Source organism: Sphingosinicella sp. LHD-64 (assembly GCF_031157375.1).
Taxonomy (GTDB): domain Bacteria; phylum Pseudomonadota; class Alphaproteobacteria; order Sphingomonadales; family Sphingomonadaceae; genus Allosphingosinicella.
In genome coordinates this window covers 110610-168280 of the sequence record NZ_JAVIFV010000004.1, presented here as the reverse complement: position 1 = coordinate 168280, position 57671 = coordinate 110610, and the positions used below count along the sequence as shown (strand labels likewise).

The following is a 57671-nucleotide window of genomic DNA, read 5'->3' as shown; positions in this document are numbered from 1 at the left end:
GCCGCCTCGTCGCGGGCGGCACCGGCGCCAACTCGTCTCCCGACCTCAACATGATCCCGGTCGTCGCCCTCGCGCGCACCGACGTGCTCAAGGACGGGGCCTCGGCGATCTATGGTGCGGACGCGATGGCGGGCGTGGTCAATCTGGTGACGCGCACCGACTATGAGGGCCTGGGCATCAGCGCGCGCTACGGGCTCACCGAGCGCGGCGACGGCTCCGACCTCACGGTCGATCTCCTGTGGGGCCTGCGCAACGATCGCGGCGGGTTCCTGGCCGCCGTCACCTATCAGCGGACCCGCGCGGTCAACATGGCAAGCCGCGCACCCTGCTCGCTCGCCGAGACCACCCCCGGCACGCTCGCCTGCGTCAACAGCGCCGCGACGATCGGCGGCCGCGCCGTGCTGCCGAACGGGCAGCAGATCAACTTCAACCAGGTCGCCGGCGGCGACGGGGATTTCTACGAGCCCTACAGCGCCGCCAAGCACAATTTCAATTCGAACCCGTTCCTCAATGCGGTGAGCCCGGTCGAGCGCGTCAGCACCGCCTTCTTCGCCAATTACGACGTCACCGACGATATCGAGGCGTTCGGCGAGTTCCTCTACACCTTCCGCAAGTCGCGGCAGATCGCGACGCCGGGGGTGCTGCGCAACCTCGCCATCCCGGCGAGCAATCCGACCAACCCGACGGGCCAGGACATCGTCCTCATCCAGCGCCGGCTCGCCGAGCCGGGGCCGCGTCAATTCTTTCAGGACACCGACACCTGGCAGGGCACGCTCGGGCTGCGCGGCCGGCTGGAGAATGGCTGGTCGTGGGAGGTCGCGGGCAGCTTCGGGCGCAACACCGCGGTCGACGGCTCGACCAACATCGCCAATCTCGAGCGGGTGCGCAACACGCTGGACACCAGCCAGTGCAGCCTGGCGGCGGGCGCGGCCATTCCGTGCGGCGACTATCTCGGCTTTGGCGACCTGACGCCGCAGGTGCTCGACTATATCCTGTTCACGTCGCGCGACCGGGGCGGCAACGAGCTGGCGAGCGTCACCGCGGACCTCACCGGCGACCTCTTCCGATTGCCCGCCGGGCCGGTCTCGTTCGCCGCGGGCGCGGTCTATCGACGGGAGAAAGGCTGGCGCGACCCCGATCCACTAACCGTGCTCGGCATCGCCAACACCAACCAGCAGGATCCGATCTCGGGCTCGAGCACGGCCAAGGAGGGCTATCTCGAACTGTCGGTGCCGGTGCTCGCCGACATGCCCTTCGTCCGGGCGCTGACGCTCGGCGGCGCGATCCGCTATTCGGACTATGATCTGTTCGGCGGCGACTGGAACTACAAGCTCAGCGCCAACTGGGTGATCAACGACGCCATCCGGCTGCGCGGCACCTACGGGACCGGCTTTCGCATTCCCAATGTGCCGGAGCTGTTCGGCGGGGTGTCGGAAGGCAATCTCACGACCACCGACCCGTGCAGCCGCTATGCCACGAGCGGCAATGCGACGCTGATCGCCAACTGCCAGGCGTCCGGCGTTCCCACCAACTATGTCCAGCTCGGCACGACGATCCTGACCACGGCCGGCGGCAACGAGAATCTGCGGCCGGAAAGCTCGCAGACCTGGACGATCGGGACGGTGATCCAGCCGCGCGGCCTGGTGCCCGGCCTGTCGCTGACCGCCGACTGGTTCGACATCGATATCCGCGACGCCATCCGGGCGATCCCCGGTTCGACCAAGCTCGCGGTCTGCTATGCCAGCACCAACCTTTCGAGCGAGTTCTGCGACGATTTCACGCGCAGCGCGCTGACCGGCGAGGTCACCTATCTGTCCGCCCAGCCGATCAACACCGGCCGCGAGCAGATGAACGGGCTCGACCTCGGCCTGGTCTACAACCGGACGATCGGCGACGTCGCGATCAGCCTCGATCTCAACGTCACCTGGCTCAACAAATATGTCGTCCTTCCCTTCCCCGGCGGCGACCCGATCGATTTCGACGGCTTCATCGGCGGGGGCAATGGCGGCTATCCGAAATGGCGCGGCTATGGCGTGCTGACGGCCGAGCGCAACGGCATGAGCCTGACCTGGTCGACCCAGTGGATCGGCCGGGCGACCGACTTCAACGCGGCGCCGGGCGACATCGGCTATCGCACGCCGAACGTCTTCTATCACAACCTCCAGGTCGCCTTCGAACTCGACGAGCGGACCCGCTTCCAGATCGGCGTCGACAACCTGTTCGACAGGCGGGCGCCCTATATCCAGAGCTTCACCGACGCCAACACCGACACGATGACCTACGACCTGCTCCGTCGCCGGTTCTATGTCGGCTTCCGCACCGCGTTCTGATCGGGGAGGCGGGATCATGGCAAAGGTTCGATGGCCGCTCGTCGTCAGACGGTTCCACAAATGGCTGGCCCTCATCGTCGGCGTCCAGGTCGTCTTGTGGACGGTGACGGGGGTCTACATGGTGGTCGTCCATATCGACACGATCCATGGCGACCATCTCGTGCGCGCGCCCATCGCCGAGCCATTCGACCTCGCCGCCGTGACGCCGCCGGCGCGGATCGCGGCGGCGGCGCCAGGGGCCTCGGAACTGCGTCTCCAGCGGCTGCTGGATCGCCCGGTCTGGCGGGTCGAGACGCCCGATGGCGCCGCGCTCTACGACGCGGCATCGGGTGCGCGCCTCGCGCCGCTCGCCGAGCGGGCCATCCGGACGCTCGCGCGACGCATCTATGCGGGTCGCGGCGATATCGTGGCGGTCCGCCTGCTGACCGAAGCGCCGCTCGAGATGCAATCGCGCGCCCCGCCTTACTGGCAGGTCGAGTTCGAAGGCTGGAACCGCCCAACCTTGTACCTGTCACCGATGACGGGCGAGCTGATCTCGCGCCGGCACGCATTGTGGCGCGTCTTCGACTTTGCCTGGATGCTCCACATCATGGACTATGAGGACCGCACCAACGTCAACAACCCGCTCCTCAGGATCGCAACCTGGAGCGCGCTGGCGATGGCGCTGAGCGGCGCCTGGCTGCTCTTGTGGTCCTTCCCCCGACGCAAGAAGAAAAAGAAGGCGGCCGCATGAAACGCATTCGCTTGTCCCCGCTCCTGTTCCGCCGCATCCACAAATGGGTCGGACTGATCCTCGGCCTCCAGTTCGTGCTCTGGGCGTTCAGCGGCTCGATGATGGCGTTGCTCGACATGGACGAGGTCGGCGGTCATGACATGGCCATGGCGGCGGCGCCGCCGCTTCCGGCCAATGCCGCCTTCATCGATCCGGCGGCGATCCCGGGCACGGGGCCGGTGTCGGGGGTGACCCTGCGCAATCTCGCCGGCCGGCCGGTCTACGAACTGCACACCGCCCGCGGTCTGCGCCTTGCCGACGCCACCAATGGCGCGCCGGTGACGGTCGATGAACGGATCGCACGCGCGGTCGCCAATGGCATGAACGGCGCGCCCATCCGCAGCGTCGAGGCGCTCGCGCGGCCCAATCTCGAGGCGCGCGAGCATGCGGGGCGCATGTGGCGCGTGAATTTCGCCGATGAGGCCAACAGCAGCGCCTATGTCTCCGCCGAGACGGGCCGTTTCCTGGTGATGCGGGGCGATACGTGGCGCACCTGGGACTTTTTCTGGATGCTCCACAATATGGACTATGTCGGCCGCACGAGCTTCAACCATCCGCTGATCATCTTCGTCGGATTGAGCGCGCTCTGGCTGTCGGGAACCGGCTTCTACCTCTTGTTCAAGAGCTTCGGGCGGGCGGACTTTCGCTGGCTGCGCCGGCGCCGGCCGGCGCCCAAGAAGGGGCCGGCGCTCGCGCCCTGACGCGGCGGCTATCGATCGACCGAGAAGGCGGCGGAGAGTTCGAACCGGCTGGCCGGATGGGTCAGCCAGGCATGGGAGACGAGCCTGGCGCGGCTCCATGTCCGGCGCGTCATGACCAGGACCGGCTCGGCATGTCCAAGGCCGAGCATGGCGCGGACCCTTGCGTCCGGCATCGCGGCCGTCACGCGGTGCTCGAAGCGCTCCAGCGGCGCCATGCGGGTCAGATATTCGTTGGGCGTGGTCTGCGTGAAATCCATCTCGCCATAGTCGGGCGCGATCGAGGCCAGGACGAAACGCTCTTCCAATTGGATCGGCAGGTCGGCCTCGTGGTGCACGATGACCGAGTGGAACAGGTGGGTGCCGACGGACACCTCGAGCAGCGCCGCGGTCTCGGCGGTCGCCTTCTCGCCGGCATTGTGCACCACCGTCGCCCGATAGGCGTGCCCGCGCGCGCGTATCTCGTCGGCGATGTTGCGGATCTCGATCATCTGGCCGATCGGCTTGGGCTCGGCGATGAAGGACCCGATCCCGGCGCGGCGAACCAGCAGGCCGGTCCCCTGGAGTTCGCGCAGCGCCCGGTTGGCGGTCATGCGCGAGACGCTGAAGCGGGCGACGAGCTCGGCTTCGGACGGGACGCGATCGCCCGGTTTCAGCGTCCCGTCGCGCACCGCATCGGTGAGGAACTGCTTGATCGCGGCATAACGTGGCGAGGGCGGACCTTGCCTGTCCTCGTCCCCGGCCTTGCGGCCGTTTTCGGCCGACGGGGAAGAAGCGAAGGACGCGAGCCCGGCATCGAGATTTCTCATCGTCCGTCTATATTGTCTCGATCTGCCTTGCGCCACGTATTTCCATCCGATTCTACTTGCCGCGTTGCTCTGAAAACTGCGATTCGACTGTGCGCGTCGCCGGCCCGCGCAAGCCTTTCTCAATCCGCCAGCATCTCGCCCAGCTTTCTGCGCGCCCGATAGAGCCGGGTTTCGACGGCTTTTTCGCTGATCCGCAGGACCCGTGCCGTCTCGGCCTGGCCGAGGCCCTCCAGGGTTCTGAGGATCAGCGGTTCCTTGAGCGCGGCGGGCAGGTTCGCGATGGCGCGCATCGCGCGGTCAAGCTCCTGCTTGCCGCCGAGCGTCTCATCGACCGGCACCGCATCGTCGGCCATCTGTTCGACGTCGCCGCGCTGCGCCCCGAAGGTCAGGAACTTTCGAACCGCACGCCGTCTTGCCCAGTCATTGCATTTGTTGATCGCGATCCGGGCGATCCACAGGCGAAAGGGCCGCCCGGGATCGTACCGCCCGAGCGCCGAGAAGGCGGCGACGAAGCAATTCTGGGTGACGTCGAGCGCCTCGTCGGGATCTCCGACATGATGGCGGATGAGACGGTAGATCCAGTCGCGATGGCGCCGGACCAGCTCGCGATAGGCCGTCTGCTCTGCGGCCAGGGCGCGGGTCGCGAGCTCGCCATCGGTGCAGCCGGCAAGGTCGAACGTCACCTGTCGCCGGCGGTCAGCGCTTTCACCACCGCCTCGTCGAACCGCGTGGCCTGATCGGCGCGCAGGACGCCGCGCATAGCGAAAATATGCTCGAGCGTTTCCTTCTGAAGCTGCCCCATCGCCGCGTGCGAGCGGTCGACGGCGGCGGCGACCCTGGGTCCGTAGCCTCGCTCGGCCTGGATCGCGGCGGCAAGGCGGACATTGTCGTCCCTGAGTTCGCGCTCGAGCGCGTGCCGCCGGGTCGCGAAGTCCCGTTCGATCACCTCGATCCGCGCGCGCTGCTGCGGGTCGAGGTCGAGCTGGCTGTGCAGCAGGTCATGCAGTTCATTCTCGACCGGCCTGTCGGGGACGACGAAGGTACGGCCGACGACCACGCCGGCGATCGCCGCCGCGAAGGCGATGACCGCGAAGAGGGTCAGGCGCTTATAGTCCCTCACTCCCCGGTGCCCAGCAGCGTCGAGGGCGCCAGCATCGGGGCGGTGCCGAATGGCGCGACCGGCGCGGCCCTGGCCGGGGCGCCGGGGACGGCCGACCCGACAATACCGATCGCGAGCGCCAAGGTCGCGGCAAGGATGAACGCCCCGCCGCCCAGCTGCGGTCCGGCCCGCCGCCCCGCCAGCTCCGCCATGACCGCCGCATCAAGCCCGTCCAGCCCCGGATGGACCGGGCTTTCGCGCAGTCGCGCCAGCAGCGTGTCTATTTCCGCCATTCCTCTGCCTCCAGGACCTTCGATCCGGCATGCCGACCTCGCGGCCTGCCCTTGCCCCTTTTTCTACGAAAAAAGCAGCGGACTGTCTCGCCCAACATAGGGCTTGGATCGTTCAGGAAAACCGCACCGTGTCGGGTACGCGCATCGCTCATTCGCTGGACTTTTCCCTAGACGCCGGCCGCGGGCATGGCCGTCAGCGGCCCCTCGGCATCCCGGTCCGGCAGGAACCGCTTTCGGCCGAGCAGCTTGTAGAGAGCCGGCAGAACGAACAGCGACAGCAACGGCGCCGTGATCATGCCGCCGACCATCGGTGCGGCGAGGCGCTGCATCACCTCCGAGCCGGCGCCCTGGCCGACCAGGAGCGGGAACAGGCCGGCGAGGATGACCGCCACCGTCATGGCCTTGGGGCGGACACGCAGGACGGCGCCCTCGACCAGGGCGGCGTCGAGATCTCCCGACCCGGCGAACCGGCGCGCGCGGATCCGGTCCTCGATCGCATGGTCGAGATAGACGAGCATGACCACACCGAACTCGGCCGCCAGGCCCGCGAGCGCGATGAAGCCGACCGCTGTGGCAATCGACACATTGTGGCCGAGGAGGAAGATCAGCCAGACCCCGCCGACCAGGGCGAACGGCAAGGTCAGCAGGATGATCAATGGCTGGCGCACGCGCCGGAAGGCGAGGAACAGCAGGAGAAAGATGATCGCGACCGTCGCGGGCACGACCCATCTCAGGCGCGCGCCGGCGCGCTGGGCATATTCAAACTGTCCGGACCAGGAGATCGAATAGCCGGGCGGCAGTCGCACCGACTGCGCGACCCGCTGGCGGGCCTCGTTGACGAAGCCCACCAGGTCGCGGTCGCGCACGTCGACATAGACCCAGACCGCGGGCCGCCCATTCTCGCTCTTGATCATCGAAGGCCCGCTGGCGATGCGGATGTCGGCGACCGCGGAGAGCGGCACGATCGCGCCGTTCGGCGCGACCATCGGCAACTGACCCAGCGCCTCGACGCTGTCGCGGGTCTCGCGCGCGAAGCGCAGGTTGATCGGGAAACGGGCAAGGCCCTCGATCTTCTCCCCGATCGGCATTCCGCCGACGGCGGCGGCCGCGGTCTGCTGCACCTGCGCGACGGACAGGCCGTAGCGCGCGGCGGCCAGCCGGTCGACCTGGACGTCGACATAGCGCCCGCCGGAAATGCGATCCGAGACCGCCGACACGGTCCCCGGCACTGGTCGCACCGCGCGTTCGACCTCCTCGCCGAGGCGCTGGAGCGTGGCGAGGTCCGGCCCTGAGATCTTCACCCCGACCGGGCTCTTGATGCCGGTGGCCAGCATGTCGATCCGGTTGCGGATCGGCTGCACGAAGACGTTGGACAGGCCAGGAATCCGCAGCCGGGAATCGAGCTCGGCGATGATCCCGTCCATCGTCATCCCGGGCCGCCACTCGCTGCGCGGTCGGAGCTGGATGGTGGTTTCGAACATTTCGAGCGGCGCCGGGTCGGTCGCCGTATCGGCCCGGCCGGCCTTGCCGAACACGGTCAGGACCTCCGGCACCGTCATGATGATACGGTCGCTGACCTGGAGAAGGCGCGCCGCGTCCGAAGTGGACAGGCCCGGCAGCGCCGTCGGCATGTAGAGGAGGTCGCCTTCCGCCATGGGCGGCATGAACTCCGCGCCGAGCCGCGTCAGCGGGAGCGCGGTGAGCGCGAGCGCGAGCGCGGCGACGACGAGCGTTAGCCGGGGCCATTTCAGGATTCGACGCAAAGCCGGCCGATAGGCGGCGATCAGGGCGCGGTTGACCGGGTTGTCCAGCTCCGGCCGGATTCGCCCCTTGATGAACATCACCATCAGCACGGGCACGATGGTGATCGACAGTCCGGCCGCCGCGGCCATCGCATAGGTCTTGGTGAGGGCGAGCGGGCGGAACAGCCGGCCTTCCTGTGCCTCCAGGGTGAAGATCGGCAGGAACGACAAGGTGATGATCAAGAGCGAGAAGAACAGGGCCGGCCCGACCTCGACGGCGGCCGCGACGATCACCTGCCGGCGCTGCGCTTCGCTGATCTCGCCGCCTGCGCGCGCCTGCTCCAGCTTCTTGTGCGCGTTCTCCACCATGACGATGGCGGCGTCGACCATCGCGCCGATCGCGATCGCGATGCCGCCCAGGGACATGATGTTGGCGTTCACGCCCTGGAGGTCCATGACGATGAAGGCTGCCAGAACGCCGAGCGGAAGGGTGACGATCACCACCAGCGACGATCGGACATGGAGGAGGAACAGCGCCACGACCAGTGCCACGACGACAAACTCCTCCGCGAGCTTCTCCCACAGATTGGCGACCGCCCGCTCGATCAGGCTCGAGCGGTCGTAGACGGTCACCACCTCGACGCCGGGCGGCAGGCTGGCCCGCAAATCCGCCAACCGCGCCTTGACCGCGTCGATCACCGCGAGCGTATCCGCGCCCTGCCGGACGACGATGACCCCGCCCGCGACCTCGCCCTCGCCATTGAGCTCGGCGATCCCGCGCCGGAAGTCGGGCGCCATCTGCACCCGCGCCACATCGCCCACCGTCACCGGCGTGCCGCCGCTCGCGGTCAGGGGGATGCTGCGAAATTCGTCCAGCGTCTGAAGATAGCCGCCGACCCGCACCATATATTCGGCCCCGGCGCGTTCGATCGCCGAGCCGCCGGCCGCCTGGTTCGCGTCGCGGATCGCATCGATCACCTGGCCGACCGGGATGCGGTAGAGCTGCAGCCGCTGCGGATCGATCTGGACCTGATAGGCGCGCACCATGCCGCCGATGCTGGCAACCTCGGCGACGCCGTCGATCTCCTTGAGCTGGAATCTGAGGAACCAGTCCTGGAGCGCGCGAAGCTGCCCGAGATCGTGCCGCCCGCTGCGGTCGACCAGCGCATATTGATAGGCCCAGCCGACGCCGGTGGCATCCGGCCCGAGCGTCGGCGTCACGCCCGCCGGCAGCCGGCCTGACGCCTGGCTCAGATATTCGAGGGTGCGCGAGCGCGCCCAGTAGAGGTCGGTCCCGTCCTCGAACAGGACGGTCACGAAACTGTCGCCGAACGAGGAGAAGGCGCGCACCGCCCGCACCCGCGGAGCGGAGAGCATCGTCGTCGCCAGCGGATAAGTGACCTGGCTTTCGACGACGTCCGGCGCCTGACCCGCATAGGGGGTGCGGATGATCACCTGGACGTCGGACAGATCCGGTATGGCGTCGAGCGGCGTGCGCATCACCGCATAGGTGCCGCTCGCGGCCAGGAACAGGGCGCCGAGCAGGATCAGGAAGCGGTTGGCCGCCGACCAGCGGATGATCCGCGCGATCATCGCCCGGGCCGCGCGGCGGGTGACTGCAGCCGATCGAGGAACCCCGAAAGCGACGCCTCGGAATCGATCAGGAACTGGCCGGAGGCGACCACCTGGTCGCCGGGCTGGAGGCCGGCCAGGATTTGCGTCCACGCGCCGGCGTCCCGGCCTGTGCGCACTTCCGCCGGGCGGAAGACCGTGCCGCGCCGGACCACCACCACCTTGCGCCGGCCGGTGTCGATCACCGCTTCGCTCGGGACGACGAGGGCGCTTGCCCCGGTGCCCTGAATATCGAGGTTGGCGAACATGCCCTCGCGCAGCCGCCCGCCCGGATTGGCGAGCGTCACGCGCAGGCGCGCCGTGCGCGCCTCGGGGTTGAGGCGCGGGTAGATATAGTCGATCCGCCCCGTGCGGACCTCATCCGGATAAGCGGGAAAGCTGACCTCGACGGGAAGGCCGACCCGCATATCGGCGAGCATCGTTTCCGGCACCTCGGCGATCACCAGCACGCGCGCGAAGCCCGCGATCGTCAGGAGGGACTGGCCGGGAGCGACCTGGCCGCCGGGCCGGACGCCGATCTGGGTGACGATGCCGGACGCCGGCGCGGTGATCGGATAAGTACGTTGGGGCGGTGCGCCGCGCTCGAGAGCCGCGATCATCGCCGGCGGCAGCCCGAGCAGGCGCAGCCGGCTGCGGGCGGCTTGCCTGAGGCCAGGCGATCCGGCGCCGCGCGGCGCAGCAAGCACCGCCTGATATTCGTTCTGCGCCGTCAGGAGCTCCGGCGAATAGACGCTCGCGATCCGGCGCCCCTGCGCGACCGGCTCGCCCACCGCCCGCACCGCCAGGCTCTCGACGAACCCTGCCGTCAGCGTCTGCACCTCCGCGATCAGCCGCTCGTCCAGCTCGACCCGGCCGACCGCGCGCAGGCTCGGCGCAATGTCCTGCATCCGGGCCATCGCCAGCCGGACGCCGAGATTCTGCTGCATTGCCGGCGAGACCCGCACCCCGGCTTCGTCCGCCTCGTCGGCATATTTGGGAATGAGGTCCATGTTCATCGACGACTTGCCGGGACCGGGATAGCGCTCCTGCGGGATCATCGGATCGTACCAGTAGAGGATGGGCCGGCCGGACGGGCTCGCCGCGCCGCCGCCGGCCGCGATCAGATAGCCCGCCGTCCCGGAGGCCAAAGCGATCGCGACGGCGACCGCGGCCGTTATGATCGTCCGCCGGTTGGTGTCGCGCAGGCGCAAGAACAGTGTGTCGCGAGTCATTGGCCCGCCTCCCCCGTCAGATAGATGAGCTCGGCCGCCGCGCGTGCGCGCCGTCCCTGCTGCTCGACCGCCTGGATGTTTGCCTCGACGTAGCGGCGCACGATCGCGAGTGGCAGTTCGAGGCTCCCCTGCCCGCCCGCATAGCGGGCTTCGGCGGTTTCGAAGGACGCCTCGAGCGCAGGGATCGCCTGTGCGCGCAGGAGCGTCAGCTGCGCGTCCGCGGCTCGATAATCGGCGAGCGCGGCGCCATAGGCGCCGTCCAGCTCGCGCCGCGCGTCTTCGGCGCGAAGCCGCGCGGCATCGGCGCGCGCCTCGGCCTCGGCGATGCGCCGGTTCTGCAGTCGGCCCCGGTTGATCTGGAGCGGAATCGTGACCTGCGCGCTCACCATGTCGCCATAGTCCGGCCGCCAGCCATAGATGACCGACCAGCTGAGGTTGGGCCGCCGTTCGGTGCGCGCCGCATCGACCTGCCGCCGCGCGGCCTGCGCCTGCGCCTCGGCGAGACGGACATTCGGATGCGTCTCCAGGGAGGGCACCTCCGCCGGCATCGCGGGAAGCGTGAGGTCCGGAACATCGTTTGGCAGGGCCTGATGTGCGGCGGGGCCGATCCAGCGGGCAAGCTCGGCCCGCGCCCGCGCCTCCTGGCCACGCGCCTCGGCGAGCTGCGACTGCGCCAGCGCAACCTCCGCCTGCGCCTGGAGCGCAAGCGCAGGGGTCGAAGCGCCGGTCGGAATGCCGGCCTCCATGATCCGACGGCCGGCATCGAGGTCATTGATCACGCGCGCCAGCAGCCGCTGCCGGGCCGCGGCTTCGACCGCATTTATCCAGGCGATCATCACCTCGCGCTGGATCCGGCGCTCCTGGGCCGTGCCTTCGGCGCGGCTGACGACCGCCTGCGCCTGCAGCTGCGCCGCGGCAGCCTCGCGCCGCGCGCGGCGGACCTGCTCGCGCATCACCCCGATCGTGTACATGGTCATGTCGTCGCGCGTGGGATGGAAGGCGACATCGCCGGTGACCGGATAGTTCTGCACGCCCCCGATGATCTGCGGATCGGGCAAGGTGCCCGCCGCCACCGCCGCGTCCTCGGACGCGGCCGCCTCGCGCGCGAAGGCGGCGACGGCCAGCTGGTCGCCGCGCGCCAGGGCAACGGCGTCGTTCATGGTCAGGACCGCACCGCCCTCGCCAGGCACGGCTTGGGCGGCGGCCGGCACCGCCGCGACCGCCAGCAATGCGATGGCGGCCAGGCGGCATGCCCACCGGCCGGTGGCGACGCGCGCAAGGCGTGCGCGCCTCTCGATGCTCGGGCCGATCAGCGACATGAGGGGTCGGTCCCATTGACGCGCACCGCGCGGGTCGTGCCGCGAGGGCCTGGTGTCGTCACCAGCCGGTATGCGGGTCGCTCCGGTCGCGCCGAGGGAGATCCGCAGGTCCGATCCCGCAGGGCGGCGGCAACCGGGTCGGGAGCGGCCGCCACGACGCGGGTGGTCCCGCGCGGCCCTGGCGTCGACACCAATAGGTATCGTGACCCCGCTTCACCGGGCGCGGTCGCGCACCCCGCCAGTCCCATCAATGCCGTCCATGACAGGACGAAGCAGATTGTGCGAAGCTTGCCGTCCATCACGCTCTTCCTTGCGTCCTATCGCCTGGATATCGACGTCAGCTCGTAGCCGCCGTCGCTTTCGCGGAACTGGAACGCGACCGCATCGCCCACCGCGATCCCCTCGATCATTCGTGTCGCGGGCGCGCGGAACGCCATGGTCATGGCCGGCCAGCCGAGACTCTCGATCGGGCGGTGCGCGATCGACACCTGGTCGCCGGCGATCGCGGTCACATTGCCTTGCCCGGCATGGACGGGTCGGGCGGCCTCCGCCGGGCTGTTGGCGCCGATCGCGCCCTGCTGGTTCTGGACGGTCGCCGCGGGCTCTGTGCAGGCGGCAAGGGCAAGCGGCAGCGCGAACGCGCCGGCAATCGAAAATGCTCTCATGTGTGTTTCACCTCGTCAGCAGCCCCGGGGCCGCGCGGGCGCGGGGCTCCGGCCTGTCACCGTCTGCCGGCAAATCGGCAGGCGGTCTGGTCCAGGTCAGACTATTGCGGCGCGCGCCGGCTTGGCGCCGGCAGGCGCTACAGCTTCAGCTGAGGGTGGTTCGGGGCGGCGGATCCGTGGACTCGGGTCCCGCGGACGAAGGCCAATCCGCGAGGCGGACCAAGGTCGGCGCGGCACGTGGCGCGGGAGTCAGTGCGCCGATGGCGGGAGGCAATATCGCGCCCGGGCAGACGATCGCGCAATCCGGCGCACAGTGCGGTGCGCAGCAGTCCATTTTCTCATGAGCGACCATGCCGGCCGCCGCCATCGGACAATCGGCCGAAATGCCGGCAAGAGCGGAGCTGGTGGCGCTCGCCAGGGACAAAGCCAGCACGGCCATGAGGACGGCCCTGATCACGCTTCCCACCTAGACCTCTCCACGCATCTGTCAACGATCAGCCGGACCGCCGGTCGCCTGCCGTTCACAAATATCAAGAGCGTCCAGGTGCGCCGGCTGGAGGCGCGCGAGCCTCGGTCAGGGGGCTTGAATCCGAGGGCTGGAGCGTCCTGGCGCGTATAACTGGACAGACAGGGGTGATCGCCCGCCTCGCGCGGGCCAGTAGGAGAACCTCGGTGAAACGGCTTATCGGAATCGGCGTCGCGGCCTTGTTCCTGGCGGCGCCCGCTTCGGCACTTGCGCAGGGCCATCATGGTGGCGGTCACAATCGCGGCCATACGTCCATCCATATCGGCGGCTTCGGATACGGCGCCCCCTATAGATATGGCGACCCTTATTATGCCGGCTATGGCTATGGATACGGCTATCGCGACCGATCGCGCTATTACGATCGCTACGCCTATGACGGCTATGACCGGCATTATCGGCCCTATCGCCGTCACGCGCGGCACCACAACCGGAATTGGCGACGCCATCGCCACCACTGATCCGCTGCATCGGATCCCGAAAGGGTGCCGAAGGGACAGCGGCTGACCAGGGAGGTCGCAATGAACGCTGCATCGAATGGCCCGAACTCGCGTCGCGGCGCGGCCGCGATGGTGGCGATCGGGCGGGTGTTGCTGGTCCTGGCCTTCCTCGCCCTGCTCGGCGCGTGGCTGGCGGACGCCACGGACGGCGCGGTGGCGGGCCTGTCCCAGCCGCACCTGTTCAACGATGCGATCGTTCTGGCGCTCCTGGGAATCGCCTCGATGCTGGATGCCTTCTGGCATGCGCGCGATCTCTAGCCATGCGCCGCCCGCGCGCAGACGGAGCCGGATCCTCGCTGAATCGCGCCGCCGCCCCGATAGAACCTTCGATGTCATCGCGAGAGGGTGAGGGAGGTCAGGTTCAGAATGAACCGGTCCCCTGGGCCGGCGGCGCCATCAGCGCCGCGAACAGCATCACGGCTCCGCGCACCTCGTCGGGCAAGCGGACGCGCCCTTGCGCGTCGCTGCTGACGTGGCGGCGATTGCCGTCCGACGTCACGATGTCCACCGGATGCTGGAGCAGCGGTCGACCCTGGCTGAACAGCACGAAATGGTCCGGGCCGCCATCGACGCCGACAAATTCCAGGTCGGCGCCCAAAGGCCGGCTCGCCGCCGACCGATCCGTACATGCGGCCGCGCAGAGGATCGTCTTGGCAAAACGCCTCGAGGAAACGCGCAGCGTCCCCGGTCGCGGCATGGCCTCGCGCGCGGCCAGGGCGGAGGCGGGGATGCGATATTCTTCCAGGATGGCGCCGATCCGGTCTTCGCCATAGTCCACGTCGCGCGGGCGTGCACCGACCCCGGCGACAACGATCCCGGATGCCGGGACGGAGAGGCTCAGGTCGAGCGCGTTGGCGCCCGGTCCGACAATGCGCAGGCGCGGGTCGGCGGGCCCGTTCGCCACGACCTGGCCCACCCGATCCGCCGGCACGACAGTTTCGAGCGCGGAAAGTTCGCCGAAACGGTTGCGCGGATCGCCGTCTCACCGGGCGCCGGCGACGTGAAGCGCTCTGGCAGCAGGAAGAAATCGTGCGCGTAGGCGGTTGTGGCGGTGAGGCCTGCGGCGAAAGCCAGTGCGGTTCGTAAGCCAGTGCAGGTCATGCTTTTCCCCCTCATCGAATTGCTCAGGCGAAGACAAAGCGTCTGCCCGATGCGCCAAAGGCGATGACTTGAAAGTCGTCCCGAGCGCCATCCGGCATCTCCATCCCCGGGGACCCTCTCGGCATGCCGGGAACGGCGATTCCCAATATGCCCGTCGGTCGATCGCGCAGGAGCCGGTCGACATGCTCCAGCGGGACATGACCTTCGACCACGAGAGACGACACGACAGCCGTGTGGCAGGAGGTCAGCGGCGCGGGAACGCCCAGGCGCTGCTTCAGGGCAGCGATGTCGGTTCGATCGACCAGTTCCGCCGCATAGCCGTGCGCGCGCGCCATTCGGGCCCAGGCTTCGCAGCATCCGCAGCTCGGCTCGCGGTAAACCACCATCGCGGCCCGTCGCGCGGCGGAAGACGGCGCAACGGCATTTTCGCCGGCGGCGGTGCGACGCCCCTCTTCGGCCGAGCAGCCGATCAGAGCATAGGCTCCCAAGGCCCCGGCACCGGCAAGCAGGCCGCGCCTGGAGAGCCGATGAGTTGGTCCCACTTCAGTCTCCATTCCACCCGGCGACGTCAGACGCGCATGACTTTCCGTTTCTGATGGCGCTCGTCATGGATACGCGGCGGGCCCGCCAGCCCCTCACGGCATTTCGCGGGTGGCGGCCTGCGGCTCTCCCCGCATCCGTCCGCGATCTGGCATGGCCCGCATCGGCGGAATTAATAACCTTTTCTTATTGCCTTCTCGAAACATGCGATGCGGTTCGATTTATTCTTGGGGATCGCGGCGCAATCGCATTACCCCTGCCGGCAACGGATCCGCCTCATCGGCGCGCAAGTCGCCGAGGGCCAAACGGAGAGGGGAGAAAGATGGAGAGGCGTCGCGCGCTCAGCTTGACCTTATGGGCAACGGTCTCGGGTTTCAGTCTCAACCTTGCGAACGCCGCCGCGGCGCAGGAGAATGCGGCGGTCCCTGTGCCGTCCGCCGCGCCGCAGGAGGCCCGTCCCGCCGACGGCGGCGAGATCATCATCACCGGCACCCGGCGGGCCGACCTTACCGCCGCCGAGTCGCCGACCCCCATCGACATCATCAGTTCCGCCGAACTGCTCAGCCAGGGCTCGTCGGACGTCAATGACATCCTGCGCCAGCAGGTGCCGGCGCTCAACATCCAGCGCTTCACCAGCAACGACGGCGCGGTGTTCACCCGGCCGTACAGCATGCGCGGCCTGCCGCCGGATCAGACGCTGGTGCTGGTCAACGGCAAGCGTCGGCATCGCGGCGCGACCGTCCAGCTCTCCAACATTCCCTATATCAGAGGGTCGCAGGGTCCGGACCTGTCGACCATTCCTTCCATTGCGATCGGCCAGCTCGAAGTGCTGCGCGACGGCGCGTCCGCCAATTACGGCTCGGACGCCATTGCCGGCGTGCTCAACTTCCGGCTGCGCGATGACAATCACGGCGCCACAGTGATCGCCCGCTATGGTCAATATTATGCCGGCGACGGCGAGGACGTGCTGCTGCAGGGCAATGTCGGCCTGCCGTTCACGGCGAACGGCTTCGTCAATATCAGCGGCGAATATACCAACGCCAGTATCACCTCTCGTCAGAACCAGCGGCCCGACGCCCAGGCGCTGATCGACGCGGGCGTCCCCGGGGTCCCCGTTCCGGCACAGCGGACCGGCAATCCCGATACCGAGGCGGCGCGCATGTTCTTCAACGCCGGGGTCGACCTCGGCGACACGATGGAGTTCTACACGTTCGGCAATTATAGCTGGAGCGCCGGAACGACCGCCTTCTTTTACCGCAACCCGGTCACCAATCCCCTGTTCGCCAGCGTCCCGCTCACCAACACGCCCGGCGGGCCGCGCTTCACGTTCCGGACCTGGTTTCCCGGCGGCTTCTCGCCGGACTTCTCCGCGACGATCCGCGACATGTCGCTGGTGAGCGGCGTGCGCGGCAACCTGATCGGCGATCTGGCCTATGACCTGAGCGGCAGCTTCGGGCGCAACAAGGCATCCTACCGGATCACCAACACGGTCAACCCGTCGCTCGGTCCGCAGTCGCCGACCGAGTTCCGGGCCGGCGCGCTCGAACAGCGTGAGCTCAACGCCAATTTCGACCTCACCTATCCGTTGGAGGTCGGGCTCGCCGGTCCGCTCAACCTGGCCGGCGGCCTCGAATATCGGCGTGAGACCTGGGAGGTGACCCCCGGCGATCTCGCTTCCTATCAGGTCGGACCCTTTGCCTCGGTGCCCGATCCCGACACCCCCAATCCCAACGACCGGATCGGTCTCCCGGCGGGGGCGAGCGGCTTTCCGGGCTTCGGTCCGCTTCAGGCCGGTACGTTCGCGCGCGACAATTGGGCCGCCTATGCGGCGATCGAGGGCGATCTCACGCAATGGCTGAGCGGCGGCATCGCCGCCCGCTACGAGGATTTCTCCGACTTCGGGTCGACCTTCACCTGGCGGATCAACAGCCGCATCGAGTTTTCGGACGCGATCGCCGTGCGCGGCGGCGTCAACACCGGCTTTCGCGCGCCGACGCCGGGCCAGTCCAACGTCTCCCAGGCCTTTGCCAATATCGACGCGCTCACCGGACAGAGCTTCATCACGGGGATCGTCTCGCCGCTCAATCCGGTGGCCCAGCTCTTCGGCGCTCGCCCGCTCGAGCCGGAAAAGTCGTTCAACGTCACCGCCGGCCTGGTGCTGACGCCGGCCAACCGGCTCACCTTCACGATCGACTATTTCAACATCAAGATCGAGGACCGGATCGGGCTGTCCGGCAACTTCACGCTGACCCAGGCGCAGCGCGACCAGCTCGTCGCGGCCGGCGTCCCCGGCGGCGGCGACTTTCGCACCATCCTCTTCTTCGGCAACGCCTTCGACAGCCGCACGCAAGGCTTCGACGCCGTCCTCACCTGGGGGTTCCCGCTGCTCGGCGGCAACGGGACGCTGGCCGCCAATCTCAACTACACCAAGAACGAAGTGACGCGCGCCGGCCCGCTCATCACCGGCGATCGCGAACGGCTGCTCGAGCTCGAGAATTTCGTGCCGGACTGGCGCGGCAGCCTGGCGTTCAACTACCAGGGCGACCGGATCGGCTTTTCGACGACGGCGAGCTATTATGGGCAGTGGACCGATTATGGGCCCGATCCGGCCAACGACCAGACCGGAAGCGCGGAAATCCTCGTCGATGCGGAGATCTCCTATCGGTTGAACGACACCTTCACCCTGGCGGTGGGAGGGAGCAACATCTTCGACAATTATCCGGACCGCGAGGTTCGCCCCGGCCAGCTCGTGAACGGCTTCAAATATCTGCGTTTCTCGCCGATCGGTTTCAATGGCGGCTTCTGGTATCTTCGCGGCACGGCGCGGTTCTGAGATCGCGGCTATCGTGGCGAGCGTCAGGCCGAAGGCGGTCGACGCCGGGGCGAGCCGGCAGCGCCGCCCTCGGGCGCCAGCTCGCCGAATGCGCCTTCGGCGATCATCTCGTCGCGAACCTCGGACATGAGCGCGATGAAGCGGATGGCGGTTTGGGACAGCGGTCTGAGCGAGGGCGTGTGAAGCAGATACTCGAATTCGATCCGCGGTCTGAACGGCCGCACGACGATGCCGTGGGCGAGGAAGTCGCTGGTCGTCGCCGGGTTGACGATCGAGCAGCCGACGCCCTGCATGACCAGGCTGCAGACCGTCATCGCATACTGGGTTTCGACGACCAGGTCGCGCGCGATGCCGGCATCCTCGAAGATCCGGTCGATGCGGCGGCGGGTGGGATCGCCCGACATCAGGGAAATGAACGGCTCGCCGGCGAGATCGGCGGGCTCGATCACGTCGCGGCCGGCGAGGCGGTGGCCGGGGGGCAGCACGCAGGCGCCGACCGAGCGCAGGAAGCTGCTGGAGGCCACGCCCGGGATTTCGTGGGCGCGCGTCGCAAGGCCGATGTCGAACTGCTGGTTGGCGACCCACTGGCGAACCGTCGACGAACTGTGCGTGTAGAAGCGGATGAAGATGCCCGGGTGACGCTGGCGGAATTCGCGGATCACCCGGGGCAGGAAACTGTAGGACAAGGCCGGCAGCGCGGCGATGTGAAGGTTGCCCGCGGACAGATTGCGGATGTCGTTCGCCGCCCGCTTCAAATTCTCGACGCCGATGAAGCTGCGCTCCACCTCGTGGAAGAAGAATTCGGCCTCCGGCGTGACGGTCAGGGCGCTGCCGCGCGCCCGAACGAACAGCCTGAAGCCCAGGGCATGTTCGAGATCGGCGATCAGCTTGCTCACCGCCGGTTGGGACAGATGCATCGCCTGGGCGGCCTGGGTGATCGACCCGGACATCATGACGGCGCGGAAGGCGTCGAGCTGTCGCAGGTTCATGACGCGGCGTCCCCTCAATTACATTTATCTATGACTTACCGCCGAAAGAGAGGGTTTTGGAATAGGCTCGATCGATTCCTCGCCATCGGCCTGGCAGGCCTGCTCGCCGCCTGCCAGCCGGCGGGCCAGACGACGTCCGCAAAGTCCGAGGCGATCGCGGCGAGCGCCGGCGAGACCTTGCGGCGCGTTCGCGCGCGCGGGGTGATCCATTGCGCGATTCATACCGGACAGGTGGGCATGTCCTATCTCGACCAGCGCGGCGTCTGGCAGGGGCTGTTCGTGGACTATTGCCGCGCGCTGGCGGCGGCGGTGCTGGGCGATCCTGCCAAGGTCCGCTTTCTTCCCGTCGCCTCGAACCGGCGCTTCACGATCGTCCAGACCGGCGAGGCCGATCTGCTCTCGCGAACGACGACCTGGACGCTCATGCGCGATGCGGGTCTTGGCGTCGACTATGCCGGCATCTTCTATTTCGACGGCCAGAGCTTCCTCGTCAGGCGGGCGAGCGGGGTGCGGCGCACCCGCGACCTCGACGGCGCGACGATCTGCATCAGCAAGGGGACGACCGCGGAACTGGCCACGGCGGATTATTTTGCCCGCAACCGGCTGCGCTACCGGGCGGTCGTCTACGAGCACCCCGACGAGGCCAAGCTCGCCTTCTTCGCCGGCCGCTGCGATGCCATGACCACCGACGCCTATACGCTGACGACCTACCGTCTCGCCGACGCGGAGCGGCCGGACGACTATGTCGTTCTCGACGAATTCATATCGAAAGCGCCCCAGGGGATCGTGGTGCGCAGCGACGACCCGCAATGGCAGGACATCAATCGATGGGTCCTGAACGCGCTGCTCGCGGCAGAGGAGTACGGGATCGATCGCGACAATGTGACCGCGTTGCGCGCAACGTCGCGCGATCCCGAAATCCAGCGCCTGCTTGGCTCCGTGCCCGGCTATGGCCGCGCGCTCGGGCTCGACGAGGACTGGGCCTATCGGGCGATCCGCGCCACCGGCAATTATGGCGAGATCTGGTCCCGCCATATCGGACCGCTCGGCGTACCGCGCGGCTACAACAGGCTCTACAGGGACGGCGGGCTCCTCTATCCGCTGCCGATGCAGTAGATGGATGCGGCGGCGCCCGGGTCCGGCGCGCATCTCCTGCCAGCGGCACACAGTTCGTCCGCGTCGCGCAGCGTTGCGCGGCCGTGGGCGCGCTGGGGCGGGCAGGCCATCCTCCTTGCCGCGCTCGCGCTCGCCATCTTCGCCCTCGTCGAGCTGACCCGCGCCAATCTCGCAGCGCGCAACATCCAGACCGGCTTCGGTTTCCTCGACGACAGGGCGGGCTTTGCGATCGGCGACAAGCTGATCGCCTATGCGGCGACGGACAGTTTCGGCCGGGCGATTCTGGTCGGTCTGCTCAACACCCTGCTCGTGTCGGCGCTCGCGATCCTGTGCTCCACTGTGCTCGGCTTTGCGATCGGGCTCGCGCGGCTGTCGACCAACTGGCTGCTGGCCAGCGTGGCGTCGGCCTATGTCGAGATCGTCCGCAACCTGCCGCTGCTCCTGCAGCTGTTCGTCTGGTATGCGGTGTTCCTCTTCGGCTTGCCCTCCGTCGAGACGGCCCAACCCGGCCTGTTCGGCATCACCGTCACCAACCGCGCGATCTATCTTCCCGGTCTCGACCATCCCGCCGCTTTGATCCTGGCGGCCGCCGGAGCGGCAGCGACCGGTCTCGCCACGGCCTGGTGGCTGCGCCCAGCGGCGCGGCAGGGCGTCGCCGGCGCGCGCGCCGTGCCGATCATGGTCGCGATCGTCATCGGCGCTGCTGCCGCGATCCTGCTGAGCGGGTCGCCCCGGCTGGTGCCGCCCCGGCTGGCGGGCTTCAACTTCGAGGCCGGCGGCGCCCTTTCGACCGAGTTCGTCACCCTTCTGGTCGGGCTCACCGTCTACACGTCGGCCTATATCGGCGAGATCGTGCGCGGCGGCATCGCCGCGACGGCGCAGGGCCAGAGCGAAGCGGCGGCCGCGCTCGGGCTGTCCTCCTGGCAGCGCCTGCGACATGTCGTCCTTCCGCAGGCGCTTCGCATCATCATTCCGCCAATGACCAGTTGGCACGTCAATACGATCAAGAACTCCTCGCTCGCCGTCGCCATCGGCTTTCCCGAGCTCGTCTCGGTGGTCGACACGATCATCAATCAGACCGGCCAGGCGATCGAGGGGGTCGCGATCATCGTCGCAACCTTCCTCGCCCTCTCCCTGCTGCTGTCCGCCGCGCTCAACCTCTATGGCGCGCGCCGGCCGTGGGCGCCGGGCACAGCCAGCGTCGCCGGACGCGCGCCGCCGCGGGCCGAAACTCCGGATTTGACCTCCGTCCCGGCGTTCGTCGCCTGGGCGCGGCGGAGCCTCTTCGGCACCTGGCCCCAAGTGCTGGCAACGGTGGTTCTCCTGGCGGCGCTCGGAACTGCCCTCTCGTCGCTGGTCAACTGGGCGATCCTCGACAGCACGTTCGTGGGCGGCGCCGAGCGTTGCCGGCAGCGCGACGGCGCGTGCTGGCTGTTCATCGGGGAAACGCATCGCCTGATCCTGTTCGGCACCTATCCGCAGGCGGAGCAGTGGCGGCCGGCGCTCGTCTGCCTGCTCTTTCCGGCCGCGCTCGCGGCGTCCTTCGTCAAGGTCCTCTGGTCGCGCGCCCTCCTCTTCATCTGGCTCGGCGTGCTGGTCCTCTCGCTGATCCTGATGAGCGGGGGTCTTCCCGGTCTGGCCGTTGTCCCCCCCGACAAATGGAGCGGCCTTCCGGTCACGTTCCTGCTCGCCACGATTGCGGTCGTCGGCGCCTTCCCGCTGGCCGTGCTGCTGGCATTGGGGCGCCAGTCGCACCTGCCGTTGCCGCGCGCGCTCTGCATCGGCTTCATCGAAGTCATGCGCGGCGTGCCCCTGATCGGGGTGCTGTTCATGGCGGCGGTCATGTTTCCGCTGTTCGTGCCGGACTGGCTCAACATCGACAGCTTCATGCGTGTCCAGATCGCGCTCGTGCTGTTCACGGCCGCCTATATGGCGGAGGCGGTGCGCGGCGGGTTGCTCGCTGTCCCGCCGGGCCAGAACGAGGCCGCCGCGGCGCTCGGCCTCACGCGCTGGCAGAGCCTGCGGCACGTGCGGCTCCCGCAGGCGCTCAAGGCCAGCATTCCAGGCATCGTCAGCACCGCGATCAGCGAGGTCAAGAACACGACGCTCGTGCTGATCGTCGGCATCTACGACCTGCTGCAGACCACCCGAATGGCGTTCGTGGAGGTCCAATGGCGCCCTTATTATGTCGAAGCCTACACCTTCACCGGTGCCATTTTCTTTGCGCTGTGCCTCGCGCTGTCGCGCCTCAGCCTGCGGGTCGAGCGCCATTTCGGGCGCGGCCAGAACACATGACTGCAATCCACCCCAAGAGGATCTGACGAATGAATGACCATCGTTCCCGCGTAACCGGCCCCGGACAGGATGAGGACGCCTTGTCGGCAAGGACGAGGCTCATCCATTCCGGTTCGTCCTCGGCCAAGGCGGCGGGGCTTCTCAATCCCCCGGTGCATCGCGCCTCGACGATCGTCTATGAAACCGTCGAAGACTATATCGGACGGCACAGCCGCCTTTATGACGGCGTCATCTACGGGCTCTACGGGACGGAGACCGCATTCGCCTTGGCCGGAGCGATCACCGAGCTCGAGCGGGGATACGACACCGTCGTCACGTCATCGGGGACGGCCGCGATCTCGCTCAGCTTCTCGGCGTTCCTCAAGGCCGGCGATCACGCCCTGATCATCGATACCGTGTACCGCTCGACTCGCCGGTTTTGCGACGAGGTGCTGGCCGGCTACGGCATCGAGATTTCCTATTTCGAGCCGGAGATCGGCGGCGGCATCGCCGACCTTATCCGTCCGAATACGCGCGTCATCTTCCTCGAGTCGCCGGGGTCTCTCACCTTCGAGATGGCGGATATCCCGGCGATCACCGCGGTCGCGCGGGCGAACGGCATCGTCACCATGCTCGACAACACCTGGGCGACGCCACTCTTCTTTCGGCCGATCGAGCACGGCGTGGACGTCTCGATCTCCGCGGCGACCAAATATCTGTCGGGCCATTCCGACGTCATGCTGGGCACGATGGCGGCGTCCAATGAAGAGGTGTTCAAGAAGCTCAAGGACGCGGCCGCGCGGTGGGGCAATTGCGTCAGCGCCGACGATTGCTATCTCGTCCACCGAGGTCTGCGCACGCTGGACGTCCGCCTCGAACGCCATCAGCAAAATGCGATGACCCTGATCGAATGGTTTCAGGAGCAGCCCGAAGTTGACCACATCCTTTATCCCGCCCTTCCCTCCGATCCCGGTCATGCGATCTGGAAACGGGATTTCGACGGTGCCTCGGGCCTGTTCGGCGTGCTGCTGGACGGGATGTCCGGGCCGGAAAGCTCGGCCTTCTTCAACCACCTGTCTCACTTCAAGCTGGGCGCGAGCTGGGGTGGGTTCGAAAGCCTCATGGTCCCGGCCTGGCCGGCGCCGGTGCGCAGTTGCATCCCGGTCCCCGAAGGGGCGCTGATCCGGGTTCATGCCGGGCTGGAGGCGACCGAGGATCTCGTCGCCGATCTCGAGGCCGCATTCGGCCGCCTGCGCCACGGCCGCGACGCGCGCGCCGGACATGGTGGGGGTTGAGATGGGCCCGCAGCCTCACCCATGCGCGATCGAATTTGCCGGCGTCAGCAAATGGTATGGCGCCTATCAGGCGCTGCATGACATCAATTTGACGATCGCGCCAAGCGAACGGGTGGTCATTTGCGGGCCTTCCGGGTCGGGCAAGTCGACGCTGATCCGCTGCGTCAACCAATTGGAGTCGGTCGACCAGGGAAGCGTGCGGATCAATGGCGTCTCGGTCGCCGGCGGCGCGGCCGGCGCCGCCGCCGCGCGCCGCGAGACGGGCATGGTCTTCCAGCATTTCAACCTCTTTCCCCACATGACCATTCTCGAAAACTGCACGCTGGCGCCGCGACTGGTGCGCAAGGAGCCGCGCGCCCAGGCCGAGGCGCGGGCGGCGAGCTATCTGGAACGGGTGCGGATCGCCGATCAGGCGGACAAATATCCGGGCCAGCTTTCCGGAGGCCAGCAGCAGCGCGCCGCCATCGCGCGCGCGCTCAGCATGGAGCCGACGATCCTGCTGTTCGACGAGCCGACGTCCGCGCTCGATCCGGAGATGATCAAGGAAGTGCTCGACGTCATGGCGGGCCTCGCCGGCGAGGGACGGACGATGCTGTGCGTGACCCACGAAATGGGCTTTGCACGCGAGGCGGCGGACCGGATCTTGTTCATGGACGCGGGCCGGATCGTCGAGGACCGCGCGCCCGCCGACTTCTTCGCAGATCCGCACCACCCGCGCGCAAAGGCCTTTTTGGGCCAGATCCTGCACTGACCGATGACGTCATGGCGGAAGCCCGGGCCTGTCGAACGACCGGCGAGGCGATCCCGTCGCGGCGTACGATCCGCCCGCCGGCCGGAGCAGGCCCTACGCGTCCTGCCCTTCGAGGCGCTCGATGATCGGGCAGTCGGGCCGGTCGTCGCCATGGCAGGTCGCGGCGAGATGCTCGAGCGACCGCCGCATCTCGTCGAGCTCGCGCGCCTTTCGATCGAGTTCGGCGGCGCGGGCGAGCGCCAGCGCCCTCACGTCGGCGCTCGACCGGCTGCGATCCTGCCAAAGCGCCACCAGCTGCCGGATCTCCTCGATCGGAAAGCCGAGATCGCGGGCGCGCCGGATGAAGCGCAATGTATGAATGTCCTGCACGTCATAGTCGCGATAGCCGGACTCCCGCCGTGCCGCCTTGGGGATGAGACCCAGGCCCTCATAGTGACGGATCATCCGCTGGCTGACGCCGGAGCGCTTCGAGGCCTCACCGATCTTCATTGTCCCGATCCTCCTCACGAAGCGCTGGGGCGCCAGCGGCGGAGCGTCAGCGCATTGGCAATGACGCTGAGGCTGGACAGCGCCATGGCGCCGCCGGCGATGACCGGGCTGAGGAAACCGAGCGCCGCGAGCGGGATGCCGATGATATTGTAGATGAACGCCCAGAACAGCCCCTGCCTTATCTTGGCATAGGTCCGCCGCGAGATGTCGATCGCGTCCGCCACCAGGCGCGGGTCGCCGCGCATCAGGGTGATTCCGGCGGCATGCATGGCGACATCGGTCCCGGTCGACATGGCGATGCCGACATCGGCGGCGGCGAGCGCCGGCGCGTCGTTGACGCCGTCGCCCACCATCGCGACGGTCGCCGCGTCGCCCCTGAGCTTCGCCACGGCGTCGGCCTTCCCTTCCGGCAGCACGTTGGCGATCACCTCGTCGATGCCGAGTTGGCGCGCGGCGGCCATCGCGCTGCCGCGATTGTCCCCGGTGATCATCACGCTGCGGATGCCCTGGGCATGCAGCGTCGCGACCGCCTCGCGCGCCGAGGCCTTGGTCGCATCGCCGAAGGCAAGCAGCCCCAGCACCTGCCTCGTCGGCGCGGTTTCGGCCAGCCACGAGACCGACCGTCCCTCCTCTTCGAACGGCCCGGCGCGCGGCGCGACGGGCGCGAGGTCGATGCCTTCCTCGCCCAGCAGCCGGGCGTTGCCGAGGATGATCCTCCGGCTGCCGACCTGGCCGGCGATGCCCCGCCCGGGCAGGGCGCGGATGAAGCGCGTGTCGCGCGGTCGAATGCCCTGCTCCGCTGCGGCAGACATGACCGCGCGCGCCAGCGGATGCTCGCTGCCCTGCTGCAGGCTGGCGGCGAGTTCCAGGAGCTCAGGCTCGCCGGCATCGGTCAGCGCGACCGCGGCAACCAGCGAGGGCTTGCCCTCGGTCAGCGTGCCGGTCTTGTCGAAGGCCACGGTGTCGATCCGGTGGGCAGTCTCGAGCGCCTCGGCGTCCTTGATCAGCACGCCGGCACGGGCGGCAACGCCGGTCCCCGCCATGATCGCCGTCGGCGTGGCAAGGCCGAGCGCGCACGGGCAGGCGATGACCAGGACGGCCACGGCGTTGAGAATGGCGACTTCGACGCCGGCGCCCGCAGCGAGCCAGCCGGCGAAGGTCAGCGCCGCCACCCCAAGCACGATCGGCACGAACACGGCGCTCACCTTGTCGACGAGCCGCTGGATCGGCGCCTTGGCGCCCTGGGCGCTTTCGACCAGACGGACGATGCGCGCGAGCGTCGTCTCGGCGCCGATCGCGGTGGTCTCGATCTCGATCAGGCCTTCGCCGTTGATCGAGCCCCCGGTCACCTTGTCGCCCTCGACCTTGGCGACGGGCAGGCTTTCGCCGGTGAGCATGGATTCATCGACGCTGGTCAGTCCCTGGGCGAGACGGCCGTCGACAGGGATGCGCTCGCCCGGGCGGACACGGACGACGTCGCCGACCCGAACCTGCTCGACCGACATCTCGACCTCGGCGCCGCCGGGTTCGACGACCCGCGCCGTGTCGGGCCGGAGCGCCATCAGCGCGCGGATCGCGGCGCCGGTCTGCCGCTTGGCCCGCCCTTCGAGCCATTTGCCGAGCAGCACGAGGGTGATGACCACCGCCGCCGCTTCGAAATAATAATGCGGGGCGCCGGCGCCGTGGCTCATTGGCGGGACCAGGAGCTGATACAGGCTGAGGCCGAAGGCGGCGCTGGTGCCGATCGCGACGAGCAGGTCCATGTTGCCGGCCCGCGCACGCAGGGCCTTCCAGCCGGCGCGATAGAAACGCGCACCGAACCAGAACTGCACCGGCGTCGCGAGCAACAGCTGCAGCCAGCCGGGCAGCGCAAAGGCGATTCCGAACGGTTCAAGCAGCATCGGCACGACGAGCGGCAGCGACAGCGCCGCCGCGACAATCACATGGCGCAGCTCCTTCTCGCTCGCCTTGGCATAGCGGGCCTCGTCGGCTTCGAGCTGGTTCGGCTGCGGCGCGGCGCGGACCGTCGCCTGGTACCCGGCGCCGGCGACCGCCTCGATGAGCGAAGCGCGGCTCACGCCCGACGGCGCCTCTACGCGCGCGGTCTCGGTCGCGAGGTTGACCTGCGCGTCGAGGACGCCCGGCACGGACCGCAGCGCCTTTTCGACCCGGCCGATGCACGAGGCGCAGGTCATGCCCTCGATCGAAAGGTCGACCGCTTCCGATTTCGGCGTGTAGCCCGCCTTGCGGACGGCTTCGGCCACCGCTGCGGTCTGCGCTCGGCCTTCCTCGAACGTGACCTTTGCACGCTCGGTGGCGAGATTGACCGAGACGTCGGCAACGCCCGGCACCTGGCGGATCGCATTTTCGATTCGACCCACGCAGGAGGCGCAGCTCATGCCCTCGATGGGCAGGATGAGCGTGTCGCCTTCTTCGGGTCGGCGCAGCACTTGCGCGTCCATGGCTCGTCTCCTCGTAACCAGAGTCGACGCCTCATATGGAGTCTGACATGATGTCAGGGTCAAGGGGCGGCGAAATTCTCGCCCACCTCTTGACCTTGTCACGGTGTGAAGCCCGACCTCCGCGATTCCCGACAGTCCGAATTGGAGGAATGACATGGTGGTACTGACCGTTCGCGGCATGAATTGCGGCCCCTGCGCCAAGGCCGTCACCGAGGCGGTGCGAAGCGTCGATCCGGACGCGGAGGTGAAGGTCGATCTTGGAACCAAATTGGTGGCAATCGATTCCGTTGGGAATCTTGACCGCATCAAGGCCGCGATCGACGAGGCTGGCTACAAGGTCGACCCCGAGATGGTCTGAGCGGCGGTGAGGCGCGGGCGGCCGAGCGCCGCGAGCACGCTCCAGGCGGAGACGAATGATGGATCACGACCATTCAGCCCCTCAGCATGTTCATCACGACGAAGCCCGCGCTCAGGCGCATGCGCACGACACTTCGCTCAACCGGCTCGCCTTTACCGCCACCGCGCATTGCCTCTCGGGATGCGCGACCGGCGAAGTCCTCGGCCTGGTGATCGGCACGGCGCTCGGGCTGGCGATGGGCGCGACGATCGCCCTCGCCGTCGTGCTGGCGTTCCTGTTCGGCTACGCCTTCACGATGATTCCGCTGCTCAAGGCCGGCCTTGCCTTTGGAGCGGTGCTCAAGCTCGCGCTTGCCGCCGACACGATCTCGATCGCGATCATGGAGACCGTGGACAATGGGATCATGCTCGTCATTCCGGGCGCGATGGATGCCGGCCTCGCGAGCCCATTGTTCTGGGGAAGCCTGGTGGTCGCCCTGCTGATCGCGGGTGCCGCCGCGTTTCCGATCAACCGCTGGCTGATCTCGCGCGGCAAAGGCCATGCAGTGGTGCACCAGCATCACGCGCATTGAGGACATAGCGACGCTGGTCGAGCCCATGTGCGGCCCTCGGGCGAGGACGTCGTGTTCCCTGAGTCGCGCAGGATTGTCGCAGCTTCGTACCGCGCGCCCGCACTGATCCTGGTCGCGCCTGCAACGCGACACGGCAGGTCTGCCTGATCGCAAGCCTTGTTAGGTCGGCGCTGGACTCTTGTGTCTCAAATCGATCGTTGGGAAAATAGCGCGCAAAATTGTCGTTTCACGTCGGAATCGAGGGCTCGCGGCATGTCGAGAATATTCTCGCGGCAGGAATTCTACGACTTGGTGTGGTCAAAGCCCATGACGCACCTCGCGAAAGAGTTCGCGCTCTCTGACGTGGCGCTCCACAAGGTTTGCCGGAAGCATGACATCCCGAAGCCACCGGTCGGCTGGTGGGCCAAGAAGACGGCGGGCCGTAAAGTCCGCCAGACGGCATTGCCCAAAGCCAGGGAGGGAATCTCCGAGAAGATCGTCATTGCCGGTGCCGAGCTGCTGCGGGAACCGGAAGCACTGGCCAAGGTGAGGGAACGGGCGCGCGTGCTTGCCTCGGCGGGGGCCGAAAAAGATACGCCAACTCACCCGCTCGTTGCGCGAACGATCGCTCTCTTGCGGAAAAGGAAAGCTGCACCGAACGGGCTGATAGCCCTGAACGAACCCGGCCTCGTCAAGTGCGAGGTCGCGCCGACATCCGTCGACCGCTTGGAGGCCATCCTGAATGCGGTTGTCGCCGCATGTGCGCTTCAGGGCTTTCGCCTCGTTGCGGATTCCGGAGCTGCGAAATTCCAAAGCGATATCGAAAATGTCGGCTTTTCGGTGGCCGAGACAGTCCGACGGATCAAGCACGAGCTCAGCGCGAGCGAGCAGGCCGAGGAAGAGAAATGGCACCGCAAGATCGCGCGCCGCCACTTTGCGAACGAATGGGACACCTTGTTCGTCCCTCGGCCTCGCTTCCCGGACTGGGATTACCTGCCGACGGGCCAGTTCTCGTTTGAACTCCAAAATTTCTACGTGCCGAGAGGACCGTCGCCGCGCCGCGCATTTCGCGACGCCAAGATCCAGCGTCTCGAGAATATGGCGGACGACATCGCGGTCGGCCTGGCCGTGCTTGCCGCCGCGAAGACCGAGCAGCGGTTGCTGCGCGAGGCGCAGCAGCAGCGACGGAAAGAGGAGGAGGAGCGGCGCGAGCTGTTGCGACGGACGAGGCATGTCGAGGAGCGACGCGACGCCGCATTGCAGGAAATCTTGCGCGAACTCGAACAGGTCGAAAGGCTGCGTCAGTTCGTAGGCAATTTGCAAAGTCAGGGCGCGGTCGACGATGGACGCCTGTCGGAGTTTCTCCGGTGGTCGGTTGAACGCCTTGCGGCCCGCGAAGCCAAGCTAACGGCCGAGGGCCTGGAAACCCGCTTCCGCGAGGGGCGTCTGTTTGGCGACGATGATGATCACGATTTCTCGCCATCGCACCAGTGAGGGCTCAGGACCGCGGCCAGCCGTCGATCCGCAGGGGGCCGGCCCCCGTCCTAAGCAGCCCACCTCGCCGGCCTGTCAGGAATGACCGGATCGACTCGTGCCCCGAGTCGTTCGACGAGAAGGCGCTCGCCATCGGCAATCAGCCGCTCAAGGAAATTCCCCCACGCGTCGAAAGCGGCCTTCTTCTCCGGCAGGTACTGGTAGAGATTGTAGACGCCGCGAATGCCGCTGGTCTCGCCGCTGATGTGGTTGAGACATTTCTCGGTCACTTCGATCGGGATGCCCAGCGCCTGCATCTGCGTCGTGCCCGAGCGGCGGATATCATGAATCACCCAGTGCCTCAGGACCACCGGATGAGGGCGTTCACCAGCCGCGATTGCGCGCAGATCCGCCAAGTGCTGCAGGGTCTGCCGCATATGTTCATCGATCTTCGTCTTCCATTTGCTGAAGCCGCTGATCGGCGTCTCCCCGGTAGTGCTGAAAACGAGGCCTACCTGCCGCCACCCGAGCTGGTCGAATTCGATCCTCGCGAGCGCGTTGAGCGGGATGATATGCTCCACGCCGTTCTTGGCGCGTTCGCCCTCCAGATGCCACTGCGCGGCGCCGCGGTTAAGCTCCTCCCAAGGCAGCCCGGCTACTTCATTGCGCCGCTGAAGCGTGCAGATCAGCAAGCGGACGAAATGGCTGTAGGGTACCGGAACTTCGAACGTGGCCCACCACAGGGCGAGGATCTCGTCCGGTGAGAGCACACGCTTTCTTGCCTTTGGCGCCGGCGGCGCCTTGAGCCCATGCATTGGGGAGATGGCAAGATCGTCGCGATCGACCGCCCAGTTGAACAGCAACCGAAGCACGGCATGGAGATTACGGGCTGTGCCGCGCTGCGCGCGGACAGGATCGAGAATTGTTGCGATATCGGCTTTGCGCACCTTGGGCAGCGGCCGCGCCTTGAGGTGTGGCACGGCGTAGAGTTCGAGCCGCCGTTTTGCCAGTTCCCACGAACTCGGCCATGCAAGCTTGAGATGGTTCTCAACGAAGAACGTGACATAATCGTCGAAGCGCATCGTCTTGGCGACGCGCGCCTCCTCTCGCTTCGCATCGATAGGGTCGATCCCCTGCCGGATCCCGACGAGAATGTTGGTCGCTTCACGCCGCGCGAGCTCGGCCGTCCAGGGATTGCCGTGCCGGCCGATAGTGACGCGGCGCGCGGGATGACCTGCCAGCCTGTACTGGACAACATAGCTGCGTATGCCCTTGGGCGTCACACGAATGCCGAAGCCGGCCAGCTTGTCATCCCAATAGAAGGTGTCTCTTTCTGGATCGCGCTCGGCGGATTCAACGGCTGTTTTGGTGATCCTAGTCGACGTCACGCCACTCTCCCACGTAATCGCCACGTAATCATTTGAGTCGAAATCAGGGGCATTTGGGCGAATATAGCGGAAAATCCACTTGACGTGAAGTTATTGATTTGAGAATGTTATTGAAACTACTCGAACCTACATGAACATTAACGTTTTTTTCTTCTAAGCTTGGGGTCGCAGGTTCGAATCCTGCCGGGCGCGCCATTAAACTACTGTTTTAATTTGTGTTTTTCTCCATTGATTTAGGCGGGGGAATTCTCAGTGTAATCTCTAGAAGCTCTGTCTTACTCCGAGCGACACTGATGTTTCCTCAAACCATTGTAATTATTTGTGAAATCTAGATCGGCCCCAAGCTTAGAGACCTTGGGCCAAATCTAGGCTCTCCTCAAGGCGCCTTTGGCCGGAAGCAGTCTGTCTGCTTCTGGTTCAAAACTCGCGAAAGCCGCCATTTTGGGGCCGGCAGCAAACGTCCGAGACTAGTTTCGCCGGGCTTTGCAGGAAATGCGCGATCGCGACAAAGCGGGCGCGGCCATGCGCCGGATGTCATTGGCGACGCGCGGAGGATCGAACCGCTTGGGCGCGGTGTGGCGTTTTGAGAACGTCTCCGTCTCCAGACGTGAGTGGAGGCAGATTCGTTGCGTGAACCTGACATTTGCGGTGCAAAGGCACAGTCCGCACATGTTGCTGGACAGGCCCGGCGATGCTAGTTTTCTTCGACGCCGCTCCCGACCCTGGATCATCAAGGATTCGTCTCATTCATCGCAAGGTGGAACCAGCGGATGGGGGTCTGAAGGCGCTGTTCTTCGAGAACCGTCCGATCCTGCTGCGGTTTCTTGCCGCGCGGCGGGCGACGCCGGATGAAGCGGAGGACGTGCTTCAGGACCTGTTCGTGAGGCTCGAGACGCATGCGGTCGGCCCGGTCGCACAACCCATTCCCTATCTCTGCCGGATGGCAGACAATTTGCTGGTCGACCACCGTCGTTCGGCCGCGGCCCGCACGGTCCGGGAAGAGGCCTGGGTCGATACGCAGTTCGGATCGGAGGTGGATGACAGCCCCTCGCCGGAGCGGCATCTGATCGGTCGCGAGGCGCTGGCGGCGATGACCCGCGCGCTGGCGGAGCTGCCGGAGCGCACGATCCATATCTTCCGGCGCTATCGAATTGAAGGCGCGCCGCAGCGCCAGATCGCTGACGAGCTCGAGATCAGCGTCAGCGCGGTCGAGAAGCATCTGCACAAAGCCTATCAGGCGGTCGTCGCGGCCCAGTCCAGCCTGGATGCGGAGACTCCGCATCTGCTCCGTTCTCAAGCGAGAGGGGGCGACAATGACTGAGCAGAAGCTGCTGGCGATCCGGGAAGAGGCAATTGCCTGGCATCTGCGCCTGAAAGAAGGCAGCGCCGAGGATTGGGACGCATTCATGGCCTGGCTGGAGGCCGATCCGGCCCGGTCGGAGGCCTATGACCAGGTGAAGTTCGCCGACGCCGCGATCACGCCCCAGATGGTCCCGGCCGCCACCGCCCCGCTCGCCGCCAATGATGCGACCGAACCCACTGAGGAACCGAGGCGCGGCCTGCGACGCTGGGCGACTGCGCTTGCGACCATCGCCGCCATTTTTCTGATCGGCTCCATCGCCATCCCGTTGTTCACGCAAGGTGCGAACAGATATGAGGTCGTGACCCGCCCTGGCGAGCAGCGCACGATCGCGATCGGCGACGGCGACACGGCCGTGCTCAATGGCGGTACGCGCCTGATCCTCGATCGGAACGATCCGCGTTCGGCGGAGATCGCGGCGGGCGAGGCCACGTTCGTCATCCGCCACGACGAGGCCCGTCCCTTCGTCGTCACCGCCGGCAGCCACCGCGTCGTCGATGTCGGCACCGCCTTCAACATCGCGCGCGACGACCGGCGCTTTGCCGTCGAGGTGATCGAGGGCGCGGTGTCCTATGAACGGGCCGGCACCGCCGTCGCCCTCGCGGCCGGCCAGACGCTGGAGACCGGCGACGATCCGGGCGCACGCGTCCGGACCGGCCGGCGAACGCCCGCCGAGATGGCGGGCTGGCGGCGCGGACGCCTCAGTTACAGCGCCGCGCCGCTCGAGCAGGTGGCGCGCGATCTGTCGCGCACGCTCGGTACGCGGGTGATGGTCGATCCCGCGGTCGCCGCGCTGCCGTTCACCGGCTCGCTCCGCGTCGATCGCGGCGCCCGGGAGAGTGTCGACACGCTGGCCGCGACGCTGGACCTCAGGGCGCGGCGCACCGGCGACGGGTGGCGGATCGAGCCGGGCCCCGGTGCGCCGCGCTGACCTGCTTCTAGCCCCCATCCTCTTTTGCGCCGCAGCCACGCCAGTGGCGGCGCAGGAGACCGTGCAGGTCAACCTTCCCGGCGGACGCCTCAGCGACGCGCTCATCGCCCTTGCCGAACAAACAGGGGCGAGCATCGGCACGAGCGACACCGGCCTTGCCGCGATCCGAACGTCGCCGCTGCGCGGCCGCATGACGCTGCGTGCCGCGCTCGACCGGTTGCTGGCCGGGACCGGCTATCGCTACGGTTTCGCCGGCCCCCGCATCGTCCGCATCACGCGCGCGCCCCGTCCAGCCCGCGCGGCGCGGCGCCGCCCGCCCCCGTCTGCGATCCCCTTACCCGCCCTGCCGCCGCCATCTCCCCCGGAGCCGGACATCGTGATCACCGCCAGCAAGAGGGGGATCGCGCTCGACCGCTTCGGCGGGACCGCTCATGCCGTCGATCTCGACGAGGGGAACGCCGGCCGCTTCGGCGCGCGCGGCACCGACGCGATCCTCGAGCGGTTGCCGATGCTCGCCTCGACCAGCCTCGGTCCCGGGCGCGACAAGATCTATATCCGTGGTCTTGCGGACAGCAGCTTCAATGGTCCCAGCCAGTCGATCGTCGGCCAGTATCTCGGCGAGGCGCGGCTCATCTTCAATGCCCCCGATCCCAACATCAACCTCTACGATATGAACCGGGTCGAGGTGCTCGAAGGGCCGCAGGACACGCTCTACGGCTCGGGCTCGCTCGGCGGTATCCTGCGTCTCATCCCCAACGCACCCGATCCGTCGGGCCATGCCGCTTCGGCCGCAACCGGGCTTCTCGTCACACAGGGTGGCGGCTGGGGAAATGACCTGGCGGCCATGGTCAATGTGCCGCTGGCCCGCGACCGGATCGGGCTGCGCCTGGTCGGCTACGGATCGAACGATGCCGGCTATATCGACGATCTCCAGCGCAGCCTTCGCGACGTCAACCGGACGCGCACCTATGGCGGCCGGGCCCGCTTGCTCTGGGAGGCCGGGGACGCTTGGCGGATCGAGGTCGGTGCCCTCGCCCAGACGATTGTCGGGCGCGACGGCCAATATGCGTTGCGCGATGCACCGCCGCTGACGCGGTGGACCAATTTCGCGCAGCCCTACAACAACGACTATACGATGGGCGAACTTACGGTCCGCAAGCGGTGGAACCGGACCGAGCTCATCTCGGCCATCGGCTTCGTCAATCACAGCCTCGAGAACCGGTTCGACGCGACCGGCTTTCCGGGCACGACGGGGCCGCAAGTCTATGACGAGACGGTCGGCATCACGCTCGTGTCGAACGAGACTCGATTGTCGCGGCCCGATCGGGACGGCCTCGGCTGGTTGATCGGATGGAGCCTCCTTCTCAGCGAGAACCGCATCTCACGCGATCTCGGTCCGCCAGGGGCGCAGGTCGCCATCACCGGTATACGCAACGAGACCGGGGAGGCCGCCCTGTTCGGCCAATATGGCCTTCGCCTGACCTCTCGATTGAACCTCACGCTCGGCGGGCGCCTCACCTTCGCCTCGTTGACCGGCGCGCCGATCGACGATCCGGATGATGAAGGGGAGGCCAGCCGGATGGACGTCTGGGCCGCCCCGATGGGAGAAATGACCTGGCGAGCGGGGCCGCGGCTCACCGTCTATGCACGCTATCAAGAGGGCTTCCGCGCCGGCGGGCTCGCCTTGTCGCCAACCGGCGCGCCGTCCGCGGCGCAGCGTTTCCTCTCCGACAATCTCGGGTCGTTCGATATCGGCCTGCGCTACGGCCGGCGCGGGGTCGACCGGTTTTCGCTCGCCGCTGCGGCCTCCTATGCGACCTGGAAGAACATCCAGGCCGACCTCGTCGATGCGAGCGGCCTGCTCTATACGACCAATATCGGCAACGGCAGCATCCTCAGTCTGGAACTGGATCTCACGTGGCGCGTGACGCCGTCGCTCAGCCTGGAAATGGCCGGGTTCCTCAACGACAGCGAGCTGTCCGCGCCGGCGGGCGAGGCGATCGATGACGACGACAGCCCCGATCTTCCCAATATCGCCCGTGCCGGCGCCCGCGTCGCCGCGCGCTATCGGACGCAGCTCACGTCCACAGCCTCGCTCACCATCGACGGCTCGGCGCGCTATGTCGGCCGCTCCCGCCTCGTTGCTGTCGGTCCGGCCGATTTCAACCAGGGCGGCTTCGTCAACGGCCGGATCGGCGCGCGGATCGATTTCGGCGGGGTCGGGATGACGCTCGACGTCGACAATGTCGGGGACGTGCGCGGGAACCGCTTCTCCTTCGGCAACCCTTTCACCCTGGCCCAGGGCAACCAGATCACGCCGCTGCGGCCCCGCACTTTCAGGATCGGCCTCGATGTCCGCTACTGAGCCGGCCAAACGACTGCTGGCCTCGATCCATGATGTGGGCCCACGCTTCGAAGCCGAGGTCGACATGCTCGCCGAACGGTTCGAGCGCCGGCTCGGCGGTCCGCATTTCGCGATGCTGGTCGTTCCCGATCACTGGAACGCGGCGCCGCTTAAGCGCGACGGCGCCTTCAAGGCGCGGCTGCGCGGTTGGGCCGATCGGGGCGTGGAGATGTTCCTCCACGGCTGGAGCCACCGCGACGACCAGCATCATGAGAGCGCCCTTGCCGTCTTCAAGGCCAAGCGCATGACCGCCGGCGAGGGCGAGTTCCTGGGCCTCGACCGCGCCGAGGCCGCCCGGCGCATGCGGGACGGCCGCGCGCTGGTCGAGGACGCGATCGGCCGCCCGGTCGCGGGCTTCATCGCCCCCGCCTGGCTTTATGGCGAGGGCGCCATGCGGGCGCTCGCCGATGAGGGCTTCGCGCTGGCCGAGGACCATATGAAGGTCTGGCGGCCCGCAAACGGCGAGGTGCTGGCACGTGGGCCGGTCGTCACCTGGGCCAGCCGCAGCCCTGCGCGCAAGGCAAGCTCGTTCGCTTTTGCCGCGCTCGCCAGGCGCGCGCTTCGGCCGCTGCCGGTCGTCCGGCTGGCGGTGCATCCCGGCGACACGAGGTCGCCGGCCCTGCTGGCCGATATCGACCGGACGCTCGCGGCCTTCCTCACCGGCCGGGCGCCTGGCCGTTATGGCGACCTGATGGGGAACTGAGCGGACGGCTCCGTCTCGGATTGAACGTCCGAACGGAGCCCAAGATTGCCGCCGCCGCTGCGCATCCTCGTCTGCCTTCACAGCTTCGAGCCCGGCGGCGTCGAGCGGGTCGCATTGCGCCTCTGCAAGTCCTGGCAGGCGGCCGGCGCCGACGTGACCGTGCTTCTCGGGCGGCCCGACGGTGCGATGCGCGATGAGGCGCCGGCGCTGAACTATGACCGCCATTCGTCCGGCCCCATCTCGACTGCCCGTTTCGAAACGCTCTGGATGATCGTCTGCGCCTGGCGCCGGATCCGCGCGGTCCGCCCGGATGTGATCTTCTGCGCGGGCAACAGCTATACGGTGGTCGCGGTGGCGCTGCGCCTGCTGTTGGGGCGCGTCTGCCCACCGGTCGTGGCCAAGGTCAGCAACGACCTCGGCCGACCCGACATGAACGCCCTCGCCCGTCACGCCTACCGGCGCTGGCTCAAGGTCCAGGGCCGGCTGATCCCCCATTGGGTGGCGATGGCGGAATCGATGCGCGAGAGTATTGCGGACGCGCTCGCCATTGCGCCCGCGCGGGTCACCGTCATCGACAATCCCGTGCTCGACGAAGCGGCCGCCCGGCGCCTCGCCGACACACGCGACCGGGCCGTCCGCGACGGCACGAAGGGCCGCCTGTTCCTTTCCGTCGGCCGCCTCGCGCCGCAGAAACGGTTCGATCTTCTCCTTGCCGCCTTCGCGCGCGCCAGCGGCCCCGACGACCGGCTGGTCATTCTGGGCGAAGGGCCCTGCCGGCGCGCCCTCGAGACGCTGGCGCACCGCCTCGGCATCGCCGCGCGCCTGGCGCTGCCGGGGCACAGCGGCGACCCGGCGATCTGGTTCGCGCGCGCCGACATGTTCGTCCTCTCGTCCGACTATGAAGGCATGCCCGGCGTCGTCGTCGAGGCGATGGCGGCGGGTGTCTCCATCGTCGCAATGCGCAGCAGCGCCGGCATGGACGAGCTGCTCGGCCACGGCCGCTTCGGCCGGCTCGTCGCACGCGGCGACGTCGATGCCCTTGCAGCCGCGATGGCGGCACCGGGTGGGGCGCCAGACGTCGGCGCCCTTCGCGCCCACGCCCGCCGGTTCCGCGTCGAGCGGGCGGCGCCCGCCTATCTCCACCTCCTGCGACGAGCCGCGGATGCGGACCCGGCGGCGGCGATGTGGGGAAATCCCGAAGGCACTCCGTCTACGGGTATGAGCACCTCCGGAGCCCCCCGTGTATCGGACTGACGCCGCGGCAAGCGAGCTGGCCGGAGGCACATATCGGGCGCCCGATCCGGCGCGGCCCGATCCCGCGCCGCTCGACGCGTCGCGGCAGGGCTGGCTGCATTGGCTCGGGCTCGCGATTTCCGGCGCGGTTCTCGCCGCCATCCTCGTTCAGCTGCGCGACATCCGGCCGGCCGAGCTGGTCGCGCTCCTGCCGGCTTCGGCCGTCTTCTGGCTCACCTTCACCGCTTACTATTTCGTCCAGGTCGTCAGCGAATGGGCGATCTACCGGCGCCTCTGGAAAATCTCCGCTTCGGGGCTCGTCGCACTCACCCGCAAATATATCGGGAACGAGATTCTCTTCGGATATATCGGCGAGGTCTATTTCTACACCTGGGCGCGCAAGCGATCGCGGATGACCGGGGCGCCGTTCGGCGCGATCAAGGACGTCACCATCCTGTCGGCGGTCGTCGGCAATGTCGCCACTCTGGTCCTGATGGCCATCGCCTTCCCGCTCCTGGGGGAGTTGCAGTTCGGCCTGGGGGGCAGGGCTTTCTATCTTTCCACTTTCGTGCTGGTCGCGACCTCGCTCGCCGCCTTGCTCTTCCGGCGTCGGCTGTTCAGCCTTCCCGCCGCCGACCTGCGCTTCGTGATCGGCGCGCATGCCGCGCGAATCGTCGTCAAGACGGCGCTGGCCGCGCTGATGTGGCACCTCGTCCTTCCGCAGGTGCCGATCGGCTGGTGGCTCATCCTCGCCGCGCTCCGCCTGCTGCTCTCGCGCCTGCCCTTCCTGCCGAACAAGGACCTCGCCTTCGTCGCCTTGGCGGTGGTCGCGATCGGCCATGACAGCCAGATCGCGGCCTTGCTCGGCATGATCGCGGCCTTGCTGCTCGCAACCCACGTCATTCTCGGGGCCCTGCTGACGGGCAGCGAGCTCGCGGGCCTCAAGGAGCGTTCATGACTCTCGCCCTTCTGCTCGCGGCCACCGCAGCCCAGCTCCCGTCCAGCCCGTCGCTAGGCGTGGCCGAAGGGCGCTGCCGCGCCAACGAGTCCGGGCCGGCCATCCTGGTCGATGTCGCCGGGCTCAAGGACCGCCAGGGACTGCTGAAGCTGGAGGCCTACCCCTCCAACGATCAGGATTTCCTCGCCGACGACAATGTCCTCATCATGGCCGGCAAGGTCTTCCGCCGGGTCGCGGGCCCTGTCCCGGCCCGCGGCAATGTGCAGCTCTGCATCCGCGTGCCCGCGCCCGGCGCCTACAGCCTCTCCCTTCTCCACGACCGCGATTCCAACCGCCGGTTCGGCCTGTCGGTGGATGGCGCGGGCTTTCCGAACAATCCGCGGCTTGGCCTCTCGCGGCCGCGCGCGGCGGCGACCCGGGTGGTGGCGGGACAGGGGATCACCCGGATCCGGATCGTGATGAACTACCGCCGGGGCATGTTCTCCTTCGGCCCATTGGAAAGGTGACGCGATGAAGATCGTGGATGTTTCGGCCTTCTACGCGCCCGAGGGCGGCGGCGTACGCACCTATGTCGACCAGAAGCTCGTTGCCGAGCCCGCGCTCGGTCACGAGATCGTGATCCTTGCGCCGGGCGCAGAGGACCATAGCGAAGTGCGCGGCTCCGGCGCGCGGATCGAGTGGGTGGCCTCGCCGCGTTTCCCGTTCGACCGGAAATATCGCTACTTCGCCGACGCCGCGACGATCCACCGTCATCTCGACCGGGAACGGCCGGACTTCGTCGAGGCCTCCTCGCCCTGGCGCAGCGCTTCGGCGGTGGCGAGCTGGCCGGGCGATGCGCCGCGCGCGCTCGTCATGCATGCCGATCCGATGGCGGCCTATGCCTATCGCTGGTTCGAGGGGCTGGCGAGCTCCGCCACCATCGACCGCAACCTCGACTGGATCTGGCGTCACCTGCGCCGCATCAACCCTACTTTCGATCTGGTCGTGAGCGCCAGCGCAAGCCTGTCGGGGCGCCTCGCCGAGGCGGGTCTTCGCCGCATCGCCACCCACCCGATGGGCGTCGAGGCGGGCCTGTTCTCGCCCGATCTGCGCGATTCGGCCCTGCGCGCGCGCCTGCTCGCGCGCTGCGCGCTGCCGGCGGATGCGACCCTTCTCGTCGGCGTCGGCCGGCACGCGCCGGAGAAGCGCTGGCCGATGATCGTGAAGGCCGTGATGGCGGTGAGCTTCGATCATCCCATTGGCCTCGTCCTTGTCGGCGACGGGCGCGATCGGTTGCGCATCGTCCGCGAGATCGACGGCAACCCGCACATCCACCTCCTGTCACCGATCGCCGACCGCGTCGAGCTTGCGCGTCTGCTCGCCAGCGCCGATGCGCTCATCCACGGCTGCGAGGCAGAGACGTTCTCGATGGTCGCAGCAGAAGCGGCAGCCTCGGGCCTGCCGCTCATCGTCCCGGATCGCGGCGGCGCCTCCGATCATGCCCGCGCTGGCGGCGGCCTCTGCTTCGCCTCCGCCGATCCCACCGACGCCGCGCGCGTCATACGCGCCTTCGTCCGAAGCCAGAGGATCCGGCCCGGGGCGCGGGCTGTGCGAACCATGGCCCACCATTTCAGCGAGCTCTTCGCCCATTACCGGCAGCTGGCCACCGCGCATCGTCGGGCGGCCTGAGATGTGCGGGGAAGAACCAGGAATTTATGGCGAACGCCGGCAAGAGCCGGAGGACGTTCCCGGCCCGCCGTTCCTGCGTCTCGTTTCCCGATCGGAACGTGGCGGCTGGGCATTGTTCGGCCGCCTTCTGCTCTGGGCAACGCGCAACACGGCGCGGCACGATTGAGCCGGCGGCGCGTCCGCGCGCGACTGGAGCTTGTGTCGGTCACATCAAACTCGCCGAAGTGATCGCTCGCTACGGTCGCGAATGACAGTCTGGCGCACGGCCAGATCAGGGGAGGGCCTAGGGAGTGCGTGCCGTATCGTCGCATCGCAATCCGATGCCGGTCACCCACTCATCAACGAGCCGTGCATATTGCCGCGTGCTGAGATGATCCGAGTGATTGATCCGGCTGGGAAAAACATAGTCTTCCAGTGAACCGCCTCGACGTCCCAGCCACGCCAGAAGGCTTCCGCGGGCCGGCTCGAGCAATTCGAACTGGACCGGCCGACCGGTCTTTTGCTGGACGACAATCGCGCGGTTCCGGACCCGGCCGCCGCTGGCAAGATCGCCGATGCGGACTTTCACTAGGTCGCAGCCGCGGAGCTTGCTGTCGATCGCGAGATCGAAGAGCGCCCGGTCTCGCATGCGCTTCTCGCGGTCCAACCAAAATCGGATCGCCCAGATCTGCTGCGGCTTGAGGGCGCGCTTCGCACCGGGTGTGCGCCCTACGTTCCACGGTGGGCGCTCGACAGGGTCATGAATTGAGTGTCCCATTAGGATTTCTCCATCCGGCCAGGATTGACCGCGAAGAAAACTATGGAGCGCAACGAACGTGCATGGCCGAAAGCCGACCGTCCGCTTCTGGGCGCGGTCACGAAAAAGCGGCCATTCTTGGCCTCGTGAATAGCTGTTTCACGTCCACTTTTGGCTGGATCGATCGCCGTGTCGATTCAGAAGGCAATGCGGATCCCCAGGTTGACATTGTGGCTGCCCCCTTCGCCGAGCTCACCCTGATAAGCTGCGTATAGGCTGGTGCCGGAGCCGATATCGAAACTTGCTCCCGCGCCGAACAGCGCCAGAGTTTCGGCGCGCGCGGCTCCGGGCAGCGCGAATGTCAGCGGATTGCCGGCGAATCCACCGGTCGCCGATGCGCGGCCGCCGCTCACCTGGTGCCGGACTCCGGCCTGAATCCACGGGCGGGACGCCGCGTCGGCCTCCAGGCCGCCCTTCAGCCCGATGCTGCCGTCGACAAAGGTCGCATTGCGGTCATCCCCTTCTACCGCAAGGGCGAAGGCGGGGCTGCCCGTCTCGCCGGTCGCGCCGCGTTCGGTGGCGACATGAGTGATGCCGATTTCGGGACGCAGGGCCCAGCCGTTCGAGATCGGCAACGCATAGCCCATGGCGGCGTCCAGAACCAGGCTGCGCAGGCGGTAGCTGGCGGAGACGCTGCCATTGGCGGGGACGGCCCGCTCGGTCTCGGCGTCGCCCCAGTCATAGGCGGCCATGGCCGACAGATCGAAACCGCCGCTGGCGAAGCGGCCGACCAAGCCGACGACGATGCCATTCGCGTCGGTTCGCGCCGCGATCCCGGGAAGGCGCTGCTCGCTGTCGACGGTGCCGACGAAGGCGGCAATCGACCCGTTCCGGCTGCCGTAGCCCATGCCGCCGAACACGCCGTAGCTTTCGATGTCGGCGCCCGAAATGCCCAGTTGAGCCTCGCCCTCGAGGTCGCGCCAGCCGCCTTGCGCCTGTCCGAAGGCGAACGGACCGGGCGCGGCGCGGCCGGTGCTGCCCAGCCCGGCGCGGGCAGCCTTGACCAGGCCCAGCCCGCGCTCCGATCCCAGCTCGGACGCGCTCGCATAAGCTTCGGGTCCGATCAGCGCGAAAGCCGCGGCATTGGCCGTGCCGTCGCTCGCCAGCAGCGCGGGCACCGCGGCGAGCAGGTCCGTGCTGGCGCCGGCGACCAGCACCGCGTTGACATAGTCGATCGACGCGGCCACCTGCGGCGAGACGCCCGCGCCCGCCTGGAAGGTGCCGAGCAGCTGCAGGCGATCGGCCGAATAGCGCAGGAAACCGAGCACTGTCGCCGCCTGGTCGACCGTGGTGAAGGTCCCGGTGATCCCGCCGGTCGCGACGATCAGGTCATAGGCCACGCCCGGGGTGAGCGGGCGGTCGCCGGTCAGGCGGAGCGTGGTGCCGCCGGCGATGGTAAGCGTGCCGGAAATCAGCAGTTGATCGCTCTGCAGCGGCGACGGCTGGAATTCGAATATCGTCGTCGTTCCGCCGGCGAGCGAGACATTGCCGTTCACCGTCATCACCCCCGGCGAGGCGCCCGGCGACAAGGTGCCGCCCGAGGCGACCGTGACGTTGCCGTTGACGGTACCCGCGCTGCCGAAGGTCGCGCCGTTCGCGACCGCGACATTGCCGGTCAGCACCGATCCCGCGCGGCCGATCAGCCGGCCGGCGGCGACTTCGATCTGACCAAAACTCACCGTGCCGGAGATCGCCGCAGTCCCGGACACATTGGTCAGGCGTTCGAAATCTGTGAATCCGGCGGCATTGAACTCATAGGGCGCTGCGGCCGTGCCAGCGGTGGCGAGGCCGAGCACATCGGTGCCCGCCCCTCCACTCACCGCCCCCCCAAAGCTCGCGCCGGAACCGAGCGTCAGGCGATCGTCGCCCTGGCCGAGGTCGACCACGCCGCTGACGCTCCCCGCGCCGAGCTCGTAGGTATCGGCGCCGCCGCCCAGTGCGACATCGCCGATGATCTCGCCCGCGTTGGCGAAGCTGTCGTCGCCATCGCCCAGATCGACATTGCCGGTGATAGTGCCGCCGGCGGTGTTGCTGAACCTGTCGTTGCCCGCGCCGGTCGCGATGTTGCCGGTGATCGTGCCGTTGTTGGTGAATGTGTTGCCCCCGCCGCCCAGATCGACATTGCCGTTGATCGTGCCGCTGTTGCTGACCGTGTCGCCTTGGTCGCCGCCCTGGATGGCGGTCTCCCCCGGCGTGTCGATGCGCGAGTCCTCGCCCAGATCGAGCGTGCCGCCGTCTTCGAGGACGATGCCCGTGCCGTTGCTGATCAGCGAGAAGAGCTCGAAATTGATGAACTGTTCGTAGAGCGCGTTGCTGACCACGCCGTCGCTGCCGGTCAGGTCGATCGCCAGCGAATCCTCGCCCGCGCCGCCATCGGCGGTGCCGGTGAAGCTCGCGGCGAGCAGATGGATGTAGCTGTCGTTGCCGTTGCGCAGGAAGATGTCGCCGGTGATCGTGCCATAGTTGGCGAAGCTGTCGTCCCCCGCGCCGAGGTCGACCGATCCGGTGATCTCCCCGGTTTCGGTGTTGGTCACACGATCGACCGATGCGCCGGTCTGGATCGCGCCGGCGAGATAATTGTCGGGCAGGGCGAAGTCTCTGGTCAGGACATAGCCGTCGGGAAGCGTCGCCCCCTCCCCGCCGCTGATCGTGCCGGCGTTGGTCAGGGTGAGCGAATCCGCGTCCACCAGCAGCGCGGTGGAGTAGGCGGTGCTGCCGCCCGGCGCCGGGGTCTCCCCGTCCGCCGAGGCGAAGGCATATGCGCCCGATGCCGAGATTGTCCCGCCCGCGCGGTTGTCGATCGTGATATCGGCCCGCCCGCCTTCGCCCGCCGATACCGCCAGCCCGACGCTGACATTCACCGCCTGCGTGCCCTCCTCCAGGCCGACCAGCGTCCCGTCGATGACCGAGGCGCCGGCATCGGAACGTATCGCGCCACTGTTGGCGATATCGATCGTCGCCGTCTGATTTTCCTCAAGCTCGATCGAGACTGCGGCGCCGCCGCGATTGCGCTGCTCGATCCCGCCGGAATTGGTGAATTCGACGTCCTGGTTGCCTGTCGCGGAGAGGCCGATCTCCACCGCTTCCCGGCTCCCGCTATTGGGGTCGAAGCCGGCCACGACCGGCATGACGATGCTGCCGCTGTTGACCACATCGATCTGTGCGGCATCGGTGCCCACCAACAGATCGCCCGCGATCGTACCGCTGTTGCCGAACGAGAGGCCCTCACCGCCTTCGTGATCGATGCTGACCGCGCGATTGTCGTCGCTGCGGCCGGTGATCGCGCCGGCGTTGGTGAAGCTGAGGCTGGTCGTGGCCGCGGAGACGCGAAGGCCGTCGTTGATGGTGCCGGTGGCGGTGTTGGCGATCGTCACATTGTCGGCGATGCGACCCGCTTCGGAACCGTCGAGCCGGCGCACGCTGCCGATGGTGAGGTTGACGCCGTGGGCGAGGGCGTTGGCGCTCTCGATTCCCGAGATGTCGCCGCTGTTCTCGAACGACAAGGTGTCGGCGATGAGCGCGCCGCCGAGCCCGCCCTCGAGCGTGCCGCTGTTGGCGATGGTCACGCCCTGCGCGCCGACCCCCTCGATGGACCGGAGGCGGACCGCATAGCCGGCATCCCCATCCCCCAGATACTGCCCCTCGATCGCCGCGAGGCCGGCACGCGCGCCGTTGTCGACATAGGAGATCGTGCCGCTGTTCGAGAAGCTGAAGTCGGCGGCCTCCGCATTGGCGATGAGCGTGCCGGTCGCCCGGGTCACGAGGTTGATCGTGCCGTTGTTGGCGAAGCCGGCGGTGGTCAGGCGCAGATCGCCGTTGATCGTGCCCTCATTTGTGAGGCTACCCAGCGCCGCGCCGATGCCCGTCTGATAGGTCGCGAACTGGAGCGGCGCGCCCGGCGGGCTCGTCTGGATGCGCAGCGTGAGAAAGGACGTCGCCTCGGGCGATCCGAGATAGCTGACTGCGGTGGTGAAGAGCGGGAAGCCCGGCGGAAAGCCCGCGCCGACGGTGTTAGACACGCCGATGGTCGCGGTGCTGACGATGTGGCCGTCGCCCATCAGACCCAGGCCGCCGATGGTCTCGCCGGGCAGCGACGCCAGCGTCACGGTCGTGGCCGCGCCGCGCACCTCGACCCCCTCCACCTCGAAGGTCGCCGGCAGGCCGCCGCCCAGGAGGATGGGCAAGGTCTCCGATGCGGCATAGGACTGCACGTAATAGTCGATACCCGATCCGGCCGAGATCGTCCCCGTTACCCCGGGGGTCGCGCCGCGTTGGACGAAGATCTGGGGGTTGAAATCCGTCGGCGCGCCGGTGCCGAGCGTGAGATTGCCGTTCAGCGTGCCGCCGTCCGCGACATATTGGGTGAGGCCGGTCACATTGCCGGTGATCGTGCCCGCGTTGATCAGCGCGCCGGGCGAGTTCACCGACACCCCGCCGGTGCCGATAATGGTTGCTCCCGCACGATTCTCGATGATCAGCGTGATCAGGGTGGGAACCCCGGTCGGAGGGACAGGGATCGTGCCGATGATCGCCGGCGCGCCGGTGATGCTGCCGGTGTTGATCACTCGGACGCGCGAGGCGATCGTCAGCTGGCCGCTGTCCCCCTCATTGACGATCTCGCACAGGGTCGCCGAGACGCTGTCGGTGCATTCGGTCTGTGCCATCGCCGGGCCGGCAATGGACATCGCGAACGCGCTTGCGCCCAGGCCCAAGCTGCGACGCAACGCCGCGCGTGTCGAAAACGTGCCGATCATCTCACCCCCCAATTTCCATTCCCCATCAATGGGTCATCGGCTATCCGGGGGTCGAACGCCCCGCATCCCGCAATTAGGGTATGGCGATTGGTTCGGTGCGTTTTGCTACGTAGTTGCTGCCTCCCGCGCGCAAGCACATGCGGGCTCGGCCAGCGGGACTGCCAGCGATGGGGGAAACGGCTCGAGGTGGACGCGACGCTGCTGGATCTAGCCGATCGCTTTGCCTCGGCCGCTGTCGACAGCGCGCAATGGCAACCGGCATTGGCGGCGCTTGCCGACGCCACCCGATCCTCGCATGGTCAGTTGATCGGTATCGGCGCGACATCGACCGTGCCGTTCAATCTGGTCACCGGCCTCTCGGAGAAGGCGCTGCGTGATTTCGTCGCGATCAACGGCGGAAGCCCCGAAATCAATCCGCGTGTCGCAGTGTCCGTGCATGCCCCGGTGCTGGCGTTACGCAGCGAAGCCCACTATCTGGCGGCTGCCCCCATGATAACCGACGATGTCTACGCCGATTTCGCGCGAGACAATGATATCCGGCATGGCTGTCAGGCCAAGCTTTGGGAGAATGCCGGCGGAATCGTCGGCTTGGCCGTCTTGCGCGGGGAGCGCGACGGGCACACCAGTGCCGCCGATCGTGCTCTGTTCTCCACCATCGCGCCGTTCGTACGCAGCGCGGTGCGCACCCAGATCGCGCTGGAGAATGCCGGCGCCCAGCTTGTTAGCGGTGCGCTCGAGGCGGTGGGAGCGGCGGTTTTCGTCTGTGACGCCGGCGCCAGGGTGGCGGCCATGACTGGCGCGGCAACGGCGTTGCTGACGAACGGGCAACTCCGCCTGATCAATGGCCGGCTTGACGTTCCCCATCCGCGCGACGCAGCCCTGCTGCGCGCTGCACTGGTCCAGCATGGCCATGGCAACCGCCTGCTGGAGACCGTAGTGATTCACGGCGAGTTGGGATCGCTGCCGTTGATCCTCGACATCTGCCCGGCACCACGTGGCTCATGGCACTTCCGCTTCGAGCCGCAGCTTCTGGTCATCGCTCGCTCGGTTCAGCGTTGGCATGGCCAGGCAGGGCCGATACTTCAACAACTCTACGGCCTGTCTACCGCCGAAGCCGACGTTGCGCTTCGTCTCGCCAATGGCGAAGACCGCGCAACCATCGCTGCACAACGGCGGGTAAGTCTGGATACCGTGCGCACGCAGCTCAAAATCGCCTTCGCCAAGCTGGGTGTTGGCCGGGAAGTGGAGCTCGTATCGATGTTGGCTAGGCTTCTTCAACGGTAGGGCGTGCGGGTGGGACCGCTCGCTAGGCGTTCGGCAGCAATGCGCCCAGATGTCGCGATATTCGCGAATGATCTGCCAAGCCGACTCTCGCCGGAGCAAAGTCCGGTTCCTCCGCCATCACCTCCTCGAAAGCCGGATGGCGGTCGCCAGGTCGTGACTCATCCGCCGGCCCCAGGCATCGCGCGCGGCGAGATATTTCGTTGCTGCCGTGGGCGATTGAGGGAATGCCGGACGGCGGGCATCGGAGCCGGATCAAAGATCGCTCGCGATGGCCGCTATCAGAAAGCCACCAAGCAGTGCCAGGCAAGCTATCCACCTCCGAGCTGCTACCGATCCCGAGTTCGCGCGTGCGATGCCTCAGGAGGGACCGAACTGCCTGGTCGCGGCGCATCACCTTTGTCATGTCCGCTTTTGAGGAATTGGCATCATGGTCAAGGCGTCAGCAATGGGCGCAAATCGGACTCCCTGAACGGGCTGATCACGATCATGCTCTTCGTTCTGCGGACCTCATTTCGGACAGATAGACCACGTTGCCATTCTTTTGGGTGGCCCGGCCCTGTCTCTCCCGTTCGGCCAAGGCGATAAGCGGATTATCGTTGAGCAGACGCTGAAGAAATCCACCGCAGGCCCGAAAGGCCTGGCTTTTCTCGGCCAGATAATCGTAGCGATTGTAGACGCCGCGGATGCCCGCAACCTCGGTGCCGACATGGTTGATGCAGCGCTCGGTGACTTCGATCGGGATGCCCAGCGCCTGCAATTGCGTCGTTCCGGTGCGACGAATGTCGTGCAGCACCCAGGGGGCAATCTCGACCGGGCGCGGCTCTTCGTCCTCAAGCGATGCGCGCGCATCGGCAATTCGCTGGAGATGGCTGGCGAAGAGCTTGTCCAGCCTGGCCTTCTGCTTGCTGAAGCCGCTGATCGGCGTTTCGCCCGTGGTGGTCAGAACCAGCCCATGATTCTTCCAGCCCAGCCGTTTGAGCTCTGCCATCGCCAGGCCGTTGAGCGGCACGAGATGGGAGGTTCCATTCTTGGCGCGACTTCCATCCAGCTGCCACAAATGCCGATCCTGATTGAGCTCAAGCCACGGCAAGGCCGCAACCTCCTGACGACGCTGCAACGTGCAGATGAGAAGCCGAATGAACGTGTCGAACGGTGGGTTGAGTTCGTAGGAGGCCAGCCAGAGCGCCAAAATCTCGTCGGGGCTCAACACTCGACGTCGCGCTTTCGGCGCCGGCGGCGCCTTCAAACCATGCATCGGCGACCGGTCGAGGTCATCGCGGTCGACCGCCCAGTTGAACAGCATCCGCAGCACCGCGTGGGTGTTGCGTGCCAACGCTCGCTGCTCACGGATGGCATCTATGATTGCCACGATGTCGCGCTTGGAGATCTCGGGCAATGGCTTCGATCTCAAAACCGGCACCGCGTACATGTCGAGGCGACGCTTCGCGAGGCTCCAGGAATCGGGCCACCCCGCCTTGAGATACTTGTCGCAGAAATCCTCGACATAGCGGTCGAAGCGCATCTCCTTGGCCGCGCGGGCACGGTCGCGCCGCACCTGAAGGGGATCGACCCCCTTGCGAACCTCCGTGAGCAGATCGATGGCGTAGGTGCGGGCCTGATCTGGTGTCCAAGGACTGTTGTGCCTTCCCAGCGTCAGCCGGCGAGAATTCTGGCCGGGAAGTCGATACTGGACGACGTAGCTTCGGACCCCACGGGGCGTCACGCGGATGCCAAAGCCAGAGATTTTGCTGTCCCAGTAGAAGGCGTCTTTCCCAACCGGGATCGGCGCCGCTTCGACAGTCCGCTTAGAGACCTTGATGGTTGGCATATCGGCTAACGTTCATTCTGAGCGACTCAGACAATGGAGACAATGTTTATGCCACCCAAGGCATTGATAGATAACAATTATTTTGGAACCTACCTGACGCTAGGTGAAGCTAGCCGAACGTAGGCGAAAGATGGGTCCGTGTGATCGAGTTTCCCGGCCTGGTCGAATCGTGATGAGGCTTGGCATATTTGGATCATCAGATCCGAGTCGCATCCGGTGTTAGTCCGGGGCGATACCATCGAGACAAACCTGTCGGCTGAGTAATCAGAAAGTAAGCAGCTTAGATACATCTACCCGAAACTCACCGAATATACCTGAAAGTTCAAAATGGCTAAGGCTTTGATTTCCGAAGCTCATTGAAACTAGCCGAAAGTAGGCGAAAGTAAACCGTCGCCACTTCTAAGCTTGGGGTCGCAGGTTCGAATCCTGCCGGGCGCGCCACGATGACACTGCCGGGCGCGCACATCGTTCAGCCCCGCGAAAGCAGGGTCCGGCCTAGAGAGCGGCGGCGCGGCGGAGAATTTGTGATGCGTTGTTGGTCCCCTCTGCTCATCACGGCCGCCTTCGGCCTCGCGGCACCGCTGGCTGCCCAGAACGGCGACGGACTCGAATGGAATATTCGCGGCGATGACGAGTCGATGACCCTCGCCTTCGAACTTCCGGACACCGACGCCGTGCATCTCGGCATGACCTGCGATCGCGGATCGGGCCGGATCACCCTCTGGCGCATTCCGCCCGCCGATGCCCGGCCCGAATTCCGCCTGTCGTCGGGACCGATCGACGCCACCTATTCCGGAACCCTGCGGACGGACGAGCTTCCCTATCTCAGCACCATCGTGTCCTCGCAGGATCGGGTGCTGAAGCGCTTCCTCGCGACCGGAGAGCTGGCGCTGACCGCTGATGGCGCGGTCGAGCGGATGAACGCCACGCAGCCGCAGCGCGACCGGATCGCCCGCTTCTTTCAGCATTGCGGCTAGGGGCTTCGTGAAGCGCGCGCCCGGAACCGCCCGGCCGGTCGCGCGCTAGGGTATAAGAGGGCCTCGCAGCTTGGCTTTGCACCGCCGGCATGCGAGAATGATGTGACGGTAGCGTAAGGAGACACGGGGATGAAGATCACCAAGATTGCACTGGCGCTGGCCATTTCGGCTTCCGCGCTTTCCACCCCCGCTCTGGCCCAGACCCGGGCGGAGCAGGCCCGCTGGGATCAGGCGCAGCGCCGCTTCGACGCCGAGCAGGATCTCTACGAGCGCGAGCGCCAGCGCTATGACGACGCGGTCCGCCGGGGCCAGTATCGCGACGACTATCGCTACAACGACCGCTATGGCGACGACGCCTATGTCCGCGACTATGACGCGTCCCGCTATTATCGCGACGATCCGCGCTATCAGGAGCGGGTGCTGAGCGAGAACGACCATGTCTATCGCGGTTCGGACGGGCGCTATTATTGCCGCCGCAGCGACGGCACGACCGGCCTCGTCATCGGCGCCGGCGCCGGCGCGCTGATCGGCCGCGCGATCGACGGCGGCCGCAGCCGGGCCGGCGGAACGATCGTCGGCGGCGTGCTCGGCGCGCTGCTCGGCCGCACCGTCGAGCAGCAGCAGAGCCAGGTCCGCTGCCGCTGACGCTTGAGGTAGATCAATGACGAAGGGGATCGGCGGCTCGACCGCAAGGGAACAGCTCGCCGGTCTCCGACCCTGGACGGAGCCCGCCCAGTCCATCGGCCGCGAAGAGCGGCTGGCGCGGCTCGAAAAAGCCCGCCGCCTCACGCGCGACACGGGCGCCGAGGCACTCCTCGTCGGGGCGGGCATGAGCCTGCGCTACTTCGCCGGCGTACCTTGGGGCGCGAGCGAGCGCCTTGTCGCGCTGCTGCTCCCGGTGACGGGCGAACCCATCCTCGTCTGCCCGCATTTCGAGCTCGGCAGCCTCGAGGCCGATCTTCACATCGACGCCGACATCCGTCTCTGGCAGGAGGACGAGAGCCCGTCCGGGCTGGTCGCGGGCGCCCTGCGCGATCTCGGCGCGACCCGCCTTGCGGTCGACCCCGCGCTGGCCTTCCTCTTCGTCGACCGCATCCGCCGCGCCGCGCCGCACGTGGAGATCATCGAGGGATCCGCCGTGATCGACGGCTGCCGGATGACGAAATCGCCGGCCGAGCTCGCCCTTATGCGCCAGGCCAAGGCGATGACGCTGGAGGTGCAACGCCGTGCCGCGCGCATCCTCCACGAGGGCATCCGCCAGAGCGAGGTGCGTCGCTTCATCGACGAGGCGCATCGCGCGCTCGGCGCCGCCGGCTCCAGCTTCTGCATCGTGCAGTTTGGCCGCTCCACCGCTTTCCCGCACGGCCTCCCCGGCGATGCCGCGCTGGCCGCGGGCGATGTCGTGCTGATCGACACCGGCTGCACGATCGAGGGCTATCACAGCGACATCACCCGCACCTATGTCTTCGGCCGGGCGAGCGACGAGCAGCGGTCGATCTGGTCCCTGGAGCAGGAAGCGCAGCAGGCCGCCTTCGACGCGGTCGAGCCGGGCCTTCCGTGCGAGGCGGTCGACGCCGCCGCCCGCCGCGTTCTGGAACGCGCCGGCCTCGGCCCCGACTATCAGCTGCCGGGCCTGCCGCACCGCACCGGCCACGGCATCGGCCTCTCGATCCACGAGCCCGCCTACCTGGTGCGCGGCGACAGGACGCCGCTCGCGCCCGGCATGTGCTTCTCGAACGAGCCGATGATCGTAGTCCCCGATCGCTTCGGCATCCGCCTCGAGGACCATCTCCACGTGACCGAGGACGGCGCCGCCTGGTTCACCCGGCCTTCGCCCTCGATCGACGAGCCCTTCGGCTAAACCGCCACTTCTCCCGTCTCCGGCTCGGGCTCCGGCGTCTCGACCTGGTCGCCCGCCAGCGCAGCAACGAAGGCGTGGCGCCACGACAGCACATCCTCGCGCCGGACATTGTCGATCAACGCCTCCCAGCGCCGCCGCCGCTCGGCCTTGGGCATGGTGAGCGCGCTGCGGATCGCGTCCGAGACCTCGTCCTTGCTGTAGGGGTTGATCAGGATCGCCTCGCCCAGCTGGTGCGCAGCCCCGGCGAAGCGCGAGAGGATGAGGACGCCGGGATCGGCGGGATCCTGCGCCGCAACATATTCCTTGGCGACGAGGTTCATTCCGTCCCTGAGCGGCGTCACCAGCGCCACGTCCGAGGCGCGATAGAAACCGGCGAGGCCCTCGCGCGGATAGCCCTGGTTGACGTAGCGGATCGGCACCCAGTCGACATGGGCGAACTCGCCGTTGATCCGCCCCGACAGGCCGTCGAGCGTGTCGCGGATCGTCTCGTAGGTGTGGACCTCCCCGCGCGACGGCGGCGCGATCTGGAGCAGCGACACCTTGCCGTGCCAGTCGGGATTCTCCTCGAGGAAGCGGCGATAGCCGAGGAACCGCTCCTCGATCCCCTTCGAATAATCGAGCCGGTCGACCCCGATCACGACCTTCTTGTCTTCGAGGCTGCGCTTCAGCGTCTCGAACGCGTTGCGCGCGTCCTGCGTCTCCATCGCGGCCTCGAACTCGGCCACGTCGACGCCGATCGGGAAGGCGGCCGTCTGAACGCGGCGCCCGTCGACCTCGATCATGCCGTCGTCGAAGACCGTCCCGCCCAGTTCGCGGGTGATATAATGGTGGAAGCTCTCCAGCCATTCGGCACACTGGAAGCCGATCAGATCGTAGGCGAGCATCGAGCGGACCAGCCGCTGATGGAAGGGCAGCGACACCATCAACCGGTGCGGCGGCCAGGGGATGTGGAGGAAGAAGCCGATCCGGTTCCTGAGCCCGCGCTGGCGGAGCTGCTGGCCGAGGGGGATCAGGTGATAGTCGTGCACCCAGACGAGGTCGTCGGGCTCGACCAGCGGCGTGACGGTCTCCGCGAACCGCTCGTTGACCCGCTCGTAGCCGCTGCCGAAGCTGCGATCATATTCGGCGAGGTCGATCCGGTAATGGAAGAGCGGCCAGAGCGTCCGGTTGGCGTAGCCGTTATAATATTCGTCGACGTCCTGCTCCTCGAGGTCGATCGTCGCGGTGGTGACGCCGTCCTCGCGGTGGAGGTTGATCTGGCCGGTGAATTCGTCGGTCTTCCCGCCCGACCAGCCGAACCAGATGCCGCGATATTCGCGCAAGGCGGCCGACAGCGCGACGGCGAGCCCGCCCTGCGCACCCGCGCTGCGCGGCTTGGGCGTCGAGACGCGGTTGGAGATGACGATCAGGCGGCTCATCTGACAGCAGTCCAGGGACGGGACAGAAGCCCCGCGCAATTGATGATGCCAACAAGCGAATAGGTCTGCGGGTAGTTCCCCCAAAGCTCGCCGGTTTCGAAGTCGGTGTCCTCCGAAAGGAGGCCTGCGGGCGTCAGCCGTTCCAGCATCTTGCCGTAAAGGGCGCGCGCCTCGTCGCCCCGCCCGACGAGATGCAGCGCCTCGATCAGCCAGAAGGTGCAGAAGTTGAACGCGGTCTCCGGCAGGCCGAAATCGTCTTCGCTGGCGTAGCGCAGCATATGCTCGCCGCGCCTCAGGCCGTTCTCGACCGCTTCGAACGTGGCGACGAACCGGGGATCGTCGGCGGCGAGGAAACGCATGTCGAGAAGTTGCAGCAGACTCGCATCGAGCTCACCACCGCCGAAGGTCGCGGCAAAGCGCTGCGCGTCGGGCAGCCAGGCCTTCTCCTCGATCGACGCGCGGACCGCGTCGGCGCGTTCGCGCCAGACCGCCTCGCGCTCGCCGATGCCCAGCTCCCGAGCAATGTTGGCGAGCCGGTCGCACGCGGCCCAGCTCATCACCGAGGAATAGGTATGGACCGAGGTACGCGTACGGAACTCCCACAGGCCGGCATCGGGCTGGTCATAGGTTTCCCATGCCCGCTCGCCGACCCGCTCCAGCGAGACGAAATCCTCCGCCGTCGCCTTGCGCAGCAGCCGCTCGTCGAAGAAGGCGTGGGTGTTGGAAAGGACGATCTGGCCGTAGGCGTCGTGCTGGACCTGGGTGTAGGCGGCGTTGCCGATCCGGACTGGCCCCATGCCGCGATAGCCGGTCAGCCGCTCGGCAATCCTCTCTTCCAGCTTCGGCTCGCCGGATACGGCATAGAGCGGCTGGATGTGCCCGCCCCGCGCCTCGTCGACGATGTTGCGCAGGTACGAGAGATAGCCCTCCAGCACGTCGAGCGCGCCGAGCCGGTTCAGCGCCTGCACGGTATAATAGGCGTCGCGGATCCAGCAGTAGCGATAGTCCCAGTTGCGCCCCGAATTGGCCGCCTCGGGGATCGAGGTGGTGAGCGCGGCGACGATCGCGCCGGTCTCCTCGTGCTGGCACAGCTTCAGCGTGATCGCGGCTCGGATCACGGTGCGCTGCCATTCCAGCGGGATGGCGAGGCCGCGCACCCAGTCGCGCCAATGGTCCGCGGTCTGGTGCAGCATCGTCGCCAGCACCTGCGTCACATTGCCGACGAAGGGCTCGTCCGGCCCGAGGAAGAAATGCAGGTCCTTCTCGATCCGGAAGCTGCGCCCTTCGAGCAGGTGGATGATGGGCGCGTCGGTGGTGAGCCTGAGCGGCTGGGGCTTCAGCAGGTAACGGATATGGTTGGTGCCGCTGGTCCGCTCGGCGGCTGCCGCCCCCCAGTCGGTGGCAGGGTCGAGATCGACCTTGAGGCGCGGCGCACCGGACACCGGCCGGACGACCCGCACGAACGCGACCGGGCGATACATTCGCCCCGAGCGTTCGAAGCGCGGGCAGAAGTCGTAGACGTCGATGGCGGCACCGTCAGCATCGGTCAGCCGCGTGACGAGGATCGGCGTGTTCTTGATGTAGCGGGCGCTGGCGGAGTTCTGAGTCTCCAGCGAGATGCGCCACAGGCCGCGCGGTGCCGTGTCCTGGTCCTTCGGCTCGAGCAATGCGCAAAACAAAGGATCGCCGTCGACGCGCGGCTGGCAGCCCCAGATGAATCCGGCCGCATCGTCGACCAGCGCGCTCACCTGGCAATTGCCGATTGGCCACAGATCGAGCCCGCTCATCTGCCGCCCTTCCGCGCCACACCGGCCGGCGGCGCGCCCGTCAATCCCTGATCTCGCATAAGGAACAGGACTCGTCAGGTCCGCTCCGGTTCCGTCATGAATCGCCGGGTTGTGCGGTCCGTTTCGCGATGCTATTGGCGCCGTCCTGTTCCAACGCGAAGCCGGGAGGGTCTTTGATGACAGCAGTGTCCACATTCCCCCTCATCGGCAGGTTCCGGACCATCGGGCGTCACCGCCACTAGGTCCTGAAGCCACCGTGATCCGGGCCTGACGCCCGCTTCACCCGACATCGATATCGCTTTGGAGGCGGCGCCTTGGCGCCGTTCAGTTACATGACTCACTCACGCGGCAAACGCCGCGCGGACTCGATCCGCGCCGTCCTCGCCTTCACGTTCGCCCACTGGCGTGCGCAGCGCCCCCTTGCGCTCGCCATCGCCCTGTCGATCACGGCGGCCACCGCCGTCGAGGTGTTCGTGCCGGTCTTCGCCGGCCGGCTGATCGACGCGCTCGCCGCCGGCGCGCGCGACACCGCCCTCATGCTGTTCGCCGCGATGGCCGCGCTCGGCCTCGTCATGGTGGTGCTGCGCCATTTCGCCTGGCACGGCATCGTGCCGTTCACGCTGCGCACGATGCAGGACGTGACCCACGACGCCTTCCACCGCGTGCAGCGCTTCTCGACCGACTGGCACGCCAACAGCTTCGCCGGCTCGATCGTGCGCAAGATCACCCGCGGCATGTGGGCGTTCGACACGCTCAATGACGTGCTGCTGCTCCAGCTCCTTCCGTCACTGGTGGTGCTGATCGGCACGATGCTGCTGCTCGGCTGGCACTGGCCGGTGCTGGGCCTGGTCATGGCGATCGGCACGATCGCCTATGTGGCGTTGACCGTCATCCTCGCCTCGCGCTGGGCGGCGCCGGCGGCGACGCTGTCCAACGCCTGGGACACGAAGATGGGCGGGCTGCTCGCGGACGCGATCGGCTCCAACGCAGTGGTCAAGGCGTTCGGCGCCGAGGAACGCGAGGAGCAGAAGCTCGATTGGCTGCTCGCCAAATGGGCCAAGCGCACCAGCCGCACCTGGCGGCGCTACACCTGGGCGGGCACCATCCAGGTCGCTTTGCTCTGGATGGTGCGCAGCGCGATCACCGGCACGGCGATCTGGCTCTGGTGGACCGGCCGCGCAACCCCGGGCGACGTCACGTTTGTTCTGGCGAGCTATTTCGTCGTCCACGGCTATCTGTTCGACGTCGGCTTCCACATCCACCACTTCCAGCGCGCGGTGAACGAAATGGAGGAACTGGTCGAACTTCACGATCAACCCCTCGGCATCGACGACCGCGCGGATGCGGTGCCGATCCGGATCGAGCTCGGCGCGGTGCGCTTCGAGGACGTCACCTTCCGCTATGGCGGGCACGAGACGCCGCTCTACGATCATCTCGACGTCACGATCCAAGGCGGCGAGCGGATCGGCCTGGTCGGCCATTCGGGATCGGGCAAGACGACCTTCGTCAAGCTCATCCAGCGCCTCTATGACGTGACCGACGGCCGGGTGACGATCGACGGGCAGGACGTCGCGCATGCGACGCAGCAGTCGCTGCGCTCGCAGATCGCGATCGTGCAGCAGGAGCCGATCCTGTTCCACCGCAGCCTCGCCGACAACATCGCTTATGCCCGTCCGGGTGCGAATCAGCAGGAGATCGAGAACGCGGCGCGGCTCGCCAACGCGCACGACTTCATCGCGAAGCTGCCGCGCGGCTATGCGACCTTGGTCGGCGAACGCGGCGTCAAGCTGTCGGGCGGCGAGCGGCAACGCGTCGCGCTGGCGCGGGCCTTCCTGGCGGACGCGCCGATCCTGATCCTCGACGAGGCGACGTCGAGCCTGGATTCGGAGAGCGAGGCGTCGATCCAGCAGGCGATGGACCGGCTGATGCGCGGCCGCACCGCGATCGTCATCGCGCACCGGCTGTCGACGGTCCGCACCCTCGACCGCATCCTCGTGTTCGAACAGGGCCGGGTGGTCGAGGACGGGAACCACGAGGCGCTGCTCGCGAACCCGGACGGGCACTATCGCCGGCTGTTCGACCGGCAGTCCGGGGCGATCGTGGACGAAGAACCGGTGTTCATCGACGCCTAGCGGATCGCGCCAAGCCAGGCCGCCACCGCCGCGACCGACTCCAGCCGGTAGGTCGCGGCGGTGGCACGGGCCGGACCGACGAGCACGCCTGCCCCGCCCAGCGCCGCGACGGCGGCAAAGGCGTGCTCGTCGGTGAGGTCGTCGCCGATGAAGACCGGCGTCGCGCCGGCAAAGGCCGGGTCGGTCATGAAGGCCTTCACCGCGTCGCCCTTGTTGGCGCCGTCGGGCCTCAATTCGATCACCATCTGTCCGGCCTGCAAGGTGAACCCCCGCGCCTTGGCAAGCGCGGTCATGAACGCCTCCACCCGCGCCGCCGCGTCCGGCGCGCCGCGATAGTGGAGCGCGATGCTCGCCGGCTTCTCCTC

General features: G+C 67.3%; 45 protein-coding genes and 1 pseudogene (2 of these 46 cut by a window edge). 26 read left to right on the top strand and 20 right to left on the bottom strand.

Features of this window, described 5'->3' with window-relative positions:
- The 3 genes in view from RCO27_RS14270 to RCO27_RS14260 are tightly spaced (at most 16 nt apart) and all read left to right on the top strand, a layout consistent with a single transcriptional unit that may run on beyond the window.
- On the top strand, positions 1-2330 hold the 3' portion of the coding sequence (locus RCO27_RS14270) for a TonB-dependent receptor domain-containing protein (RefSeq protein WP_309003367.1). The gene continues 379 nt to the left of window position 1, outside the view; 2330 of the gene's 2709 nt are visible here — the last part of the coding sequence; its start codon lies off the left edge, out of view; the stop codon is at positions 2328-2330.
- A gap of 16 nt (positions 2331-2346) precedes the next feature.
- The gene (locus RCO27_RS14265; protein WP_309003366.1) at positions 2347-3063 is read left to right on the top strand and encodes a PepSY domain-containing protein; all 717 of its coding nucleotides are present in this window, start codon (positions 2347-2349) and stop codon (positions 3061-3063) included.
- Positions 3060-3803 carry a PepSY domain-containing protein gene (locus tag RCO27_RS14260; protein ID WP_309003365.1) on the top strand — a complete coding sequence of 248 codons (744 nt, stop codon included), beginning with the start codon at positions 3060-3062 and terminating at the stop codon, positions 3801-3803. The genes RCO27_RS14265 and RCO27_RS14260 overlap by 4 nt, the downstream gene beginning before the upstream one ends.
- 8 nt (positions 3804-3811) lie before the next feature.
- Here the strand turns inward: RCO27_RS14260 and hutC are convergent, their stop codons facing one another.
- From hutC to RCO27_RS14220, 8 genes are all read right to left on the bottom strand, one after another.
- A complete protein-coding gene (gene hutC / locus RCO27_RS14255) occupies positions 3812-4609 on the bottom strand; it encodes a histidine utilization repressor (protein WP_309003364.1) in 798 nt (265 codons plus the stop codon).
- A gap of 119 nt (positions 4610-4728) precedes the next feature.
- Positions 4729-5292 (bottom strand): RNA polymerase sigma factor, encoded by a 564-nt coding sequence (locus RCO27_RS14250; protein ID WP_309003363.1) that lies wholly within the window; start codon positions 5290-5292, stop codon positions 4729-4731.
- Positions 5289-5729: a periplasmic heavy metal sensor gene (locus tag RCO27_RS14245; RefSeq protein WP_309003362.1), complete on the bottom strand. Its 441-nt coding sequence runs from the start codon at positions 5727-5729 to the stop codon at positions 5289-5291. The genes RCO27_RS14250 and RCO27_RS14245 overlap by 4 nt, the downstream gene beginning before the upstream one ends.
- Positions 5726-6001 (bottom strand): hypothetical protein, encoded by a 276-nt coding sequence (locus RCO27_RS14240; protein WP_309003361.1) that lies wholly within the window; start codon positions 5999-6001, stop codon positions 5726-5728. Before RCO27_RS14240 ends, RCO27_RS14245 begins: the two co-directional genes overlap by 4 nt.
- Positions 6002-6168: 167 nt before the next feature.
- Positions 6169-9336 carry a CusA/CzcA family heavy metal efflux RND transporter gene (locus RCO27_RS14235; protein WP_309003360.1) on the bottom strand — a complete coding sequence of 1056 codons (3168 nt, stop codon included), beginning with the start codon at positions 9334-9336 and terminating at the stop codon, positions 6169-6171.
- Positions 9333-10586 (bottom strand): efflux RND transporter periplasmic adaptor subunit, encoded by a 1254-nt coding sequence (locus RCO27_RS14230; protein ID WP_309003359.1) that lies wholly within the window; start codon positions 10584-10586, stop codon positions 9333-9335. The genes RCO27_RS14235 and RCO27_RS14230 overlap by 4 nt, the downstream gene beginning before the upstream one ends.
- Positions 10583-11905, bottom strand: a complete 1323-nt coding sequence (locus tag RCO27_RS14225) for a TolC family protein (RefSeq protein WP_309003358.1) — start codon at positions 11903-11905, stop codon at positions 10583-10585. The genes RCO27_RS14230 and RCO27_RS14225 overlap by 4 nt, the downstream gene beginning before the upstream one ends.
- Positions 11906-12222: 317 nt before the next feature.
- Positions 12223-12570 carry a copper-binding protein gene (locus tag RCO27_RS14220; RefSeq protein ID WP_309003357.1) on the bottom strand — a complete coding sequence of 116 codons (348 nt, stop codon included), beginning with the start codon at positions 12568-12570 and terminating at the stop codon, positions 12223-12225.
- A 672-nt stretch (positions 12571-13242) separates the two neighbouring features.
- Here RCO27_RS14220 and RCO27_RS14215 point away from each other — a divergent pair.
- Both RCO27_RS14215 and RCO27_RS14210 read left to right on the top strand, forming a co-directional pair.
- Positions 13243-13554: a hypothetical protein gene (locus RCO27_RS14215; RefSeq protein WP_309003356.1), complete on the top strand. Its 312-nt coding sequence runs from the start codon at positions 13243-13245 to the stop codon at positions 13552-13554.
- Between the two features lie 60 nt (positions 13555-13614).
- Complete coding sequence (locus RCO27_RS14210; RefSeq protein WP_309003355.1) at positions 13615-13851, top strand: hypothetical protein; 237 nt, start codon at positions 13615-13617, stop codon at positions 13849-13851.
- 103 nt (positions 13852-13954) lie between these two features.
- Here the strand turns inward: RCO27_RS14210 and RCO27_RS14205 are convergent, their stop codons facing one another.
- Positions 13955-14524 carry a hypothetical protein gene (locus tag RCO27_RS14205; protein WP_309003354.1) on the bottom strand — a complete coding sequence of 190 codons (570 nt, stop codon included), beginning with the start codon at positions 14522-14524 and terminating at the stop codon, positions 13955-13957.
- A gap of 193 nt (positions 14525-14717) precedes the next feature.
- Positions 14718-15248, bottom strand: coding sequence for a DUF411 domain-containing protein (locus RCO27_RS14200; RefSeq protein ID WP_309003353.1), 531 nt, complete (start codon positions 15246-15248; stop codon positions 14718-14720).
- Between the two features lie 308 nt (positions 15249-15556).
- Between RCO27_RS14200 and RCO27_RS14195 the strand changes: the two genes are divergently transcribed.
- The gene (locus RCO27_RS14195; protein ID WP_309003352.1) at positions 15557-18067 is read left to right on the top strand and encodes a TonB-dependent receptor; all 2511 of its coding nucleotides are present in this window, start codon (positions 15557-15559) and stop codon (positions 18065-18067) included.
- A 23-nt stretch (positions 18068-18090) separates the two neighbouring features.
- Here the strand turns inward: RCO27_RS14195 and RCO27_RS14190 are convergent, their stop codons facing one another.
- Complete coding sequence (locus RCO27_RS14190) at positions 18091-19056, bottom strand: LysR family transcriptional regulator (RefSeq protein ID WP_309003351.1); 966 nt, start codon at positions 19054-19056, stop codon at positions 18091-18093.
- A gap of 30 nt (positions 19057-19086) precedes the next feature.
- Between RCO27_RS14190 and RCO27_RS14185 the strand changes: the two genes are divergently transcribed.
- The 4 genes from RCO27_RS14185 to RCO27_RS14170 are packed head-to-tail and all read left to right on the top strand — an operon-like array spanning position 19087 to position 24492.
- Positions 19087-20172: an amino acid ABC transporter substrate-binding protein gene (locus tag RCO27_RS14185; RefSeq protein WP_309003350.1), complete on the top strand. Its 1086-nt coding sequence runs from the start codon at positions 19087-19089 to the stop codon at positions 20170-20172.
- Positions 20173-22467: an ABC transporter permease subunit gene (locus tag RCO27_RS14180; RefSeq protein WP_309003349.1), complete on the top strand. Its 2295-nt coding sequence runs from the start codon at positions 20173-20175 to the stop codon at positions 22465-22467. It abuts the gene before it with no gap.
- Positions 22468-22496: 29 nt separating this feature from the next.
- Positions 22497-23741 (top strand): cystathionine beta-lyase, encoded by a 1245-nt coding sequence (gene metC / locus RCO27_RS14175; protein WP_309003348.1) that lies wholly within the window; start codon positions 22497-22499, stop codon positions 23739-23741.
- A gap of 1 nt (position 23742) precedes the next feature.
- Entirely contained in the window at positions 23743-24492 is a 750-nt protein-coding gene (locus RCO27_RS14170) for an amino acid ABC transporter ATP-binding protein (protein WP_309003347.1), read from the top strand.
- Positions 24493-24585: 93 nt separating this feature from the next.
- On the opposite strand, the gene cueR is transcribed toward RCO27_RS14170, so the two are convergent.
- Positions 24586-24981, bottom strand: coding sequence for a Cu(I)-responsive transcriptional regulator (gene cueR, locus RCO27_RS14165; RefSeq protein ID WP_309003346.1), 396 nt, complete (start codon positions 24979-24981; stop codon positions 24586-24588).
- A 14-nt stretch (positions 24982-24995) separates the two neighbouring features.
- On the bottom strand, positions 24996-27443 hold the full coding sequence (locus RCO27_RS14160) for a heavy metal translocating P-type ATPase (RefSeq protein WP_309003345.1): 2448 nt from the start codon (positions 27441-27443) through the stop codon (positions 24996-24998).
- 154 nt (positions 27444-27597) lie between these two features.
- On the opposite strand from RCO27_RS14160, the gene RCO27_RS14155 reads away from it, so the two are divergent.
- The 3 genes from RCO27_RS14155 (at position 27598) to RCO27_RS14145 (ending at position 29845) form a co-directional block, all read left to right on the top strand.
- On the top strand, positions 27598-27801 hold the full coding sequence (locus tag RCO27_RS14155) for a heavy-metal-associated domain-containing protein (RefSeq protein ID WP_309003344.1): 204 nt from the start codon (positions 27598-27600) through the stop codon (positions 27799-27801).
- Positions 27802-27856: 55 nt separating this feature from the next.
- Positions 27857-28372, top strand: coding sequence for a DUF4396 domain-containing protein (locus RCO27_RS14150; RefSeq protein WP_309003343.1), 516 nt, complete (start codon positions 27857-27859; stop codon positions 28370-28372).
- A gap of 252 nt (positions 28373-28624) precedes the next feature.
- A complete protein-coding gene (locus RCO27_RS14145; protein WP_309003342.1) occupies positions 28625-29845 on the top strand; it encodes a hypothetical protein in 1221 nt (406 codons plus the stop codon).
- A 50-nt stretch (positions 29846-29895) separates the two neighbouring features.
- Here RCO27_RS14145 and RCO27_RS14140 read toward each other — a convergent pair whose 3' ends face one another.
- Positions 29896-31212, bottom strand: coding sequence for an integrase family protein (locus RCO27_RS14140; protein ID WP_309003341.1), 1317 nt, complete (start codon positions 31210-31212; stop codon positions 29896-29898).
- Positions 31213-31969: 757 nt separating this feature from the next.
- On the opposite strand from RCO27_RS14140, the gene RCO27_RS14135 reads away from it, so the two are divergent.
- Genes RCO27_RS14135 through RCO27_RS14100 form a run of 8 tightly spaced genes read left to right on the top strand, consistent with a single transcriptional unit; the run spans position 31970 to position 40469 of the window.
- Positions 31970-32533, top strand: a complete 564-nt coding sequence (locus RCO27_RS14135) for a sigma-70 family RNA polymerase sigma factor (protein ID WP_309003340.1) — start codon at positions 31970-31972, stop codon at positions 32531-32533.
- Positions 32526-33503: a FecR domain-containing protein gene (locus tag RCO27_RS14130; RefSeq protein WP_309003339.1), complete on the top strand. Its 978-nt coding sequence runs from the start codon at positions 32526-32528 to the stop codon at positions 33501-33503. The genes RCO27_RS14135 and RCO27_RS14130 overlap by 8 nt, the downstream gene beginning before the upstream one ends.
- A gap of 43 nt (positions 33504-33546) precedes the next feature.
- Complete coding sequence (locus RCO27_RS14125; RefSeq protein WP_309003338.1) at positions 33547-35868, top strand: TonB-dependent receptor; 2322 nt, start codon at positions 33547-33549, stop codon at positions 35866-35868.
- Positions 35855-36610: a polysaccharide deacetylase family protein gene (locus RCO27_RS14120; RefSeq protein WP_309003337.1), complete on the top strand. Its 756-nt coding sequence runs from the start codon at positions 35855-35857 to the stop codon at positions 36608-36610. The genes RCO27_RS14125 and RCO27_RS14120 overlap by 14 nt, the downstream gene beginning before the upstream one ends.
- 45 nt (positions 36611-36655) lie before the next feature.
- A complete protein-coding gene (locus tag RCO27_RS14115) occupies positions 36656-37864 on the top strand; it encodes a glycosyltransferase (protein WP_309003336.1) in 1209 nt (402 codons plus the stop codon).
- Entirely contained in the window at positions 37851-38801 is a 951-nt protein-coding gene (locus RCO27_RS14110) for a hypothetical protein (RefSeq protein ID WP_309003335.1), read from the top strand. The genes RCO27_RS14115 and RCO27_RS14110 overlap by 14 nt, the downstream gene beginning before the upstream one ends.
- Positions 38798-39307, top strand: a complete 510-nt coding sequence (locus RCO27_RS14105; RefSeq protein ID WP_309003334.1) for a DUF2141 domain-containing protein — start codon at positions 38798-38800, stop codon at positions 39305-39307. Before RCO27_RS14110 ends, RCO27_RS14105 begins: the two co-directional genes overlap by 4 nt.
- Before the next feature lie 4 nt (positions 39308-39311).
- Positions 39312-40469: a glycosyltransferase gene (locus tag RCO27_RS14100; RefSeq protein ID WP_309003333.1), complete on the top strand. Its 1158-nt coding sequence runs from the start codon at positions 39312-39314 to the stop codon at positions 40467-40469.
- 284 nt (positions 40470-40753) lie between these two features.
- On the opposite strand, the pseudogene RCO27_RS14095 reads toward RCO27_RS14100, so the two are convergent.
- Positions 40754-41226, bottom strand: a pseudogene (locus RCO27_RS14095) (tyrosine-type recombinase/integrase); the annotation flags it as partial.
- A gap of 176 nt (positions 41227-41402) precedes the next feature.
- On the bottom strand, positions 41403-45929 hold the full coding sequence (locus tag RCO27_RS14090; RefSeq protein WP_309003332.1) for an autotransporter domain-containing protein: 4527 nt from the start codon (positions 45927-45929) through the stop codon (positions 41403-41405).
- A gap of 276 nt (positions 45930-46205) precedes the next feature.
- Here RCO27_RS14090 and RCO27_RS14085 point away from each other — a divergent pair, with 276 nt between their 5' ends.
- On the top strand, positions 46206-47303 hold the full coding sequence (locus RCO27_RS14085) for a helix-turn-helix transcriptional regulator (RefSeq protein ID WP_309003331.1): 1098 nt from the start codon (positions 46206-46208) through the stop codon (positions 47301-47303).
- 484 nt (positions 47304-47787) lie between these two features.
- Here the strand turns inward: RCO27_RS14085 and RCO27_RS14080 are convergent, their stop codons facing one another.
- Positions 47788-49131, bottom strand: coding sequence for an integrase family protein (locus RCO27_RS14080; RefSeq protein WP_309003330.1), 1344 nt, complete (start codon positions 49129-49131; stop codon positions 47788-47790).
- A 527-nt stretch (positions 49132-49658) separates the two neighbouring features.
- On the opposite strand from RCO27_RS14080, the gene RCO27_RS14075 reads away from it, so the two are divergent.
- From RCO27_RS14075 to RCO27_RS14065, 3 genes are all read left to right on the top strand, one after another.
- Complete coding sequence (locus tag RCO27_RS14075; RefSeq protein ID WP_309003329.1) at positions 49659-50108, top strand: hypothetical protein; 450 nt, start codon at positions 49659-49661, stop codon at positions 50106-50108.
- Between the two features lie 129 nt (positions 50109-50237).
- Positions 50238-50753, top strand: coding sequence for a glycine zipper 2TM domain-containing protein (locus RCO27_RS14070; RefSeq protein WP_309003328.1), 516 nt, complete (start codon positions 50238-50240; stop codon positions 50751-50753).
- Positions 50754-50769: 16 nt separating this feature from the next.
- A complete protein-coding gene (locus tag RCO27_RS14065; RefSeq protein WP_309003327.1) occupies positions 50770-51969 on the top strand; it encodes a Xaa-Pro peptidase family protein in 1200 nt (399 codons plus the stop codon).
- Here the strand turns inward: RCO27_RS14065 and otsA are convergent.
- Positions 51966-53387 (bottom strand): alpha,alpha-trehalose-phosphate synthase (UDP-forming), encoded by a 1422-nt coding sequence (otsA, locus tag RCO27_RS14060; RefSeq protein WP_309003326.1) that lies wholly within the window; start codon positions 53385-53387, stop codon positions 51966-51968. The genes RCO27_RS14065 and otsA overlap by 4 nt on opposite strands.
- The gene (locus RCO27_RS14055) at positions 53384-55174 is read right to left on the bottom strand and encodes a glycoside hydrolase family 15 protein (RefSeq protein WP_309003325.1); all 1791 of its coding nucleotides are present in this window, start codon (positions 55172-55174) and stop codon (positions 53384-53386) included. The genes otsA and RCO27_RS14055 overlap by 4 nt, the downstream gene beginning before the upstream one ends.
- A gap of 332 nt (positions 55175-55506) precedes the next feature.
- On the opposite strand from RCO27_RS14055, the gene RCO27_RS14050 reads away from it, so the two are divergent.
- Positions 55507-57306 (top strand): ABC transporter ATP-binding protein, encoded by a 1800-nt coding sequence (locus tag RCO27_RS14050; protein ID WP_309003324.1) that lies wholly within the window; start codon positions 55507-55509, stop codon positions 57304-57306.
- Here the strand turns inward: RCO27_RS14050 and otsB are convergent.
- A protein-coding gene (gene otsB, locus RCO27_RS14045; protein WP_309003323.1) for a trehalose-phosphatase crosses the window boundary here: on the bottom strand, positions 57303-57671 show its 3' portion. 360 nt of this gene lie beyond the right edge of the window; the window shows 369 of its 729 coding nt (coding positions 361-729); the start codon falls outside the window, past its right edge; its stop codon occupies positions 57303-57305. The genes RCO27_RS14050 and otsB overlap by 4 nt on opposite strands.

Excerpts from the sequence above, each read along its gene's own strand:
- RCO27_RS14120 (WP_309003337.1), top strand. The coding sequence starts at position 35,855 with ATGTCCGCTACTGAGCCGGCCAAACGACTGCTGGCCTCGATCCATGAT.
- RCO27_RS14210 (WP_309003355.1), top strand. The coding sequence starts at position 13,615 with ATGAACGCTGCATCGAATGGCCCGAACTCGCGTCGCGGCGCGGCCGCG.
- RCO27_RS14090 (WP_309003332.1), bottom strand. The coding sequence starts at position 45,929 with ATGGCACAGACCGAATGCACCGACAGCGTCTCGGCGACCCTGTGCGAG.
- RCO27_RS14200 (WP_309003353.1), bottom strand. The coding sequence starts at position 15,248 with ATGGAGACTGAAGTGGGACCAACTCATCGGCTCTCCAGGCGCGGCCTG.
- RCO27_RS14075 (WP_309003329.1), top strand. The coding sequence starts at position 49,659 with ATGCGTTGTTGGTCCCCTCTGCTCATCACGGCCGCCTTCGGCCTCGCG.
- RCO27_RS14155 (WP_309003344.1), top strand. The coding sequence starts at position 27,598 with ATGGTGGTACTGACCGTTCGCGGCATGAATTGCGGCCCCTGCGCCAAG.
- RCO27_RS14225 (WP_309003358.1), bottom strand. The coding sequence starts at position 11,905 with ATGTCGCTGATCGGCCCGAGCATCGAGAGGCGCGCACGCCTTGCGCGC.
- RCO27_RS14180 (WP_309003349.1), top strand. The coding sequence starts at position 20,173 with ATGGATGCGGCGGCGCCCGGGTCCGGCGCGCATCTCCTGCCAGCGGCA.
- RCO27_RS14055 (WP_309003325.1), bottom strand. The coding sequence starts at position 55,174 with ATGAGCGGGCTCGATCTGTGGCCAATCGGCAATTGCCAGGTGAGCGCG.
- RCO27_RS14080 (WP_309003330.1), bottom strand. The coding sequence starts at position 49,131 with ATGCCAACCATCAAGGTCTCTAAGCGGACTGTCGAAGCGGCGCCGATC.
- RCO27_RS14190 (WP_309003351.1), bottom strand. The coding sequence starts at position 19,056 with ATGAACCTGCGACAGCTCGACGCCTTCCGCGCCGTCATGATGTCCGGG.
- RCO27_RS14130 (WP_309003339.1), top strand. The coding sequence starts at position 32,526 with ATGACTGAGCAGAAGCTGCTGGCGATCCGGGAAGAGGCAATTGCCTGG.
- RCO27_RS14265 (WP_309003366.1), top strand. The coding sequence starts at position 2,347 with ATGGCAAAGGTTCGATGGCCGCTCGTCGTCAGACGGTTCCACAAATGG.
- otsA (WP_309003326.1), bottom strand. The coding sequence starts at position 53,387 with ATGAGCCGCCTGATCGTCATCTCCAACCGCGTCTCGACGCCCAAGCCG.
- metC (WP_309003348.1), top strand. The coding sequence starts at position 22,497 with ATGAATGACCATCGTTCCCGCGTAACCGGCCCCGGACAGGATGAGGAC.
- RCO27_RS14100 (WP_309003333.1), top strand. The coding sequence starts at position 39,312 with ATGAAGATCGTGGATGTTTCGGCCTTCTACGCGCCCGAGGGCGGCGGC.
- RCO27_RS14050 (WP_309003324.1), top strand. The coding sequence starts at position 55,507 with ATGACTCACTCACGCGGCAAACGCCGCGCGGACTCGATCCGCGCCGTC.
- RCO27_RS14170 (WP_309003347.1), top strand. The coding sequence starts at position 23,743 with ATGGGCCCGCAGCCTCACCCATGCGCGATCGAATTTGCCGGCGTCAGC.
- cueR (WP_309003346.1), bottom strand. The coding sequence starts at position 24,981 with ATGAAGATCGGTGAGGCCTCGAAGCGCTCCGGCGTCAGCCAGCGGATG.
- RCO27_RS14230 (WP_309003359.1), bottom strand. The coding sequence starts at position 10,586 with ATGACTCGCGACACACTGTTCTTGCGCCTGCGCGACACCAACCGGCGG.
- RCO27_RS14145 (WP_309003342.1), top strand. The coding sequence starts at position 28,625 with ATGTCGAGAATATTCTCGCGGCAGGAATTCTACGACTTGGTGTGGTCA.
- RCO27_RS14240 (WP_309003361.1), bottom strand. The coding sequence starts at position 6,001 with ATGGCGGAAATAGACACGCTGCTGGCGCGACTGCGCGAAAGCCCGGTC.
- RCO27_RS14235 (WP_309003360.1), bottom strand. The coding sequence starts at position 9,336 with ATGATCGCGCGGATCATCCGCTGGTCGGCGGCCAACCGCTTCCTGATC.
- RCO27_RS14220 (WP_309003357.1), bottom strand. The coding sequence starts at position 12,570 with ATGAGAGCATTTTCGATTGCCGGCGCGTTCGCGCTGCCGCTTGCCCTT.
- RCO27_RS14185 (WP_309003350.1), top strand. The coding sequence starts at position 19,087 with ATGACTTACCGCCGAAAGAGAGGGTTTTGGAATAGGCTCGATCGATTC.
- RCO27_RS14150 (WP_309003343.1), top strand. The coding sequence starts at position 27,857 with ATGATGGATCACGACCATTCAGCCCCTCAGCATGTTCATCACGACGAA.
- RCO27_RS14105 (WP_309003334.1), top strand. The coding sequence starts at position 38,798 with ATGACTCTCGCCCTTCTGCTCGCGGCCACCGCAGCCCAGCTCCCGTCC.
- RCO27_RS14070 (WP_309003328.1), top strand. The coding sequence starts at position 50,238 with ATGAAGATCACCAAGATTGCACTGGCGCTGGCCATTTCGGCTTCCGCG.
- hutC (WP_309003364.1), bottom strand. The coding sequence starts at position 4,609 with ATGAGAAATCTCGATGCCGGGCTCGCGTCCTTCGCTTCTTCCCCGTCG.
- RCO27_RS14260 (WP_309003365.1), top strand. The coding sequence starts at position 3,060 with ATGAAACGCATTCGCTTGTCCCCGCTCCTGTTCCGCCGCATCCACAAA.
- RCO27_RS14065 (WP_309003327.1), top strand. The coding sequence starts at position 50,770 with ATGACGAAGGGGATCGGCGGCTCGACCGCAAGGGAACAGCTCGCCGGT.
- RCO27_RS14160 (WP_309003345.1), bottom strand. The coding sequence starts at position 27,443 with ATGGACGCGCAAGTGCTGCGCCGACCCGAAGAAGGCGACACGCTCATC.
- RCO27_RS14195 (WP_309003352.1), top strand. The coding sequence starts at position 15,557 with ATGGAGAGGCGTCGCGCGCTCAGCTTGACCTTATGGGCAACGGTCTCG.